The organism is Aquibium sp. ELW1220, from assembly GCF_030398385.1.
Lineage (GTDB): Bacteria > Pseudomonadota > Alphaproteobacteria > Rhizobiales > Rhizobiaceae > Aquibium.
The window spans coordinates 1-56,652 of record NZ_JAOAOQ010000020.1; the positions used below are offsets into that span (position 1 = coordinate 1).

The following is a 56,652-nucleotide window of genomic DNA, read 5'->3' on the forward strand; positions in this document are numbered from 1 at the left end:
TCGCCAACCAGATGCGCCTCGTGCTCCACACCGCCGCCTACTGGCTCATGCTCACCCTGCGCGAGGCGGTGCCCGCCAGCCATCATCTCGGCAAAGCCGAGTTCGCCACGCTGCGGCTGAGACTTCTCAAGCTCGGCGCCCGCGTCACGGAAACCGTCTCGCGCATCCGCCTGGCATTCGCCGCCGCCTGTCCCGAGGCAAGTCTGTTCCGTTCCATCGCCGCGACGCTGCAGCCGGCAGGACCGTGAGCCGACCCGGGCGGCATGCCCCCGCAACCAGGCCCCGTCAACCTCCAGCGCGTTCTACAAGTCCAGACCCACCCGCGGTGAAACAGACGCCTCGACTGCCCGCGTACCATCGACCGGCGTCATCCGCGAAAGCGAACTCATGAATAAGACGGGCTAGGTCGTGGTGAATTACAGCAAAGAATCCCTCATCGAATTGCGGCTCATCGCGGTGAAGCGTACTGAATGCCAGCAAGTGATCGCGCCAAAGTTGATTGAAAGCCTTATTTTCTAGTCGCTCCGAAAGCTCTGGGTCCCACCAGCTTTTTTCGTGAGCCAGCCAAGTGGCGTATCTTGCGAGGGAAGGGCTATAGGACTCTTGAGAGAACGGCTCAGTGAGTTTCGTTTCGATGGCCAGGAAGCCCGCTTTTCCCTCCGAGGTCGAGTACCGAATGAAGGCGTCAAAAGCGGTGCGGTCATTCAGTAGGTTGCCTTCGGGTACATGCTCGAATTCGATCAGCTCCAGCCGGCGTCCGGCTGGACCCGGAAGAGCGTACAAAATGGGGTCCGCCAGGTCAGGATTGTTCGCCAGCGGGCCGAGCAAGTTAAAGCACATGGGCTGGCTGCCCAGCATGTTATTGTACAGGCGGTTCGGCTCCACCGCTCCGACATTGGTCTCCTGACGCGTTCGTGCCGTTTCGTAAATACTGGACGTCAGGAAATTCCATCCGTTTCGGCCGTCCGCAGGCTGAAGCATATTTCCGTAGAGTTCGCCTCTCGCCGAAGGGTTTGGGCCGGCTGGTAGGTTCAACACATGCTCCCTGAACCAGGACTGGTGGAACCTCATCCGGGCTTTCAGTGGAGTATCGGAGGCGGCAACATGCTTCACGGAAGGGTCTGCTCGCAATGGGGGTATTGGGGCGCAATCAGGTTCCAATGTAGCCGTTATGTTCGGATCGAAAATGGCCAAAACCAGTCTTTCCTAGAAAAACTATCTGACCATCTCGGTCTCAGTCGTGGCGGCGATCTTGGTCGTTCAAGCGGTTGATCACGTCACGCGCTTTGCTGGTCACGGCAGCCTGTTCCAGATGTGCATAACGCATCGTGGTGCGGACGTCAGAATGGCCCAGAACAGCTCCCACTTCATAGACGTTCATCCCGTTCTGGATCAGCCTAGTCGCATGGGTGTGGCGAAGCGTGTGGACCGTGAAGTCAGGGATGCCGGCGCGGCGCATCGCTTTTCGAATTGACGCCACCGAATACCCTCGTGCCTCGCCTGACCTATTGGAGAACAGAAATTCCGAGCTGCGAGTTTCCGCACGACGGCTGACGATCTCGGCGACACGATCGGTCATGAAGATGATGCTCTCGTTCTGGACCTTGGATCGCCATAGCCGGATCAGGCGTCCTTCGAGGTCGATCTGACGCCAGACGAGGTCGGCGATCTCGCTATATCGGGCGCCAGTGTCGAGAAGGATCACCACGATATCCAGGTTGTCTTGGAGCGCCTGGCGCAGTTCCTGGGATCGCTTGCCGAGTGGGGGAAGGCCGGGTGTCTCCCGGTATGGATCGAGTTCCGACAGCAGCCGTCGCTCATCGTCGGCGGTCAGATAGCGGACCATCTTGTTGGGGACTTTGATCGGCGGTGCCTCGATGTCGGAGCAGTGGTACCCGTTCTTCCGAGCAAGTTGGACGGCAGCGATGATGCAGCTGATCCCGTGTTTGATCGTCTGGGCTGCACACCCTTCGTTCAACCGTTTCCGCCGAAATTCTTCGAGATCCGCGGAGGTCAGATCGCTGAGCAGCGTTGAACCGTTGAGGGAACGGAGGATGGTGCGGCGGTGGCTGATCAGATTGCCGTGGTTTGGCGTTCCTTCCTTGCTGCTGACGTACGTCAGCAGGGCTGACGCCAGTGTGGTTTCCTTCTTCCTGCCCACGAGGATTTCTTCATGGGCGTCGGCACGGATTCGGGCGGCAACTTTCTCGGCCGCCTTGCGATCGGTTGTCCGCGTCGAGCGGATTATCGTCCGGTTGTTGATCTGGAACTGGGCGTACCAGAATTTCGAATTACCACGTTTAATCAACGACATACAGCCTCACCAACGCTTGATCCCGTCAAGCCTTACGCGGCGGTACGTCCAATGGTAACGCATCGATGACAACGCCAAACACAATGTGATCTTCAGGGTGGCTAGAAACAAATTCGGATATCCCCCATCTACTTGCCGATGCCCATTCTCCTAAACATCCATTTTTTATCCCGACCAACTTTATAGGTCGGCTCATTCAAACACGTGCGCGCCGACAGTTTTCGCCGGCCGCCATTCATCACATTGGTCTTATTTGTACGCTGCAGCAGAGCAGAGCTGCACGCGCTTTCTATGGATATTAAAAAATCATGACTTGGCTGGACAGAGAATACGTACTCTCCATCGGCGCCCACATTATCAATAAGAACGTCGGCTTCGCCAATTGGGCCGATGGGTTCGAGAGACTCAGCTGTACAATTTGGAACCTGAAGGAGTCGATCGAGCTAGGCTACGCCTACTGTGTCGAACTTAGGAATGGCCATAGGGCAAAAGAGAATTTTGTCTCCACCTCTATCCTGTCGGTCGATGTGGATGAGGGAATGACGCTGGACGAAGCCAAAGCTCATCCCCTGGTCGCAGCCTACGCGACGTTCATATACACAACATGCTCACATACACCGGAAGCTCACCGATTTCGTATTGGGTTCGCATTGGAGCACCCGATAACCGACCCGGTTGCCGCAACGGCAGCCACACGGTCTCTGCTCCTCCGCCTCTCCGGTGACGGCTCGACGGACGATGCGGCGCGGATGTTTTTCGGCAATTCGAACACGCAGGTGGAATTGTTCGACCGGGGGCTTCCCCAATCCGTCCTGGATGAACTCGTTGCTCAGAGCGAGGGCTTTGTCAGATCGCAAAAGCCAAAACTGACCGATCTGTCTTCGCGTTCAGCTCTCCATATCGATCCCGATCTATTGGTTCGGCTGGAGGGCGGTCCATCCGTCCCGTTCAGCGATCTCCGCCTGAAGAACCGCGTCCACTGCCCATTCCACAACGACAGGAAGGCAAGTGCGTTCGTGACCCAGAACCGCGGGGGTGAATATGGAATTCACTGCCAAGCTTGTCGCACAACCTACTGGCCTACGGGGGTCCGAGGTGCCTTCCATTTTGATCATTTTGACAAATTGGCGCGCCTGATCCACGACCAAAAACCGATCGAGGTCGAGCAGCAGGACCCAGTTGCGAGGCTGCTGGGTTGGAAGGAGTTCCAGTCCAGCCGTGTCAGATATGTGAACACGCCGTACATCGAGCCGTTCCCATTCGAGCCGGGCATCACGTTCATCAAGAGCGGCAAAGGGACGGGGAAGACGCAGCTTCTGAAAAGCTTGTCGCTGCACGACAAGGAGAGGGTCTTGCTCGTTGGTCACCGCCGGACGCTGATACGCGCGAGTTGTAGGCGGCTCGAGGTCAACTGTTATCTGGAAGAAGCTGACCAGTTTGGCGTTCCACCGAGATGGAAGGATCGGTATGGCGTCTGCTTGGACAGCATTTCCAAGGTAGACCTAGAGAAACCCTATGACTACGTCATTTTGGACGAGTCGGAGCAGTTGCTGGCGCACCTCCTGTCGGAGACAATCAAGGATAGGAGGTCGGAGGTCCTTCGCCGACTGATGCATGTGCTGAGCACCGCAAAACGGATTATCGTGCTGGACGCCGATCTTTCCTGGCCATCGTTCCACTTTATCACGCGGTGGGCAAACACCAGGGAGGAAAAGAAGTCCCAACTGGTGATTAACCTTCATAAACGCCAGCGAGGATCGCTCACTATGGTGAGCACACGGAACGAGCTGATTGGCGATCTCAAGCGGTCGGTTGTGGACGGGAAGAAATGCTTCCTGACATCCAATTCCCGCAGCGGAATCGATAAGATTGAGGCTGGTCTGAAGGAAGAGTTTCCTGATTTGCGGATACTGAAGGTGACAGCGGAAACTGGCCAAAATCCGGAAACCCAGATGTTTCTGGAACGTCCAGCTGAGGAAGCGAAGAAGTACGACCTCATCATGGCTTCGCCGAGCATGAGCACAGGAGTCGACATCACGTTCGAAGGGAATGCCGTATACTTCGACGCGGTCTATGGGCTCTTCGAGCCGCTGATGCTCACCCATTTCGAATGCGACCAGCAACTCGCTCGGGTTCGGCATCCTGGGGAGGTCAAGGTTTATGTCTCGCCGCAACAGTTCCGATTTGAGACCGACATCAGCGTCGTGCAAGACGACCTGCGTAACCGGGGCAGATTTCCGGGCGATCAGGCTTGAGCGGCTTGCCTGACGAGATCGGGGAGTCGCGGTATCGGCTGGTGGGCGGGTATGCCGAGGCGATCGCCGAGATATCGGAAGAANTCGTCGACCGGCACCATCCGCGAAAGCGAACTCATGAATAAGACGGGCTAGTGGATGGAATCCAACGCTTGGTGCCTGCGTTTGACGGGTGCGGTGAGTTTGTCGGGATCGGCGGTCCAGGTGAAGGGCTTTGGCTGCTGGTTGTGCTCGGCGAGGAAGCGATTGATGGCGGCCTGGAAGTCGACTGGCTACGTCGCCATCACGACCTTCATGTCGCCGGTCGGAATAATCGCGGCACACGCAACGCACCAACGATTGCCGCCGCCAGGGTTGCATCGACCGCACCCGTGAGGACGAGCCGGCTGCCATGGATCTCCATCTCGATACGACCGGTCGCCGCGGGCGCATCAATCTTGCGTGCTCCACCGCGCTCGAGTTGCTGCTCCTGGTCAGCGACAGTGATCGGCATAGACTGCACGGCGGCCTTCGTCTCCGCCACCGCTTTCGCCTTTACAAGCCCCATCTGTCGTGGCCAGATAGTAAGAAGCCCGCGACTGACCCCCCAACGCCGCGCGACAGACGAGATGTTGGCGCCTGGCTCCGCGCTCTCGGCCACAATCCGCGCCTTCTCCACGGGCGTCCAGCTACACCGTTGCCGGCGGCCCGTGATCACCTCCACCCGGCGATAGTCACTGTCTTCATTCCTGACTTGAAGTCTGGCATCAGCGTCGTCCAAGCCGTTCCAGTCGCACTCCTCGCCCAGCCGCACACGATCACGTCGATCGGAATGCGAGACTGGGCACATGTCGGTCAGGGAATATGACCGTTGGTATGACCCATACAAACCGGCTTCCAGCAAACGCGGGGAGGTTATAACGCTTCGCCTATCATATCATGTCATTTTATATGGAATTAGCAGAAGGCAATATAACCTCAAATATAGCCCCACCATTTGCGTTCCTTGCCGAGATTGAACCGCCGTTTCTTTCAATAATAGTCGCGACTAACGACAATCCGATTCCGTTACCGTCCGTTTTAGTGGAGAATAGAGGGTCAAAGATCCGGCCGATAATGTCAATCGGTATACCTCCACCGGTGTCATGAATTCGTAGTAATAATGAGTTGTCTAACTGTTGCCAATCGATATGTATCTCGCGAATTTTGGCCTTGGAATCATTAATTGCATCTCGCGCGTTGTCGATAAGGTTAATAATTATCGTTTGGAGCTCGTCGCTTTTAATATTGACCAACGCGTCGTCTTTTCCATTAACGTGTAATTCTATATCATATATCCGGAATATAGGGTCTACGATGTTTAAGCACTCGTTCACCACCTCACGCAAACCCTTGATCTTTTTATCTCCTGGTTGGGAAAAACGCCTCATAGCTCTAGAGAGATTTGAAATGCGTTGAATTGCTGCCTCCATACGCTCTACTCTCTTCAGAGCTGCCATGGAAACTACGCTGGCGTCTTCCGTAAGCTCTCGGCGCATGTTGTCAAGTGCAAGGCTTATCGTCTGTGCCGGTGTTCCTACCTCGTGTGCAAAGGCAGAGGCCATTTGACCCAGAGAAGCATACCGCGAAAATTTAGCGGATTTGAGAACCTGCTCTGCACGGGACTTGGAGACTTGTGCTCTGTATGCGTTTTTGATGACCAACCATACCGTAAGTGCAACGGAATATAATATGCAAAATCCCAAAATATATGACATGTGCTCATAAAGTAGATTTAAATTTAAAGCCTGTGCGTAAAAAACAATATCCAATTCATGATCAGGAAAATATGAGTAAAATGAGCATATAACAACATAGTCGCATTCAAAAAATTCCATGCGTGAATTTGAAATAATATCGCTAGAATGAAGCCATCCATTAGAACTCGCGCGAATTAATCCGTCGAACCCATATACTGCGCGCGATATATCGCGGGGTGTGGGTAATTCGTTGAGTATTCGAGTTAAATCATCTAAGATGTAAGATGCAACGTAGACTGACATTAGGCTGCCGGCATCATCACGAATTGCGCGCGTTAGCTGGATAGTGACGAGCCCCGATACGCGCCCTAGTACTGGTGAACCGACATAGAGCGCATCAGGCCTTATTAAGCCTGATGCGTGTACTTCGAAATGTCGTCGATCCCCTAGGTACATCGGTGCGGCAAACTCGCCGGTCGACGCAATCAGCCGTCCATCAGAATCAATTACGGACAATATGGAGAGAGTGCGAGGTAGCGAGACACCAGTGAGCCGGCGGTCGCTTGGCAGTGCGCCGTGTAGTGCGATGGCGCTATCTATACTGTTGGCGGCGGAGTCGAACAGGCGCGACACGATCGAACTTGTTATCGTGTTGTGATCAACAACAAGAGTGAGTATCTCGCCCTTTGTGCGCTCAGCAATTACCAAAAGAAGCGAAGTCACTATAAGGAAATACGCTAAAGAGAAAGACAATGATATTAATCGTATTGAAAGCCTACGATTAGAAAAGAACATTATTATTTTCACTCGATGATATCACGGAGATTGTTGGCAATCGATTTGAATAAAGACATTCCATTTTCCGTAATCAATATCAAAGTTCGGCGTCCATCCGATTCGTCGGGTAAGCGTTCCGTAAGCTTCAGTTCGCAAAGCTCATCGATATGTCTGATAGTCGAAGACAGCGGTATGCCAGTTGCCAGGCAAATCGCCTTCGTCAGCAATTTCTCCTGACGCTTATTGTAATCGTATGCGACCGCAAGGATGGACATCTTATCGCGATCCAGCGACAACCCGATAGCCCCCGGATCAAATAAAGGAATCCGGCTCAGGAGACGTATCGCAGCATTCGTCATCTTTTCGTCTGAGATTGATCCTGTCAGGTTATATTTCTTCGAGGCCCGCTCTAGCGACCCCAATAGGTCGGGCATTCGGGCCGGCTTCTGAATGAAATCAAAAAAACCCAAACGCAGGGCGGTTATACATACATCTATATCCGCAAATCCCGTTAAGAGTATAGCTCTTGTAGCAATTTGCGGTATATCAGATATGATCGCTTTGTATAATTCTGTTCCGCGCATGCCAGGCATAAATTCATCGATCAATAGCACATCTACATGGTTGTGCTTTGTGATAAAATCATAAGCATCATATGCTTTGTTCGCAGTGTATATTAAATATCCATTATTTGTTAGTGAGTCTTTCATCTCAACAAGTAGGTCGTCATCGTCGTCGACAAGCAAAATTGACGGCACGTTACCTCTTCGCGTTACTTTGGCGGACACCATCCGCTCGGAAGATATCATTCGACTATTACCGCCCCGTCAAGTAATACAATAAGCTAGGGGCCCTACATGAGGTTGACGTGGTGCAAAGTCATGGATCAGCTGGCGCATTCCTATTGTGCCACGCAGGGGGGACGGAAGGGGAGCTAGATCAAATTCTGTATTAATAGATAGAATGCAATCAAAAGCCATATGTAAATAGTGATATTGCGGCGCTTTCTTTGCCGTATTGCTGCATTGGAGAGAGCAAGCCTCTCAAGAAAGTACGATCGTATCTCATTTCTTTGAATTTTGTGTGAATTATCCATGGCTACTACCCAGTATCGTCCATTCGATGCAAGCGGGAGACTCGAGAAAATTACAGTGTTGTTGAGAAATTAAAAAATGATGGCGGGGAGGGGATAGATGCGGGCTACCCCTCCCCGCTCTATGGGCATGAAATGGCGGATCCCATGCCCATCCGGGCTGTTCGGGGGAACAGCTCAGATCTTTGCAAACACGGTATGCTCTGGCCACTTCAGTGTCCCGGCGTCACACCATGGATCACGTCAAACCTAAGAGCTTCCAAATGATCTAAAGCACGGAGCATTGTTTTTCTATCGTATCCGCTTCTTTTTATCGACCGCCCTTCGATTTCCTGAGCGGCTTCTTCCAGTACAATGGAGATAAAATCTCGAAAAGAAGGCCCGCCCGCAGTTGTGTGTCTTATAAAACAATGCATCAAAGTTTCAATGCAAAGAAGACGTACTGCGAACTCATCACTTTTTTCCATCCTGGTTCCTCGTAGCGGCGACTAAAAACAGAAAAAACAGACAATGTTTCGAATGTTCAAACAATAGGTTAGTCAGAGAGCAATCATTACGAGATACCAGTCAATTGCTTCTCTGACCATAGAATTTGGGTATCATGAGAAAATTGGGCCACGCAAATGGAAATAGAACCAAAATGGTTCAAACGGGTGCCCTGACACATTCCAAGGATTCACATCGTCGGCAGGGCGTGTAAGCCTCCCACGATGGCTCAGATATCGTGAGTGCTCCTCACAGCCGACGACCGCCGGCGGCTCGCGGCGATCTTCGCTGACCGCACCCGTCCTTTAAGCATGTTCAACGGGTGCGGATCATTCTTCATTCGGTGGGCCGGCATCCGGGCAAGGCCGGACCGTCTCCCAAGCGCATACGTCGCCTCCGTCATCGACGCCTATGCGCGTCATATAGTCGGCTGGCGGGTGAGCAGGGCGACGAACGCGAGCTTCGTTCTCGATGCTCTCGAATGAGCCCCTGCACGAACGGCGACCCGTTCATCACGGCGGCCTGCTGCACCATGCCGACAGAGGGTCCCAATATGTCAGCATCCGCTACACCGAGCGACTGGCCGAGGCCGGAATAGAGCCATCCGTCGGAAGTGTCGGAGACCCCTACGACAATGCCCTCGCCGATACGATCAACGGCCTCTACAAGGCCGAGGTCAGCCATCGACGCGGACCGTGGCGATCCTTCGAGGCTGTCGAGTTCACCACGCTGACATGGGTTAACTGGTTCAACAAACGCCGGCTGCTGGAGCCAATTGGATGCATCCCTCCGGCCGAAGCCAAGGAGCGCTACTCCGCGATCCTGGAAGAACCGATCATGACCGCGCGACACAAACGAAACAGCCTCCGGCAAACTTGGGGCGTTTCATCCAGTTATTTTAGCATTTGGGACTAACTGCATGTAAGTCAAATTTTGTGGACCGTATTGTTGCTGCCCCGCACGGCTTTGAACACGTCAGGAAAGAGAGAACATCCGCCGCGTATGCGAAATTGCTGGAGTGTGCAGGTGCAAGTCCATGGTTGATGGGCAGTTCTTCGCGTAACCAAAGTTCGTGTCTGAGAAGCCGAGGCTCCGGCATAGAGCGCGAGTGGACTCATCGTGCCTCCCGATGGGCACCGTAATCCGCTCGGCTCCAGCTATCCATGCTGCACGTGTTGAAGCTAGCAGCACCATTCTTCCGCACCCGAGACGCCGGAAAGATTTATCAGTGAAGAGGAATCCTATCATTGCGCTATTAATCCCGGCCCAGGTAATTCGATCGACAGGATAAACTGAGCAAACAGAAAGCATCTTTCCTTCGTCGAACGCACCAAATATACAGCCTCTTCCGTTCTCGAGGCATGAAACGTATTCAGACCTCGCAAGTGAAGCAGAAAGAGATGGTACAGAAGAATAGCACTGAGAGAATAACCGATTTAGCTCGGATAGATCATGGACGCCAACGTTTCTGACGTACGGAGAAACGAAGTTTTCAACCATCCTGCTAGTGCCGGAGGAGTCATAAAACTGTTTAAACCGCACGGTATAAAATTCCTGGAAGCTCGGGCTAGATTGAATATCACACTCATATTCGGTCGTGGGGAATAAAAGGTCCAAAATGGAGCTTTCTCTCATCGACGGCCGAAGTGGGTGGTCCGCTGTGTCAACGCTCTGCATCAAGCTGGCACGCTTTGGATGCGATAACGGCGATCTTATCGCGTACCCCCCGTCTTGGGTGATCTCCAGCGACAGGAGACATACTTCAGCTCGGCTCGTTCGATTGGATTAGCTTTGAGCAGGTCGAGATTGCGAAAGTTGGGGGACTGAGGATGCCAGACAATTAATTCACCCTAACATGCAGATCGTCGGTCTTCCAGACAAGGCGGTGGCCGAGAGCCGCGAGCGCGTCCAGGCCGCGCTGCATGCTTCGGGCCTGTCGCTGCCGGCCAAGAAGGTGACCGTGAACCTCGCGCCGGCCGACCTGCCGAAGGAGGGCAGCCACTACGACTTGCCGATCGCGCTCGGCCTGATGGCTGCGCTCGGTGCCGTGCCGGGCGATGCGCTGGCGGGCTTTGTCGTGCTCGGCGAGCTTTCGCTCGACGGTACGACGACCCCGGTCGACGGCGCGCTGCCGGCGGCCATCGGTGCCAACGCCCTCGGCAAGGGCCTGATCTGCCCGCATGCCTCGGGTCCGGAAGCCGCCTGGGCGGGCGCCGAGGTGGAAATCCTCGCGCCGCGCAGCCTGATCGCCATCGCCAATCATTTCCGCGGCACGCAGGTCCTGTCCAGGCCTCAGGCGCAGATCCGCCCGCCGGCCTCCAACCTGCCCGATCTCGCCGACATCAAGGGCCAGGAAAGCGCCAAGCGCGCGCTCGAGGTCGCTGCAGCCGGCGGCCACAACCTCCTGATGAGCGGTCCGCCCGGTTCCGGCAAGTCGATGCTCGCGCAGCGCCTGCCGTCGATCCTGCCGCCGCTGTCGCCGCGCGAATTGCTGGAAGTCTCGATGATCGCCTCGATCGCGGGCGAACTCGCCGGCGGCAAGCTGTCCGACCGCCGTCCCTTCCGCGCGCCGCACCACTCCGCCTCGATGGCCGCGATGGTCGGCGGCGGGCTGCGGGTGAAGCCGGGCGAGGCGTCGCTCGCGCACCACGGCGTGCTCTTTCTCGACGAACTCCCCGAATTCGCCGCGCCGGTGCTCGATTCGCTGCGCCAGCCGCTCGAGACCGGCGAATGCGTGATCGCCCGGGCGAATGCGCGCGTCACCTATCCCGCCCGGGTCCAGCTCGTGGCGGCCATGAACCCGTGCCGCTGCGGCATGGCCGGTGAGCCCGGCCACCGCTGCGCCCGCGGCCCGCGCTGCCAGTCCGACTACCAGGCGCGCATCTCTGGCCCGCTGCTCGACCGCATCGACCTGCGCATCGAGGTGCCCTCCGTCTCGGCCGCCGACCTGATCCGTCCCGGCCGGGCCGAGACCAGCGCGGAGGTGGCAGTGCGTGTCGCTGCCGCACGCCGCATCCAGCGCGAGCGCTTCGATGCGCGCGGCATGCCAGGCATCGGCACCAATGCGCAATGCGGTCCGGCGCTGATCGAGGAGATCGCCGCGCCGGATGCCGCGGGCCTGGCCCTGCTGCGCGAGGCGTCGGAGAAGATGGGCTTCTCGGCACGGGCCTACCACCGCGTCCTGAAGGTCGCGCGCACGTTGGCCGATCTCGACGGCGTCGACACGGTCGGCCGCATCCATCTCGCGGAGGCGATCTCCTACCGCATGGGAGCGGACGCGCAGGCGCGACAGGCCGCGTGACGCGCAGGCGACCGGCAGCCTGACGCGCGGACGCGACAGGCTGTGCGGCAATCCAGCGGCCGCTCTTCCGCCCGCACGGGCTCGCTCATGTGTTCCGGACGGATATCCGTCGCGGCTGAAGGCATGCGTGGAAAAACGGTCCCAGGGAGCAGGAGCGAGACGCGAGGAACGCTGTTGGCGTTGGCTCTGCTATTGGTGGACCGATCCGACCATCATGTTCTGGTCGTTGACGAGGCTTACCCAGCGGCCGGTGTGGCTGCTCGCCTGCCGCTTGAGGAAGCGATAGCCGGTCTTGTCCCAAGTCTTCACCTCGTCGGTGAGATTGTCGAGGATGAAATCGCCCTGGTCGGCCCGCACGGTCAGGACGGCATGGCCTTCGCCGTTCTTCTTCCGCACCACGGTGATGAGCAGGTTCGAGAGCGGGATGGACCGCGAGAGCTGGCGGCGCTTTTCGAGAACATAGTCCTCGCAGTCGCCGACGCCGTCGGTGGGATAGGCCCAGACTTCGTCCTTGCCGAAGACGTCGACATCCGACATCGGGCGGATATCGGCATTCACCGTCACGTTGACGCTGGAAATGCGGTTCCAGAGAGCGTTGCTCATGCGGACGGGCCCGCGGTCGGGGGTTGCCGTGCTGCATTCCGACGGGCTGGACTTGCAGAACTCGTAGTGGCCGATCGGTTGCGAGGTCAGTCCGCCGGTTCCGAGCGACTGGGCGGAAGCGGCGCCGGATTGCGCGCCGCCGAGGCCGGTGATCGCTGCGAGAGCGAAGGTCGCACCCGCCAGCCTGAACTTGGAAACCATTCGCACTGCACCCCGCCACGGCGTCTCGTCGTTAACAAAAAGTTAAATTGCGATACCGATTCGTGTCAATCGACAATGCCGGCGCAGAGGTTTTATGGTTACCGCCGTGCGCCATGTGACACATTCCTGTCACGGTTGGACGGTCCGTTCCCGATGGCCGGTGGCGTTCGCGACCGGAAGCAGCGAGGCAGAGACGCCGTCGTCGAGCCGAAGCGACTCACTCGCGGTCGATCTTGCCGCGCATCTTCTTGACCGTGGCGCGGCCGGATTTCTCCTTGAGCCGACGCTCGACGGCGCCGCGCGACGGCTTGGTCTTCTTGCGTGGCGGGGGCGGTGGTTCGGCCGCCCGGGCGACGAGCGCGAAGAGCCTCTCCCGGGCGTCCTCGCGGTTTCGCTCCTGCGTGCGGAACCGGCCGGCCTCGATGACGATCGCGCCGTCCTTGGTTGCCCGCTGCCCGGCGAACTCGATCGTGCGCTCGCGCACCCGTTCCGAAAGTCCCGGCGAATGCGCCGCGTCGAAACGCAGCTGAACCGCCGTCGCCACCTTGTTGACGTTCTGGCCGCCGGGACCCGACGCGCGGATGAAGCTCTCCTCGAGTTCGTCCTCGTTGATGCGCGCGCCCGGCGCGATGTCGAAGGTGACGCTGGCCATCAGATCCAGACCGCGACGTCGTCAAGCGTCTTGCGACGGATGTCGGGAACCGAAGCGCCCTGGGCGGGATAGCCCGTCACGAGCAGGATCAGCGCCTTCTCGTTGTCGGGCCGTCCGCAGATGGCATTCAGGAAACCCATGGGCGAGGGCGTGTGGGTCAGCGTGGCGAGCCCTGTCCCGTGCAGGGCGGCGATCAGGAAGCCGGTGGCGATGCCGACCGACTCGGGCATGTAGTAGTGCTTCACGCGGCTGCCGTCGGGCGCCACGCCCCAGCGCTGGCCGAAGATGACGATCAGCCACGGCGCGGTCTCGAGGAACGGTTTCTCCGCGTCGGTGCCGAGCGGCGCCAGCGCCCGCAGCCACGCGTCTGAGGCGCGCCCCGCGTAGAAACTGCGTTCCTCCTCCTCGGCTGCGGCGCGGATCCGCCGCTTGACATCGGCATCGGAGATGCAGGCGAAAGTCCAGGGCTGCTGGTTGGCCCCAGACGGCGCACTCGCCGCCGTCATCACGCAGTCCTCGATCAGCTGGCGCGGCACCGGCCTGTCGGAGAAATCGCGCACCGTGCGGCGCGCCGACATCAGCGCCCGGAAGGCCATGGCGCGGGCGCGCATCTCGCCCTCCGGCAGCGGCGCGAAGGCGAGCGGAATCTCTGCTCTCTGATCCATGCATCCTCCTCGCCGGCCGCGATCCTGCAGTTGCGCCACGGGCAGCCGCGCGATGCGGCTTCTATGCCCCGGCCGACGGGAAAGGAAAAGGCCCGGCGGGTTTCGCCGGGCCTCATCATAGCCTGTCTTCGCGGGAGCGGAAGGCTACTCGGCGGCTTCCTGCACCCGCGGCGCCGCGCCCATCACGGCGGAATCGACATGGGTTTCGAACTTGCCGAAATTGTCGACGAACATGCCGACCAGCCTTCGCGCCTGCGCGTCGTAGGCCGCCTTGTCGGCCCAGGTCGAGCGCGGGTCCAGGATGGAACCGTCGACGCCCGGCACCGCCACGGGCACGGAGAAACCGAAATTCGGATCGGTGCGGAACTCCGCCTGGTTCAGCGAGCCATCGAGTGCCGCGGTCAACAGCGCGCGCGTCGCCTTGATCGGCATGCGCCGGCCCGTGCCATAGGCGCCGCCCGTCCAGCCGGTGTTGACCAGCCAGCAGTCGACGTCGTGGCGGGCAATCAGTTCGCGCAGCAGGTTCCCGTATTCCGAGGGATGCCGGGGCATGAACGGCGCGCCGAAGCATGTCGAGAACGTCGCTTCGGGCTCGGTCACGCCCTTCTCGGTGCCCGCCACCTTGGCGGTATAGCCGGACAGGAAATGGTACATGGCCTGCGCCGGCGTCAGCTTGGCGATGGGGGGCATGACGCCGAAGGCATCGGCCGTCAGCATGATGATGTTCTGCGGATGCGGCGCCAGCCCGGTGTCGCTGGCATTGGGGATAAAGTGCAGCGGATAGGCGCAGCGCGTGTTCTCGGTCAGCGAGCCGTCGTCGAAGTCCGGCACGCGGTTCTCGTCCAGCACCACGTTCTCCAGCACCGTCCCGAAACGCTGCGTGGTGGCGAAGATCTCCGGTTCTGCCTCGGCCGACAGGCGGATCGTCTTGGCATAGCAGCCGCCCTCGAAATTGAAGATGCCGTCCTCGCCCCAGCCGTGCTCGTCGTCGCCCACGAGCGTGCGCGAGGGATCGGCCGACAGCGTCGTCTTGCCGGTGCCCGACAGGCCGAAGAACACCGCCGCGTCGCCCGCCGGCCCGACATTGGCCGAGCAGTGCATCGGCATCACCTTGCTCTCGGGCAGCAGGTAGTTCAGCGCGGTGAACACCGACTTCTTCATTTCGCCGGCATAGGACGTGCCGCCGATCAGCACGATCATGCGCGTGAAGTCGACGGCGATGATCGTCTCCGTCCGCGCGCCGTGGCGGCCGACATCGGCCTTGAACGACGGCAGGTCGATGATCGTCAGCTTCGGCTCGAAGGTCGGCAATGCGCTGCGCTCGGGCCGGATCAGCAGGTTGCGGATGAACAGCGAGTGCCAGGCATATTCGGTGATGATGCGCGACGGCAGGCTGTTCTCCGGATCGGCGCCGCCGATCAGGTCCTGCACGAACAGTTCGCGGCCCTTGGCATGATCGAGGAAGTCGGCCAGCAGGTTCTCGAAGTGCTGCGGCGACATCGGCTTGTTGTTGTCCCACCACACCCGCGGCTCGGTGTTGGCGTCGCGCACGATGAACTTGTCCTTGGGCGAGCGTCCGGTGTGCTGCCCGGTCAGCGCCACCAGCGCGCCCTGCGCCGTCAGCTTGGCCTCGCCCCGCCGAATCGACTCCTCGTAGAGATCGGCTTCGCCGAGGTTGTAAAACACCTTGCCGGTGCCCGTCAGTCCTGCAACCTCGATCCCGCACGCGGGATTACGCTCGCCGATTTCCTGCATTCCAGTCACTCCCTGCATCTCGCAACGCGCTCGCACGACCGACGGCTGGCGCGATCGGACAGATCGCCGCTGACGCCTAAGAGGGGAGAAACAGAAAAGTTCTTTGATTTCAAATCATTAATCGATTTAAAGATTTGAAATCTTTTTAAATCGTTTAAAGAAGTCGTCCCGAAAACCAAACGAACCCGATCCGCGCCCCATGCGTTCCGGTTGACCGAGGGCGTCGGTTTCGGACCCCAGGCGGTGTCATGGCGCGAGCGAGTGTGCTATGGCGCAGTGGCTGTGCCACATTTTGTACCCAATTTGTCCGCCTATACCCTTCTCTCGCAGCAGGAAGGGACGCCCGCTCATGAGGGATACGCTTGATATGGCAACGATCGCGCTCGTCGACGATGACCGCAACATCCTGACCTCGGTGTCCATCGCGCTCGAATCCGAAGGCTATCGGGTCGAGACCTACACCGACGGGGCGTCCGCTCTGGAAGGCTTCGCCGCCCGTCCACCGACCCTTGCGGTGCTCGACATCAAGATGCCGCGGATGGACGGCATGGAACTGCTGCGCCGGCTGCGCCAGAAAAGCGACCTGCCGGTCATCTTTCTGACCTCGAAGGACGACGAGATCGACGAACTCTTCGGCCTGAAGATGGGCGCCGACGATTTCATCCGCAAGCCGTTCTCCCAGCGCCTGCTCGTCGAGCGGGTCAAGGCCGTGCTGCGCCGGGCCAATGCCCGCGAGGCGGCGGCCAAGTCGCCGACGCCGCAGACCAGGTCGCTGGAGCGCGGCCAACTGGTCATGGACCAGGAACGCCACACCTGCACCTGGAAGGGCGAGCCGGTGACGCTGACCGTCACCGAATTCCTGATCCTGCATTCGCTCGCGCAGCGGCCGGGTGTCGTGAAAAGCCGCGATTCGCTGATGGATTCGGCCTATGACGAGCAGGTCTACGTTGACGACCGGACGATTGACAGCCACATCAAGCGGCTGAGAAAGAAGTTCAAGGCCGTCGACGACGACTTCGACATGATCGAAACGCTCTACGGGGTGGGCTATCGCTTCCGCGAGATCTAGGCGCTCGACGCTTCGGCCTCGTGACGGAGCGGAGCCCGGCAGGACATGGTAGCCGAAACGACTCCCGCTGAGACGAGGACGAACGGGCGACGCGTGCCGGCGGCGCTGCGTTGGTTCACGCTGCCGCTGCGCCGGTTCTTCGGCCACCACGTCTTCTCCTCGCTCACCCGCCGGATCCTTTATCTCAATCTTGCCGGGCTGGGCGTGCTGGTGCTCGGCATCCTCTACCTGAACCAGTTCCGTGACGGACTGATCGAAGCGCGCGTCGAGAGCCTGATGACGCAGGGCGAGATCATCGCGGCCGCCATCGCGGCATCGGCCACGGTCGAGACGGACGCCATCACCATCGATCCGGAGAAACTGCTCGAACTGCAGGCCGGCGAGAGCCTGGCCCCGGGATCGGACCAGCTCGACAGCCTCGACTTCCCGATCAATCCCGAGCGCGTCGCGCCTTTGCTGCGCCGGCTGATCTCGCCGACCCGCACCCGCGCCCGCATCTACGACCGCGACGCCAACCTGCTGCTCGATTCGCGCCATCTCTATTCGCGCGGCCAGATTCTCCGCTACGACCTGCCGCCGCTCGACGATGCGGAGCCCGATTTTCTCGACCGGGTCGAGGACCTGGTCTACGGCTTCTTTCAGCGCAAGGACCTGCCGCTCTACCGCGAGCAGCCCGGCGGCAACGGTGCAGCCTATCCGGAGGTCGTCAACGCGCTCATCGGCAGCCCGGGCTTCGTGGTGCGCATTTCCGAGCAGGGCGACATGATCGTCTCCGTCGCCGTGCCGGTGCAGCGGTTCCGCGCCGTGCTGGGCGTGCTCCTGCTCTCCACCCAGGGCGGCGACATCGACAAGATCGTCGCGGACGAGCGCAAGGCCATCTTCCGCGTCTTCGGCGTCGCGGCCCTGGTCACCGCCACACTGTCGCTCCTTCTCGCCTCCACCATCGCCAATCCGCTGCGCCGGCTGTCGGCCGCGGCCGTCCGGGTGCGGCGAGGCGTGCGCAGCCGCGAGGAAATCCCCGACTTCTCCGATCGCCAGGACGAGATCGGCAACCTGTCGGTCGCCCTGCGCGACATGACCAACGCGCTCTACGCCCGCATCGACGCCATCGAGAGCTTCGCCGCCGACGTCTCGCACGAGCTGAAGAACCCGCTGACCTCGCTGCGCAGCGCCGTGGAGACCTTGCCGCTCGCCCGCAACGAAGCCAATCGCGAGCGCCTGCTCGAGATCATCATGCACGACGTGCACCGCCTCGACCGGCTGATCACCGACATCTCCGACGCCTCGCGCCTCGACGCCGAACTCGCGCGCGAGGACGCCTCGCCGGTCGATCTCAAGAAGCTCGTCGCCGACATCGTCGACCTGTCGCGCGAACAGACGCGCTACAAGAAGACGGTCGCCATCGACACCAAGGTCGGCAAGGACAACGGCCGCGGCTTCCGCGTCCTGGGCTACGACCTGCGCCTCGGCCAGGTCATCACCAATCTCGTCGACAATGCCCGGTCTTTCGTCCCCGACGAAGGGGGGCGCATCGTCGTCGGCGTGGCCCGCACCACCAACCATGTTCTGGTGACGGTGGAGGACAACGGTCCGGGCATCCGCGCCGAGAGCATCGAGCGCATCTTCGAGCGCTTCTACACCGACCGCCCGTCATCCGAGGCCTTCGGCCAGAACTCCGGTCTCGGCCTGTCGATCAGCCGCCAGATCGTCGAGGCGCATGGCGGCCAGCTGACTGCCGAGAACATCGTGGGCGGTAAGCCCGGCGACGTCCGCGGCGCCCGCTTCGTCATGAAGCTGCCGGCTGAGGCCTGACGCGCTTGCGCAACATCCACGCCACCGGCGTGATTCTCGGCGATCGCGGCGTCCTGCTGACGGGGCCCTCCGGCAGTGGCAAGACCACGCTGGCGCTCGAACTGCTCGCACGCGTCGGCGCGACGGGCAGCCTTGCGCGCCTGGTCTGTGACGATCAGCTGTTCGTGGAAGCGCGAGACGGCCGGCTGGTCGCCCGCGCCGCGCCCGCGATCGCCGGACTGGTCGAGATCGCCGGGCTGGGTCCGTCCCCCGTCGAGGCGGAGCCGGCGATGGTCGTCGACCTCGTGATCCGCCTCGTTCCGCCCGGCGAGGCGCCGCGGATCGAGGTTGGGGAGCCGGTGTCGGTCGAGGGCGTGGGCCTTGCGCGGCTTGACCTTCCGGAGCGCGGCGCCGACGCTGCCGCCCATGCCGTGCTTGCATGGCTGGGCCTGCGCCGCGGCGCGCAGCGGACGTCCGGCGCGGCGAAATGACCGGCGCGCGGTTCGATTTGGGCTTGTCAATGCGATCCGGCTCGACAAGATAGCGCTCCTGCCGGCCGGGGCCTTAGCGGCAGGACAGACAAGAACGCCGAGCCGGGCGATGTCGGGAGTAAGTCATTCATGATCGGACTCGTGCTCGTCACGCACGGTCGGCTGGCCGAGGAGTTCCGCCATGCGGTGGAGCACGTGGTCGGCCCCCAGCAGAGCTTTGAGACCGTCTCCATCGGCGCCGACGACGACATGGAAGAGCGTCGCCGGGAGATCGTCGACGCCGTGGCGCGGGCCGACGGCGGCGCCGGCGTGATCATCCTGACCGACATGTTCGGAGGCACGCCTTCCAACCTGGCGATTTCCGTCATGGAGACGGGACGGGTGGAGGTGATCGCCGGCATGAACCTGCCAATGCTGATCAAGCTGACCAGCGTCCGCTCCGGCGACGACATGACCGCGGCGCTCGAGGGTGCCCAGAACGCCGGACGCAAATACATCAACGTCGCCAGCCAGGTCCTGACCGCCAAATGAGCAGCGACGTCGATGCCGGCGATGCGGTGGTGCGCGACCTCGAGATCGTCAACCAGCGCGGCCTCCATGCGCGCGCCTCAGCACGCTTCGTCCAGGTTGCAGGGGCCTTCGAGGCAGAGGTCACCGTCGAGAAGGACGGCATGACCGTAGGCGGAACCTCGATCATGGGCCTCATGATGCTGGCGGCGAGCCCCGGCTGCTGCATCCGCGTCTCGGCCACCGGGGCCGACGCGGCCAAGGCGATCGAGGCGATCGCGGCGCTGGTTGCCGACCGGTTTGGCGAAGGCATGTAACGGCGGCTTAACGTTGTTGACATGGACAGATAAGGATTTCTTTATGTCCCATTGTGGCTGAGGGCGCGATCTGCTAGGGACGCGCCATCCGGACCGGGCGGCCGATGGTGCTGCTCCGGTCCCTTCGTCATGACATGGAGATGCGCAATGGCTGCCAGCCAGGACTACGTCGTCAAGGACATCGCGCTTGCGGACTGGGGCCGCAAGGAAATCGAGATCGCGGAAACCGAGATGCCGGGCCTGATGGCCTGCCGCGAGGAGTTTGGCGAGACGCAGCCGCTCACGGGCGCCCGCATCACCGGATCGCTCCACATGACCATCCAGACCGCCGTGCTGATCGAGACGCTGAAGGCGCTCGGCGCCGACGTGCGCTGGGCCTCCTGCAACATCTTCTCGACCCAGGACCATGCCGCCGCCGCCATCGCGGCCGCCGGCACCGCCGTCTACGCGGTCAAGGGCGAGACGCTCGAGGATTACTGGGACTACACCGACCGCATCTTCCAGTGGCCGGACGGCCAGCCGTCCAACATGATCCTCGACGATGGTGGCGACGCCACCATGTACATCCTGATCGGCGCGCGCGCCGAGGCGGGCGAGGACGTGCTGTCGAACCCCGGCAGCGAGGAGGAGGAGATCCTCTTCGCGCAGATCAGGAAGCGGCTTGCTGCGACGCCCGGCTTCTTCAAGCGCCAGAAGGACGCCATCCGCGGCGTCTCCGAGGAGACCACCACCGGCGTGAACCGGCTCTACCAGTTGCAGAAGAAGGGCCTGCTGCCCTTCCCGGCGATCAACGTCAACGACAGCGTCACCAAGTCGAAGTTCGACAACAAGTACGGCTGCAAGGAATCGCTGGTCGACGGCATCCGTCGCGCCACCGACGTGATGATGGCCGGCAAGGTCGCCGTCATCTGCGGCTACGGCGACGTCGGCAAGGGCTCGGCCGCCTCGCTCTCCGGCGCCGGCGCCCGCGTCAAGGTCACCGAGGCCGATCCGATCTGCGCACTTCAGGCGGCGATGGACGGTTTCGAAGTGGTCACGCTCGACGAGGCCGCCCCGACCGCGGACATCATCATCACCGCGACCGGCAACAAGGACGTGGTCACGCTCGACCACATGCGCGCCATGAAGGACATGGTGATCCTCGGCAACATCGGCCACTTCGACAACGAGATCCAGGTCGCGGCGATGCGCAACCTGAAATGGACCAACGTCAAGCCGCAGGTGGACATGGTCCAGTTCCCGGACGGCAAGCGCATCCTGCTCCTGTCGGAGGGGCGCCTGCTCAACCTCGGCAATGCGACCGGCCATCCGAGCTTCGTCATGTCCGCGTCCTTCACCAACCAGGTGCTGGCCCAGATCGAGCTCTTCACGAAGGGTTCCGCCTACAAGAACGAGGTCTACGTCCTGCCCAAGCATCTCGACGAGAAGGTCGCGCGGCTGCATCTCGGGAAGCTCAATGCGAGGCTGACCGAACTGTCGGGTGAACAGGCTGCCTACATCGGTGTCACGCCGCAGGGCCCGTTCAAGCCTGAACACTACCGCTACTGATTTTTCTATTGCCGGACACAACATCTTGACGCCGGGCGGAGCCTTCTCCGCCCGGCTTCTTTTTTGTCCAGCAAGCTTCTTCACGGCGATTCCATCGACCGGTACAGTGACCTGATTCGCCATGGGATGCGGTCTCGGAGCGGGGATGCGTAATCGGGAGCGCGGCCGGGGCGGCCGGCTGTCGAGCGGCGGAGAGGACGGAAGGATGCAGTTGGTGCGCCCGCGAGATTCGGGGATCGGCGGGTCGTGTTCGGCGACCCACGCGGCGCGGACGAGAGCCGTTCGCGAGACGCTTTGCGCCGGTGCGGCCGGCTTCGCCTCGCTTGCAGGATCGCTCTGCTTGGCCACGCCCGCCGCCGCGCAGGAGCGCGTCGGCGTTGCAGGCGCCCGCGTCATGGGCGGCTTCGGCGCCTTCGAGGTGATCCAGTTCGCCACCTTCGCCGGCGTGCTCGGCGCGGCCCTGGTATCCGCGGTCTGGCTGATTCGCGAACGCGGCCGCATCGCGTCGGAGAACCTGCAACTGCGCGAGCGTATCGCCGAGCTCAATGCTGCCGTGCAGCGATCGGACGCACTGGCCAGCGTGCGCGACCAGCGCACCGTCGTCTGGTCGAGCGAGCACCGTCGGCCGGAAATCCTCGGTTCGCTGCCCGCGGCGCCCGGCGTCCCCGACGAACGCGGTGCCTTCCTCGCTTTCGGACGCTGGCTCTCGGCCGGCTCCGCCACGGCGATCGAGAACGCGATCTCGGCCCTGCGCAATGCCGGCGAGCCCTTCGACCTGGTGGCCGAGACCCGCAGCGGCATCGTCCTCGAGGTTCAGGGGCGCAAGGCGGCCAGCCATTCCATCGTGCGCTTCCAGTCGCTGACCGAGCGCCAGCGCGAGCATGCCCGCCTGCGCGCCGAGCATGCCGCCGTCACCGCCGACCACGACCTCGTGCTGAAGCTGCTCGACTCGCTCGAAATGCCTTTCTGGCTGCGCGACGCGGCCGGCCGCCTGCAGCACGCCAACGAGGCCTTCGCCATCGCGGTCGAGGCGGAGACGCCCGGCCAGGCCGTCGCCGAAGGGCGTGAACTTCTGGGCACGCAGGTTCGCGAGGCCGTGGCCCGCCACCACGCCACCGACCCGGTGTACCAGCAGACCGTTTCGGCCGTGATCGGCGGCGACCGCCGGCTCTTCGCGCTCACCGACGTCGCGACGAAGTTCGGCGCAGCCGGCCTCGCCGTCGACCGCAGCGAGATCGAGACTCTGCGCGGCGAGTTCGAGCGCATGATGCGGAGCCATTCCGAGACGCTCGACCAGCTCAACACCGCCGTCGCCACCTTCGACGCCGAGCAGAAGCTGCGCTTCTTCAACCAGGCCTTCCAGAAGCTCTGGCAGTTCGAGCCCGGTTTCCTGGAGAGCGCGCCCGACAACACGCTGATGCTCGACCGGCTGCGCAGCGCCGGCAAGCTGGCCGAGCAGCCGGAATGGCGCCGCTGGAAGGAAAACCTCCTCTCCGCCTATCGCTCCGTCGACCCGCAGGAGCACTGGTGGCACCTGCCGGACGGGCGCACCATCCGCGTCGTCGGCAATCCGAGCCCGCGCGGCGGCGTCACCTGGGTGTTCGAGAACCTGACGGAGCGCTTCGACCTCGAGAGCCGCTACAACACTGCGGTCCGCGTCCAGGGCGAGACGCTGGACAACCTCGCCGAAGGCGTCGCCGTGTTCGGCCCCGACGGCCGGGTGCGGCTCTTCAACCCCGCTTTCGCCCGGCTGTGGCGGCTCGGCAACGACGAGATCGGCGTCGGCATCCACATCGCCGTGATTCGCAAAGCCTGCGAGCGCGCCTGCGCCAAGAGCCCCTGGCCGGATTTCGTCGCCGCCGTCACCGGATTCGACGAGGAGCGCCGCGAGACGCATGGCAAGGTCGAACTCGTAGAGGGCTCGATCCTCAGCTACGCGGTGATCCCGCTACCGAACGGCCAGGTGATGACGACCTTCGTCGACGTCACCGACAGCGTCAACTTCGAGCGCGCCCTGCAGGAAAAGAACGAGGCGCTGCAGAAGGCAGACCAGTTGAAGAACGACTTCGTGCAGCACGTCTCCTACGAACTGCGCTCGCCGCTGACCAACATCATCGGCTTCACCGAACTGCTGGAGCAGCCCGACACCGGTCCGATGAACCCGCGCCAGGAGGAGTATCTCGACCACATCGCCTCGTCCTCGTCGGTGCTGCTCACCATCGTCAACGACATCCTCGATCTCGCCACCGTCGATGCCGGCATCATGGAACTGGAGATCGGGGAGGTGCCGGTGGCGCGCACCGTCCACGAGACCGCCGAACTCGTTGCCGAGAAGCTGCGCGAGCACGACATCGCGCTGAAGATCGATCTCGCCGCTGCGCCGGCCGCCTTCCAGGCCGACGAGCAGCGGCTGCGGCAGATCCTGTTCAACCTTTTGAGCAACGCCGCCAACTACGCGCCGGAGCACTCGACGATCGTCCTGTCCTGCCGGCAGGCGGACGACCGGATCGAGTTCGTCGTCCATGACGACGGTCCGGGCATGCCGCCCGAAATCCTCGATGCCGCCTTCAAGCGCTTCGAGCCGCGGGCCAATGGCGGCCGCAAGCGCGGCGCAGGCCTTGGTCTCGCCATCGTCAAGAGCTTCGTGGAACTGCATGGCGGGACGGTCGAGATCGACACCGGACGGTCGCGCGGAACCACCGTGATCTGCCGCTTCCCCGCCGCGCCGCGCGAGGCCAAGGCGGCCGAGTAGGAACAGCCTCCATGCGTGACGGTCCCTTCGACATCGGTCTGGCCGACGAGGCCGCCACGCAGCGGCTGGGCGAGGACCTCGCGCTGGCGCTGCGGCCGGGCGATCTCGTCCGGCTGGAGGGCGATCTCGGCGCCGGCAAGACGACGCTCGCCCGCGCGTTGATCCGCGCCATGGCCGGCGATCCGGAGCACGAGGTTCCGAGCCCCACCTTCACGCTCGTCCAGAGCTACGACCTGCGCATCCCCGTGCATCATCTCGATCTGTATCGAACCGGCGCTGCCGACGAGATCGACGAGCTGGGCGTCGAGGAAATGGCGTCGAGCGGCATCGTGCTCGTCGAGTGGCCGGAGCGGGCGGCCGATCGCCTGCCGCCGGCCGCGCTGGTAATCCACCTCGAACACGAGGCAGACGGCCGGCGCGTCCACGTCTCCGGCGCCGGACCGGCGCTGGCGCGCCTGGCCCGCTCGCTCGCCATCCGCTCCTTCCTGGCCGAGGCGGGCTGGGGCGAGGCCGCGCGCCGCTTCATGTTCGGCGACGCATCGACCCGCGCCTACGAGATCGTCGAGCGGGACGGCATCAGGCGGGTCCTGATGAACGCGCCGCGCCAGCCGGACGGACCCGCCATCCGCGAAGGCAAACCCTACAGCCAGATCGCGCATCTGGCCGAGGACGTGCTGCCCTTCGTGGCGGTCGGCGAGGCGCTGAAAGGCGCAGGCTTCGCCGCGCCGGAGATCCACGCGGCCGACATCGATGCAGGCCTGCTTCTGGTCGAGCATCTTGGCAGCGGCAACTTCCTCGCCGACGACGGCTCGCCCGTCGCCGATCGCTACGCCGCGGCGGGTCGACTGCTCGCTGCCCTGCACGGAAAGGTCTGGCCGGAGACGATCACCACCAGCCAGGGCATCGTGCACCCGGTGCCGGTCTATGATCGCGGCGCGATGACGATCGAGGTCGAACTGCTGACCGACTGGTACATGCCCCATGTCACCGGCGCGCCCGTTCCGGCCGAGACCAAGGCGGCATATGTCGCTGCATGGAATGCGGTCTTCGACCGTCTGGACCGCGCCGAGAAAAGCCTCGTCCTGCGCGACTACCACTCGCCCAACATCGTCTGGCGCGACGAGCGCGAGGGGCTCGACCGGCTTGGCCTCGTCGACTTCCAGGACGCGATGATCGGGCCGGCGGCCTACGACCTCGCGTCGCTTGCCATGGACGCCCGCGTGACGATCCCGCCGGAGATGGAGCGCGCGACGATCGAGGCCTATGCCGACGCGCGGTCTGCAGCCGGCGGCTTCGATCGCGCAGCCTTCGACGAGGCCTACGCCATCATGGCCGCGCAGCGGAACGCCAAGATCCTCGGCATCTTCGTTCGGCTCGACAGGCGCGACGGCAAGCCGGCCTATCTGAAGCACCTGCCGCGCATCCGCGCCTACTTCACCCGGGCGCTCGCCCATCCGGCGCTGGATCCCGTGGCCGCCTTCTGCCGCAATGCCGGCCTGCTCGACGACGCGACGCCATGAGCGCCGTGCCGAGAACCGCCATGGTGCTCGCCGCCGGGCTCGGCACGCGCATGCGGCCGATCACCGACACGATCCCGAAGCCGCTGGTCGAGATCGCCGGCCGCACCTTGCTCGACCGCGGCCTCGATACGCTGGAGCGCGCGGGCGTGCAGCACGCGGTGGTCAACGTCCACCATCTGGCGGATCAGATCGTGCGCCACGTCGCGCGGCGATCGAGCCCGGCGATCACCATATCCGACGAGACAGCCGGCCTGCTCGATTCGGCCGGCGGCATCGTCAGGGCGCTGCCGCTTCTGGGCGTCGAGCCCTTCCTCGTGCTCAACGCCGACACCTTCTGGATCGACGCCGACGGCATCGACAACCTTGCCGGGATGGCCGATGCGTGGGACCCTGCGGCGATGGACATGCTGCTGCTCACCGCCGGTCTCGCGGATGCCACGGGCCATACCGGCGGGATCGATTTCACGGCCGACGCAGAGGGGCGGCTCTCCCGCGCGAAGGGCGCCGCCGAAGGCGTCATCTATGCCGGCGCCATCATTCTCCACCCGCGCATCTTTGCGGGCGCCAACCCGGCGCCGCATTCGCTGAACCTCTATTTCGACCGTGCCATCGCCGCCGGCCGGCTGTTCGGCCACCGCATGCGCGGCTCCTGGATCACCGTCGGCACGCCGGATGCGATTCCTTCCGCCGAGAACGCCGTCGCGAGGGCCGCGGCAGGGCGGCCATGAGCGCCTTAGCGGTGCCCCGGGTGCTGTCGATCCCGCCTGGCGTGCCCTTTCTCGAGACCCTGGCAGACGCGCTGCTCGCTGGTCGCCTCGTGCCTGGCTACGCCTGGGACGGCGATCCGCTGAAGCTCGCCGACGTGACGATCTACGTACCGACCCGCCGTGCCGCGCGCGAGCTGCGCGCCATCTTCGCTGCCCGCGTCGGCAGCCAGGCCGGCGCCGCCTCCGCCATCCTGCCGGTGATCCGGCCGCTCGGCGATTTCGACGAGGATGCCGTGCTCTTCGAGGATAGCGGCGCGGACGCGCTCGACCTGGCACCGCCGATCGCGCCGATGGAGCGGCTGATGGCGCTGGCGCCGCTGGTGCAGGCCTGGAAGCGCCGGCTTCCCGCGCATGTCGCGCAGCTCTTCGCCGAGGAGGTGGTGGTGCCGTCCTCCCTCGCGGACGCGATCTGGCTTGCCCGCGATCTCGCCGCGCTGATGGACGAGATCGAGACGGAGGGTGTCGGCTGGGCTGGCCTTCAGGGCCTCGTCAGGGACGACCTCGCCAACTGGTGGCAGGTGACGCTGGAGTTCCTGTCGATCGTCACGACCGTCTGGCCGCAGGTGCTCGAGGCCATCGACCGCTCGAACCCGGCCGCCCACCGCTCCGCGATGATCGACGCCGAGGCGGTGCGGCTGGCCCGCAATCCGCCGGCCGGCCCAGTCATCGCCGCCGGCTCGACGGGCTCGATCCCCGCCACTGCGCGACTGCTTGCGGCCATTGCCCGCCTGCCTGGGGGTGCGGTGATCCTGCCCGGCCTCGACCGGCGGCTCGATGAGGCGTCGTGGGACCTGATCGGCCATTCGACCCAGCCCGCCTCCGCCTTCGGCCATCCGCAATATGGGCTGAAGAAGCTGATCGCCACCATCGGCATCGTTCGCGGCGATATCGAGGACATGGCGCAGCCCGAGCCGCCGCTTGCGGCGCGCAACCTCGTCATTTCCGAAGCGCTGCGCCCGGCCGAAACCACCGAGCGCTGGGTCGAGGCCGCGGCCGAAGTCGGCCAGGCGCTGGCCGGCGGCGCGCTCGACGGCGTCGCCCTGGTGGAGGCGGCCAACGAGCGCGAGGAGGCCATCGCGATCGCGGTGGCGTTGCGCGACGCAATCACGGGCGACGACAGCCACGTGGCGCTGGTCACCTCCGACCGCGAACTCGCCCGCCGCGTCGCCGCCGAACTGCTGCGCTTCGGCATCCAGGCCGACGATTCCGGCGGCACGCCGCTTGCCCGCACGCGACCGGGCCTGCTGCTCGTGCAGCTGCTGGCCGCCGTCTTCACGCCCGGCGATCCGGTGCCGCTGCTGGCGCTGCTCAAGCACCCGCTGTTCTGCCTCGGCCGCAGGCGAGGCCTGGTGCGCGACACGGTCGAGTGGATCGAGCTGGTCGCGCTTCGCGGCGGCACGGGGCGGCCCGACATCGCCACGCTTGGAGACGAGTTCGACCGCCGGCGGCGTGCGCTGGATGAAGAGCAGCGCAAGCCGTTCTGGCTGAGGCGCCTTACCGAGGCGGATGAGGCAGCCTGCCGCGCGCTCATCGCCGATCTTGCCGACGCCATCGCTCCGCTCCTTGTCCTGCGCGACCGCAAGGACGCGCCGATGGCGGACCTCGTCGCCGCCACCGTGACGGCGATCGAGGCGATCGGGCGGACCGCGGATGGCGGGCTCGGCAAGCTCTACGAGGGCGATGCAGGGGAGGGGCTGGTCGGCTTCCTGCGCAATCTCGACGCGGCGGCGGGAGGCATGGTCGTCGAGCCGCGCGAATGGGAGGCCATCGTCGCGGCGCTGCTCTCTGGCGAGACCGTCAAGCCGTCCGCGGGCAGCGATCCGCGCGTGTCGATCTGGGGCGCGCTCGAGGCGCGCCTGCTCGGCGCCGATCTGCTCGTCGTCGGCGGCCTCAACGAAGGCACCTGGCCGCGCAAGGCCGAGGCCGATCGCTTCATGTCGCGCATGATGAAGACGGGCATCGATCTGGAACCGCCGGAACGCCGCATCGGCCTCGCCGCGCACGACTTCATGATGGCGATGGGGGCAGGGCGTCTCGTGCTCACCCGAGCCGCCCGCGCGGGCGACGCGCCGGCTGTGCCCTCGCGTTGGTTGCAGCGCCTCACGACACTTGTGGGCGAAGCGCCGGCGAAGGCGATGCGCGCCCGCGGCGACCGCTACCTCGCCTGGGCGCGCCAGCTCGACGCGGGTCCCGACGTGCCCTTCGTCGAGCGGCCCTGTCCGGTGCCGCCCGTCGAGGCGCGGCCGACGGGCTTCTCCGTCACCGAGATCGAAACCCTGCGCCGCGACCCCTACGCGGTCTACGCCCGCCGCATCCTCGCGCTCCGGCCGCTCGACCCGCTGGTGCGCGATCCGGGCGCTGCCGAACGCGGTACGCTGTTCCACGACATCCTGCACCGCTTCACAATCTCCGGTGTCGATCCGGCGTCCGAGGCCGCGCTGGGCGCCCTGGTCGACATCGCCCGCGCGGCCTTCGATGCGCTGGCGCTGCCCGTCGATGTCGAGGCGGTGTGGTGGCCGCGCTTCATGGCCATGGCGCCGAACATCCTCGCCTTCGAGCGCGAGCGTACGCCCGGAATCCGCGCTCGTCATGCCGAGGATCGTGCCGGCTCGACGCCGATCGGCGCGACCGGCGTCACCCTGTCGGGCTATGCCGATCGCATCGACCTGCGTGGCGGCGGCCTGGCGGACATTCTCGACTACAAGACCGGCTCCAATCCGTCGAAGGGCCAGGCGCACACGCTCTTGTCGCCGCAGCTCGCGCTCGAAGGCGCGCTGCTCAGGCGGGGCTCGTTTGCGGGCACCGGCAAGGCAGAGCCGGCCGACCTTCTCTACGTTCGCCTGAAGCCGGACGGGCAGGTCGTTCCCGACTCGATCCTGGAGTTCAAGCGCGAAATCCGCTCCGCCTCCGACCTTTCGGAGGAAGCATGGGCGCGGCTGGAGAAGCTGGTCGCCCACTACCAGCGGCCCTCCACCGGCTACCTGTCGCGCGCGCTGCCCTTCCGCGAGGGCGACACCGACGGCGACTACGACCATCTCGCCCGGGTGCTCGAATGGTCGGCGGGCGCCGACGAGGCCGGCGGCGGGGAGGGCGAGGCATGAAGAAGCCCTTCTTCGTTCCCGAGGAAACGCAGCGCAGCCAGGCGCAGGCCTCCGATCCGCAGACATCCGCCTGGGTGTCGGCCAATGCCGGTTCGGGCAAGACGCATGTGCTGTCGCTGCGCGTCGTGCGGCTGCTGCTCGACGGCGCCGATCCCGCCCGCATCCTGTGCCTCACCTACACCAAGGCCGCCGCCGCCAACATGACGACGCGCGTGTTTCGCGATCTCGGCCGCTGGGCGACGCTGGACGACGCGACGCTGTCTGCGGAGATCGCCAGGATCGAGGGCTCGCCGCCGTCGCGCGCCAAGCGCGAACGCGCTCGCCGGCTCTTCGCCCGTGCGCTGGAGACGCCGGGCGGGCTGAAGATCCAGACCATCCACGCCTTCTGCGAGGCGGTGCTGCACCGCTTCCCGCTGGAGGCCAACATCGCCGGCCATTTCGAGATGCTCGACGGCCAGATGGAGCAGGCGCTCGTCGCGGAGGCCCGCCGCGATCTCCTGTCGGGGGCTTCCGAGGGGCGGGACGCCGTGCTTGCCGACGCTTTCGCCACCGTCCTGCAGGCGGGCGGCGAGGCGGGTCTCGACGCGCTGCTGTCGGAGATCGTCGGCAAGCGAGACAAGCTGCGCGCCTTCATTGACCAGATCGGCGGCGCACCGTCGGGCTTTGCTGACCTTTTCGAGGAATTCGGTTTCTCGGGCGACGAGACGGAAGCCGGTATCGCTGCTGCCGCCTGGCCGGATGCCTATTTCACCGCGGCCCTCGCGCGGAGCCTCGGCGAGCGCGCCGGCGAGGCCGGCAAGGCGAGGGCGGCCGACTTCGCCGCCGAACTGGCGGCCGCCTGCGGCAATCGCGACCAGATCTTGGCCCTGCTCGCTGCACGCGACCTCTTCCTCAAGAAGGGCAAGCCCGACTGGGAACCCAAATCGGTGAAGCAGGTCCTTTCGAAAGGCGTCGCCGAACATTTCCCGGGTTTTGCCGACGCACACGCCCGCACCTGCGAAGCCCTTCTCGATGCCTGCGACCGGCTCGCCGCTTACCGCATGCTGCAGGCGACGCGCGCCGCGCTCACCATCGCCGACTGGCTGATCGCCCGCTACGAGCGGCTGAAGAGCGCGCGCGGCTTTCTCGATTTCAACGACCTGATCACCCGCACCGTACGGCTCTTGTCGCGTGCCGATGTCGGACCGTGGATCCAGTACAAGCTCGACCAGGGCATCGACCACATTCTGGTCGACGAGGCGCAGGACACCAGCCCCGACCAGTGGCGGGTGGTGGCGCGGCTGGCCGAGGAGTTCTTTACCGGCACCGGCGCGCGCGACAACGTCCGCCGCACCATCTTTGCGGTCGGCGACGAGAAGCAGTCGATCTACTCCTTCCAGGGCGCCGAGCCGAAAGCCTTCGACGACCACGGATACGCCTTTCGGCAGAAGGTGGAGGCCGCGCAGGCCGGCTTCGCCCGCGTCCGGCTGACCCATTCCTTCCGCTCCACCGAAGATGTGCTCAGGGCGGTCGACCTCGTCTTCTCCAGCGACGAGGCGCGCGCCGGCTTGACGGTCGATCCCGAGGGCATCGAGCACCGGGCGATCCGCGCCGGCGAACCGGGGCTGGTCGAACTCTGGGACCAGATCGCGCCCGAGGCCGTCGAAGCGCCTGACGACTGGGCCGAGCCGGTCGACCACGCCTCGGCGCCCGCCGTCCAGCTGGCCGAAACCATCGCCCGCACCATCGACGGCTGGCTGAAGGCGGGCGAGCCGCTTCCGGGCAAGGGCAGGCTGGTGCGGCCGGGCGACGTGCTGGTGCTGGTCCGCAAGCGCGACCGCTTCATCCACGCGCTTGCCCGTGGCCTGAAGAACCGCGGCATCCCGGTGGCGGGTGCCGATCGGCTGAACCTGCGCGCCCACATCGCGGTGAAGGACCTGATCGCGCTCGGCCGCTTCGTGCTTCAGCCCAACGACGACCTGTCGCTGGCCGCTCTCCTGAAGAGCCCGATCTTCGGCCTGTCCGAGGACGCCCTGTTCTCGCTTGCCCATGATCGCGGCCGCGCCTCGCTGTGGGACGTGCTGAACAACCACGCCGCCACCGACTTGAAATGGCAACACGTCGGGCAGTCCTTGCAGCGCTGGCGCGATGAGGCCGACGGCCGCCCCGTCTTCGAATTCTACGCGTCCATCCTTGGCCGCGACGGCGTGCGCCGCAGGATGATCGCCCGACTCGGCCACGAGGCCGGCGAAATCCTCGACGAGTTTCTGGCCTTCTGTCTCGCCGCCGAGAAGGCGGGCCCGGCGGGGCTCGAATCCTTCCTTGCCGCGCTGGAGAACGCCGGACCGGACATAAAGCGCGAGATGGACCAGACCCGCGACGAGGTGCGCATCATGACGGTGCATGCCTCCAAGGGGCTGGAGGCGCCGCTGGTCTTCCTCGTCGACAATGGCAGCGCGCCCTTTTCCGAGACGCACCTGCCGCGCCTGCTGCCGATCCCGTCGGCGAAGGGGCTGTGGCCGGGCGAGGGCTTCGTCTGGCGTTCCTCGTCCGACGTCCAGAACCGCCTGTCGCGCGGCATCGGCCGGGCGATCGGCGAGAAGGCGAAGGAGGAATACCGCCGCCTCCTCTATGTCGGCATGACGCGCGCCGAGGACCGGCTGATCGTCTGCGGCTATCGCGGCATGCGCGAGCCGCAGGAGGGCATCTGGCATCGTCTCGTCGAGACCGGCTTCTCGGCCGGCACCGTGGAGGAGGTTCAGCACCCGCAGGCGGGCCTGCGCGTGCGCCGCTTCCGCGTCACGCCCGACCGGCCGCTGCCTCCGGCTGAAGCCGGGACGACTGCCTCGGCCACGCAGGACGCCCTGCCGCCGTGCCTGACGGAACGGCTGGCGCGCTCCCGCGCGTTCCCGCGGCCGCTGGCGCCGTCGGGCGCGGGCGCCCTGATCGGCGAAAGCGAGGAGATCGCGCCGCTCTCGGCGTCGCCGGTGCTGGCCGCTGCCTCGGGTCCCTCTTTCGCCGCCGCGCGCGGTACTGCAGTCCACCGGCTGCTCCAGAGCCTGCCCGATGTTGCGCCGGCCGAACGCGAAGCCGCCGCCCGCCGCTACCTCGACCGCGCGGGCAATGGCTGGAGCGCGGCCGACCGCGAGGCGCTGTGGCGCTCGGTGGAGGCGGTGCTGACCGAGCCCGCCTTCGCGCCGGTCTTTTCGCCTGGTTCCCGCGCCGAGGTCTCGGTCATGGGCACGCTGGAGGTGGCAGGCCGCCTGCGCGCGGTTTCCGGCAAGATCGATCGCCTTGCCGTGACCGACGACGCCGTGCTGATCGTCGACTACAAGACCAACCGCCCGCCGCCGCGCGGCCTCGACGCGGTGCCCGAGACCTACATCGCCCAGCTCGCGCTCTACCGCGCCCTGCTCGTCCCGCTCTATCCGGAAAAGCGGGTGGAAGCGGCGCTGCTCTTCACCGAAGGACCGCATCTCGTCGCGTTGCCGGAGGTGCTGCTCGGCGCCGCTCTTGTCCGACTCACGGCAGCGTGACAAAACACGTCTTGAACGTGGCCGGCCGGCCGACCACATATGCGCGGAACGTAATCTGTTGCGGGACCGGCCGAAGGCCGCAGCCCTCGCCAAGGAGACACCGGATGTCCACCGTCAAAGCCGACAAGAACACCTTCCAGGCCGAAGTGCTCGACGCCGCCGAGCCCGTTGTCGTCGATTTCTGGGCCGAATGGTGCGGCCCCTGCAAGATGATCGGCCCCTCGCTCGAGGAGATCTCCAACGAGATGGCCGGCAAGGTGAAGATCGCCAAGGTCAACATCGACGAGAACCCCGAGATCGCCGCGCAGTACGGCATCCGCTCGATCCCGACGCTGATGCTCTTCAAGGGCGGCCAGGTCGCCGACATGAAGGTCGGCGCCTCGCCCAAGACCGCGCTCTCGGCCTGGATCAGCGGCAACGTCTGATCGACCCACTGGCTGAACGGAACGAGCCCGGCCTCTGCGCCGGGCTTTTTCGTGATGCGCTGCGACTCCCCTCCCAGCAAGGGAGAGGGGAGCGCTCCAACCCCGAATCGTCTATCCTCCGCCCATGCTGCCAGGCTTCCTCAAGCGTCCCGTCCGCCTCCCGCCGCCGCCCACCGAGCCGGAAGAGCGGACGCATGTCGTGGCCGGGCGCGAACTGCCGTTGCGCGTCGTCGAGAACGCCCGCGCCAAGCGGCTGACGCTTCGGATCGACGTCGGCGGGCGCGGCCTGCGCGTCACCGTCCCGCCCGGACTGTCCGAACGCGAGGTCGACCGTTTCCTCGACCGGCACCACGGCTGGCTGGAGGACAAGCTCGGCAAGCTGCCCGACCGGCCGCAGCTGCGCCCCGGCGCGAAACTGCCGCTGCGCGGCGTGCCGCACCTGATCGTGCACGAGCCTTCGGCGCGCGGCAGCGTGGCGTTGGACACCGTCGACGGCGTGCCAGCGCTGGTCGTCCATGGTGACCGCGCCCACCTGCCGCGACGCCTCGCCGATTTCCTCAAGCGCGAGGCCAAACGCGACATCGAGCCGCTGGTGGCGAAGCACTCGGCCGCCGTCGGCCGCAAGGCCAAGGCCGTCCGCTTCAAGGACACCACGAGCCGCTGGGGCTCCTGCTCGTCCGACGGCAACCTCTCCTTCTCCTGGCGCATCATGATGGCCCCGCCGGTGGTGATCGACTACCTCGTCGCCCACGAGGTCGCGCATCTGAAGGAGATGAACCACGGCCCGAAATTCTGGAAGCTCTGCCGCACGCTCAGCCCCCGCACCGACGAGGCCAAGGCCTGGCTCAAGCGCAACGGCGCGGCGCTGCACGCGATCGGGTTCTGATCAGGACTCCCCGGGCGCCATGAGCCGGACAGTCGGAAAGTACGTCCGGTAGCGGCCGACGTCGCGTGTAAGCAGGACGTGGTCGAGAACGGCGGCATGTGCCCCGATGAAGAAGTCGGGCAGCACCCCGCCGCGCTGTCCGCCAGCGCCTCGGTATTGTGCGAATGCCTTCGCCGCGAGGAAAAGCGCAGCCCGTGGAATGGCGACATGACGGAGCCCGGCAGCGGCGACGAAGGCGTCGACATCTTCGATCATGCCGTACCGGGTCGAAATCTCGGCATAGACGACGTCGTTGATGATCAGGTCGCCTCGCAACGAAGCGTCCTGAAGCGCGGCCAGTGACCAGGATGCCCAGACTGCATCGTCCGTGGCGAGGTCGAGGAGGACGTTGGAATCGACGAGCGTCACGTCTCGCCGCGCGTCAGCGCCATGATATCGTCGGTGGACAGTCCCTTGCCGGCGTGACCACGCAAGGCTTCGAAACGATCGGGTGGAGGCGATTTCGTCGTCGCTTCGAGCACGATGCTGCCGTCGGTGGCCCGCCGGAACCGCACCTCGCTTCCCGGCTTCAATCCGAGGTGATCGCGCACGGCCTTCGGTATCGTGACTTGGCCCTTCACCGTGACGGTGCCCATGACGCCTCCTTGGTAATACATGTTTCGGAAAGGTAATACCCGCAACCCTCCCGAACAAGCGCTCTCGCCTCGACATCGCCGCCGTTCCATGCGATTTCGACGCCCATGCCCCTCGACATAAAAATCTGCGGCCTTTCCACGCCCGACACGCTGTCCGCCGCACTCGACGGCGGGGCGACGCATGTCGGTTTCATCTTCTTTGCCAAAAGCCCGCGCAACGTGACGCCCGCCGAGGCCGGCCGGCTGCGCCAGGCGGCGCGGGGGAGGGCGCAGGCGGTGGCCGTCACCGTCGATGCCGACGACGCCTTTCTCGACGCGATCGTCGCCGAGATGGCCCCCGACATGCTGCAGCTGCACGGCAAGGAGACGCCCGCGCGCGTCGCCGAGGTCAAGGCGCGCCACGGCCTGCCGGTGATGAAGGCGTTTTCGGTCGCCGATAAGGCTGATCTGGAGAAGATCGCGCCGTTCCGCGCCGTGGCCGACCGCTTCCTGTTCGACGCCAAGCCGCCGAAGGGCGCGGAGCTTCCGGGGGGCAACGGCGTCTCGTTCGACTGGACGGTGCTCGCCGGGCTCGATCCGTCGGTCGACTACATGCTGTCGGGCGGACTGACGCCGGGCAACGTCGCCGAGGCGCTCCGCCTGGTCTCGCCGCCCGGCCTCGACGTCTCTTCCGGCGTAGAGAGCGCGCCGGGGGTGAAGGATGTCGGCCTGATCGCCGATTTCTTCCGCGCCGTCCGCGGCGCTTGAGCCGCGCTCTCCTCGCCCCGCGCGAGTGGCGCAAGGGTGGACCCGGCAGAGACCGGGACGGAGAGGGCAAAATCCGCCGTTGAAGAGGGCAGGGGCTGCGTCCGCGACGGCGACAAGCCGGATTTTGCCCGTCCTTCCCCGTTGCCTTTCGGCCCTCCGACACGATATGCGAGACCCAACGAGAGCCGTCGGCGTGGCCCGGCAGGCGAGGAGAGCGCTATGAACCAGCCGGTCGCACCGAATTCCTTCCGCACGGGACCCAACGAGCAGGGCATGTTCGGCATCTTCGGCGGGCGCTTCGTCGCCGAGACGCTGATGCCGCTGATCCTCGACCTCGAGAAGCACTGGACCGAGGCGCGCAATGACCCTGCCTTCAAGGCCGAGCTGGAGAACCTGAACACCCACTATACCGGCCGCCCGTCGCCGCTCTATTTCGCCGAGCGGCTGACGGAGCATCTCGGCGGCGCGAAGATCTATTTCAAGCGCGACGAGCTGAACCATACCGGATCGCACAAGATCAACAATTGCCTCGGCCAGATCCTGCTCGCCCGGCGCATGGGCAAGAAGCGCATCATCGCCGAAACCGGCGCCGGCCAGCATGGCGTCGCCTCGGCCACCGTGGCTGCGCGCTTCGGTTTCCCCTGCATCGTCTACATGGGCGCCACCGACGTGCAGCGCCAGGCGCCCAACGTGTTCCGCATGAAGCTGCTCGGCGCCGAAGTGCGGCCGGTCACCTCCGGCCACGGCACGCTGAAGGACGCTATGAACGAGGCCCTGCGCGACTGGGTCACGAACGTGGAGGACACCTACTACATCATCGGCACCGCCGCCGGCCCGCATCCCTATCCCGAGCTGGTGCGCGAGTTCCAGTCGGTGATCGGCCGCGAGACGAAGGAGCAGATGCTGGCCGCCGAAGGCCGCCTGCCCGACATGCTGGTGGCCGCCGTCGGCGGCGGCTCCAACGCCATCGGCCTGTTCCACCCCTTCCTCGACGACAAGGACGTGCAGATCGTCGGCGTCGAGGCCGGCGGCAAGGGCCTGTCGGGTGAAGAGCACTGCGCCTCGCTGACCGCCGGCTCGCCCGGCGTGCTGCACGGCAACCGCACCTATCTGCTGCAGAACGAGGACGGCCAGATCAAGGACGGCCATTCGATCTCGGCCGGTCTCGACTATCCCGGCATCGGTCCAGAGCACTCCTGGCTGAAGGATTCGGGCCGCGTCGAATACGTGCCGATCATGGACCAGGAGGCGCTGGAGGCGTTCCAGCTGCTGACGAAGCTCGAAGGCATCATCCCGGCGCTGGAGCCCGCCCACGCGCTGGCCGAGGTCATCAAGCGCGCGCCGACGATGGGCAAGGACCAGATCATCGTGATGAACCTCTGCGGCCGCGGCGACAAGGACATCTTCACGGTGGGCAAGATCCTGGGAGTGGAGCTGTAGCCGCTAACCGGATTGGTGGCACGCGCCGGGCGTGATAGACTGCGATTTCAGCACGAACGGGGACGAACCGATGGGCGAGGTGCCGCTTTCGCTTCATGTGACCGCCGAGACCAAGCGGGAACTGGAGGAGCATGCCCGGCAACTGAACGTGTCGGTGGCAGAGATCGCCGAGCGGGCGATCTCATCCTATCTCGAAATCCCCGCCCGCGAGCGCGCGCTCCTCAAGGAGAGGCTCGCCGAGGCCGACAAGGGGGTTTTCATATCCAGTGAGGCCATGATGCGCTGGGTGGAAAGCTGGGGGACTGGCGAAGAACTCCCGCCGCCCGAACCGGACGTCTTCCTTCCGCCGCGGCGCCGATGAAACTCGTCTTCCTCGCGTCGACGAAACCCGACCTGAACTGGTTTCGAACCTACTATGAGACGATCTTTCCCGAGGGCTTGGGCACGGCGCGCCTGCACTACGTGAAGGCCATCGACAACATCGTTCTCAACCCCTACATCGGCCGGCAGATCGGGATGGAGGGTTTGCGGAAACTCCCCGTCCGCAAGACGCCTTTCGCGATCGTATACGAGGTCTTCGACGATCGTATCGAAATCGTTCGGATATGGGATCAACGTGCGGACCCCGAATCGCTCGGGTTCGAAGAAGAGGCTGCCGTCCTGGAATGACCGACACCCGCATCGACCGCCGCATGGCGAAGCTCAAGGCCGAAGGCCGCCCCGCCCTCGTCACCTATTTCATGGGCGGCGACCCCGACTACGCGACCTCGCTGTCGATCATGAAGGCGCTGCCGAAGGCAGGCAGCGACGTCATCGAGCTCGGCATGCCCTTCTCAGACCCCATGGCCGACGGACCGGCGATCCAGGCCGCGGGCCTGCGCGCGCTGAAGGCCGGCCAGACGCTGAAGAAGACGCTCGCCATGGCGGCAGACTTCCGCAAGGGGGACGACGAGACGCCGATCGTCATGATGGGCTATTACAACCCGATCTACGTCTATGGCGTCGAGCGCTTCCTCGCCGATGCGATCGAGGCGGGAATCGACGGCCTGATCGTGGTCGACCTGCCGCCGGAGATGGACGAGGAGCTCTGTATTCCCGCCGTGCGCGCCGGCATCAACTTCATCCGCCTCGCCACGCCCACCACCGACGACATGCGCCTGCCCAAGGTGCTCGAGAACACGTCGGGCTTCGTCTACTACGTGTCGATGACCGGCATCACCGGCTCCGCGCTCGCAGACACGGGCAAGGTGGGCGACGCCGTCCGCCGTATCAAGAGCCATACCGGCCTGCCGGTCTGCGTCGGCTTCGGCGTCAAGACGGCGGAGCAGGCGCGGGCCATCGGCGCCTCGGCCGACGGGGTCGTGGTCGGCACGGCGATCGTCAACGCTGTCGCCAACGTGCTGGGGCCGAAGGGCGAGATGACCGCCGACCCGGCCGAGGCCGTCGCCACGCTGGTTGCCGGCCTCGCCCAGGGCGTGCGCCAGGCCCGCCTTGCTGCCGCCGAATAATCGCCCCATCTAGGGGACAAGGGGCCGCGCTGAAGGCCCCGCGGAAGGAGACCCTTCGATGAACTGGATCACGAACTACGTTCGCCCGAAGATCAATTCCATGCTCGGCCGGCGCGACATGCCGGAAAACCTCTGGATCAAATGTCCCGAGACAGGCGAGATGGTGTTCCACAAGGATCTCGAGGAGAACCAGTGGGTCATCCCGGCGTCGGGGCACCACATGCGGATCTCGGGCAAGGACAGGCTGCGCTTCTTCTTCGACGAAGGCCGCTACGAGCTTCTGGAGAACCCGAAGGTCGCGATCGATCCGCTCAAGTTCCGCGACGAGAAGCGCTACACCGACCGCCTGCGCGACGCCCGCACCAAGACCGGCATGGAAGACGCCATTCTCAATGCCGTCGGCACCATCGACGGGCTGGAGGTGATGGCCACCGTCCAGGACTTCGCCTTCATGGGCGGCTCGCTCGGCCTCGCCGCCGGCGAGGCCATCGTGCACGGCTTCGAAACCGCGCTGAAGCGGCGCCTGCCGCTGGTCCTCTTCGCCGCCTCCGGCGGTGCACGTATGCAGGAAGGCATCCTGTCCCTGATGCAATTGCCGCGCACCACGGTCGGCGTCGACCGCCTGAAGGAGGCCGGCTTGCCTTACTTCGTGGTCCTCACCAATCCGACGACCGGTGGCGTGACAGCCTCCTACGCCATGCTTGGCGACGTCCACATTGCCGAGCCTGGTGCGCTGATCGGCTTCGCCGGCCCGCGCGTCATCGAGCAGACCATCCGCGAGAAGCTGCCGGAAGGGTTCCAGCGCGCCGAGTACCTGATGGAGCACGGCATGGTCGACATGGTGGTGCCGCGAACCGAACTGAAGTCGACGATCGCGCGCCTGATGAAGATCTTACTGAACACTCCGCTGCCGCTGACCATCGAGGCGCAAACGGAAACGCCGGAGACGCAGGCCGAAGAGGCCGAATCGCATCAGCCGGCGTAGAGAACCGGGCTCGCCCGGGCAACAACGGCACGGCGACGAGCGCAGGGGCATATTCGTGACCACTTCCAGGGCCGACCGCGAGATCGCGCGGTTGATGACGCTGCACCCCAAGGGCTTCGACCTGTCGCTGGACCGTATCCGGCGGCTGCTCGATCGGTTGGGCAATCCGCAGGACCGGCTGCCGCCCGTCATCCACATCGCCGGCACCAACGGCAAGGGTTCGGCGGCGGCTTTCTCGCGCGCCTTGCTCGAAGCCGCGGGCCACATGGTCCACGTGCACACCTCGCCGCACCTCGTCTCCTGGCACGAACGCTACCGCATGGCCGCGCCCGATGGCGGCCGCTTCGTCTCCGACGAGGTCTTCGCCGAGGCGATCGGCCGTGTCGCGGAGGCCAACCAGGGCGAGACGATCACGGTCTTCGAAATCCTGACTGCCGTCGGCTTCGTGCTCTTCTCCGAGCATCCCGCCGACGCGGTGATCCTCGAGGTCGGCCTCGGCGGCCGATTCGACGCGACCAACGTGGTCGCTCGCCCCGCCGTCACCATCGTCATGCCGATCTCGCTCGACCACCAGGCCTATCTCGGCGACCGGGTCGAACTGATCGCGGCCGAAAAGGCGGGCATCATGAAGCGGGGCGTGCCCGTCGTCATCGGCCAGCAGGAATCCGACATCGCACGCGACGTGCTGGTCGACACCGCCGATCGGCTCGACTGCCCGACCTTCGTCTACGGCCAGGATTTCCTGTCATTTTCTGAAAACGGCCGCCTGACCTACCAGGACGACGACGGCCTGCTCGACCTGCCATTGCCGCGCCTGCCCGGCCGCCACCAGTTTGCCAATGCAGCCGCCGCTATTGCGGCCGTCAAGGCGGCGGGCTTCACGCTGCCCATGACGGCGGTCGAGAAGGCCATGATCTCGGTGGACTGGCCGGGCCGCATGCAGCGGCTGAGCAACGGCCGCCTTGCGGAACTGGCGCCGGAAGGCGCGGAGATCTGGATCGACGGCGGCCACAATCCGGGCGCCGGTGCGGTCATCGCCGAGGCGCTCGGCGCACAGGAGGAACGCTTCGCGCGGCCGCTGTTCCTGATCTGCGGCATGATCTCGACCAAGGACCAGACCGGTTTCTTCGCCGCCTTCGAAGGCATCGCGCGCCATGTCTTCACCGTGCCGGTGGCGGGGAGCGACGCGGGCGTCCCGAACGACCAGCTTGCCATCCGCGCCGCCGAAGCGGGTCTCTCGGCCGAGCCCATCAACTCGGTTGCCGAGGCGCTGACGCTGCTGCGCGACAACTGGGAGAACAACGAACCGGCGCCGCGCATCCTCATCTGCGGCTCGCTCTATCTGATGGGCGACGTGCTTCGCGAGAACGGCACCCCGCCGGTCTGACGAGCGCTATCCGACCACTTCAAACGGAAGCGGCGCCGTGTTGCCACGGCGCCGCCGGAATTGACCCCTTGGAGCGATCACGTCAGTCGTCGAGCAGGGTCGGTCCGCTCTTCGGCGCGCCGTTCGTCGGCTCGCCGGCGTCGCGCTGACGCTTGCGCTCGGACATGAAGCGGTCGAACTCTTCCTGGTCCTTGGCGCGGCGCAGTTCGCGCAGGTAGCCATCGAATTCCGCGCGCATCTCGTCGAGCTTGCGGCGCTCTTCCTCGATGCGAGTCATCTCGGCATCGCGCCAGTCGTCGAAGGCGACGTTGCCGGTCCGGCCCAAACCGCCATGACGGCCGCGCGCATGACGGCCCCGGCCCTTGCACGAGGCGAAGAAGCCGTCAGTGGCCTGGTTGACGTCGCGCTTGAACCCGTCAAGCCGGTCGCCCCAGATGATGTAGGCAAGCATGGCGAGGCCGAGCGGCCAGAACACCATGAAGCCGATCACCATCAGCGCAATCGTCGCCGGCGTCCATGCCGGACGGATCAGTGCAGTCGTGTTCATCGTTTCCCGTTCCTTCCGTAGGGGGCAGCCGAACCGGGCTGCATGGTTTCGAAATGGGAACCGGAAAACGGCTATTCAAGCGTCGGGAATGTAAAGTTGTGCAAACGGAAGACGCACGTCGTCGCCCGCTGAACCTGGGGAAGAACAGGATCCGCGGTGTCTCGGACACGCCGCGCTGCCTCTCTGAATGAGATCGAGACCGCCCAGTGGCGACCTCGGTCCGTCAGGCTACGTCCCCCGTGCCAGGCGCGTCAGAAGCGGTAGTTGAGCGTGAACCGCACGGTGTGCAGGTCCATATCGACATCCGAGTTGAAGCCGTTGTTGGCGACGAACGTCGCATTGCCGAAATCGGTGTAGCGATACTCCAGACCGGCAGACCAGTTCATGTTGATGGCATATTCGAGGCCTGCTCCGACCGTCCAGCCATCGAAGGTCTCGCTCAGCGTCTGGCCGGTGAAGCTGTTGAAGCGGTCGACATCCGCCCACGCCCAGCCCGCCGTCACATAGGGCAGGAACCGATCCATGGTATAGCCCAACCGAGCCCGCACGGATGCCATGCTGTTGATGTCCATCGAGACGGTCGTAGCGTTGAACCCGACCGCGCTGCCGTCAATCTCCGCAAAGGAGAAATCCGCCTCAACGCCGAGCAACAGCCCGCTGCCGAAGACGAAATTGTAGCCGACCTGGCCGCCGCCGAAGAACCCGTCCAGATCGAGATCCACGGCGCCGGGGAACCCGTTCGTGAACTCGGCGTCGCTGTCTGCCCAGCCATAGCCGCCGTGGACGCCGACATAGAAGCCGCTCCAGTCGATGCCGGCCACCATCGGCACCGGCTCCTCGTAGGTCACGACGTCGGCCGCGCGGGATTGTCCACCGATCGTCACCAATGCTGCGGAAGCGAGAAGCAACATGCGTAGCATAGCAATACCCTCCTGAATGCCTGAACCTATACTGGTCCTCAGCTTCAGGAGATGTCTAGTCGTCATGTGACGAAGAGAGAGACAGGCGATGAAGAAGAGGTTCATGAGTTGCTGTCGGGCAACATAAAAAAATTGCCAGCAAGCAATGACAAATCGGAATTCGATACGATTGGAGGATTATTATGGCTGATGGGGCGCAGGCAATACGTATTTTAAAAGTTACACGACGATTATCTTCAGGCGGAAAGGCAGCGATCCGTCCGCAGTGGCCGGCGGCTACGCTGCACGCGTCACCAGCTCCTGCACCGCCTTGAGCATCAGCGTCATGTCCTCCTCCCGCGATAGTCGATGGTCGCCATCCCGGATCAGCGTCAGCGTCACGTCGTCGGCTGGCAGATGCTCCACCAGCTTCTGCGCATGCGTGAATGGAACGTCGGGGTCCTTCATTCCCTGAAGGATGATCACAGGGCAGTGCGTGTCGATGAGCCCGTCGAGAACCCGGTTTCGCCGCCCGTCTTCGATCAGCGCGCGGGTGTAGACATTGGGCTCCGGCCCATATTGCGACGGCTCCTCGAAATAGCCTTTCGTCTCGAGGTCGCGTCTCTGTGTCTTCGTCAGCGTCGGTTCCATCAGTTCGACGGTGAAATCCGGCGCCGGTGCAATCAGCACCATCCCGGCGATCCGCCCGAGCGTGTCCTTTCGCGTGCGTTGACCCAGTTCCTGTGCCATGCGGAGAGCGATCCAGGCGCCCATGGACGAGCCGACGAGGATCTGCGGACCTTCGCAGCAGCGGTCGAAAACCGCCAGGCTCTCGCCCAGCCAGCGCGAGATCGTGCCGTCCGCGAAGGCACCGCCCGACTGGCCGTGTCCGGAATAGTCGTGCCGCACGCAGGCATGGCCGTGCTCCCGCGCCCAGCCGGCGAGGCGTTCGGCCTTTGTGCCGGACATGTCGGACCGATAGCCGCCCAGCCAGACGATGCCGGGCGCTCGCCCGGCATCGTGCCGCACCGCGATGCGTGCGCCTGCAACATCGACGAATTCCGACGCCTTCCGATCGTCCATGACATGCTCCTTTCCCGTCGCTTGCGCCGTGCGCGCTCCACGGAATGGAACCCGTCGACGCTCTTCGCGTAAACCCGTTCGTATGGCGTGATTTCCGCGCGGCTTCGTGCTATTGACAGAATTCCTGCCGTCCCGACATAGGCGGCCGGGAGGAACCACGCAAATCACCCCGAACATTATCGGAACAAGGAGTACACGACCATTCGCAGACCGTTCAAAGCCGCAGCGCCCGTCAAGGAAGGGCCGCGCGCCAACAGTGAGATCCGGGCGCCCCGGGTGCAGCTGATCGATTTCGACGGCTCGAACCGCGGCGTCGTCGCCATCCAGGAGGCCTTGCAGATCGCAGAGGACAAGGGCCTCGACCTGGTCGAGATTTCGCCCAACGCCGAGCCGCCCGTCTGCAAGATTACCGACCTCGGCAAGCTCAAGTACCAGAGCCAGAAGAAGGCGGCCGAGGCGCGGAAGAATCAGAAGGTCATCGAGATCAAGGAGATCAAGATGCGCCCGAACATCGATACGCACGACTACGAGACCAAGATGAAGGCCGTGCGACGCTTCTTCGAGGAAGGCGACAAGGTCAAGCTGACATTGCGCTTCCGCGGCCGCGAGATGGCGCACATGGAGCTCGGCATGGCGCTGCTCAATCGCGTGCGCGAGGAGGTGTCGACGATCGCGAAGGTCGAGGCAGAGCCGAAGCTCGAAGGCCGCCAGATGATGATGGTGCTGGCCCCGCGCTGAGCGGGCGGCGCCGCTGCCCGCAGCGCGGGCGCAACGGCCTTGGGGGGGGCAATGGCATCGACGGGAACGGACAGGGCCGGCGGCGCCACGCCGGCCGGTCAGGCTGCGCTCAGGGAAGAACTCGACACCTATCAGCGCAGGCGCAGGATCGTGCTGGCGGCGTCGATCCTCCTGCTGGCTCCGATACTGCTCCTGGGCCAGTCCGCGTTTCCGCCCGGAACGATCTTCCAGGAATCGCTCGAGATGCTCGGGATCCTGATGATTTTCCTCGGTATCGTGGGACGCCTCTGGTCGACGCTCTACATCGGCGGACGCAAGGGGATGGAACTGGTGACCGGCGGCCCTTATTCGGTCACCCGCAATCCGCTCTACATCTTCTCCACGCTGGCCGTCGCCGGCATCGGCGCGCAGACCGGCTCCATCGTGGCCACCCTCTGCTTCGCGGCGATCTCGATCGCGGCGCTTCATGTCGTGATCCGGCGGGAGGAGCGCTACCTGCGCCAGGCGCTCGGGGGCCGCTACGGCGCCTACTGCGCCAGGGTGCCGCGGTTCTGGCCCCGATGGTCGCTCTACGAGGAAGGCGCCGTCGGCGTCGTCGACCCGCGGCGTTTGAGGCAAACCCTTTTCGACGGACTGTTCTTCTTCCTTGCCGTTCCCGCCTTCGACCTGCTCGACCGCGCCCAGTCGGCCGGAACCTTGCCTGTGCTGTTCCGGCTGCCGTGATCCTCAAGACTCCAGTTGCGCGCGGCCTGCATCGGCTGTATAGACGCCGCGTTCAGAGAACCGCCCGGCAGGGCATGCCGTGGCGGTTTCTAATGCTGACAGCTCACTCGAATGGTCTTCGAGGACAGCGGGAAACGGCCTGGCGGCCGTGATGCCGGGAACCCGGCGCCCGCGACGCCGGTCGTGAAGACGACCGGTGCGAGCGCAATGACAAAAGGAGAAGCAAAATGCCCAAGATGAAGACCAAGTCTGCCGCCAAGAAGCGGTTCAAGATCACTGCGACGGGCAAGGTCCTGTCGGCTGCGGCCGGCAAGCGCCACGGCATGATCAAGCGCTCCAACAAGTTCATCCGCGACGCTCGCGGCACCATGGTCCTGCACGAGGCCGATGCCAAGAAGGTCGTCAAGAACTTCCTGCCGAACGGCGGCGGCCTCTGAGCCACGCCCGACGACAAGCGCCCGACAATTTAAGGAGATCATGACATGGCACGCGTCAAGAGAGGCGTAACCTCGCACGCCAAGCACAAGAAGGTCCTGAAAGCCGCCAAGGGCTTCTACGGCCGCCGCAAGAACACCATCCGCATCGCCAAGCAGGCGGTGGAGAAGTCGCTGCAGTATGCCTACCGCGACCGCAAGAACCGCAAGCGCAACTTCCGCGCCCTGTGGGTGCAGCGCATCAATGCGGCCACCCGCGAGCACGGCCTGACCTATGGCCGCTTCATCGACGGCCTGAACAAGTCCGGCATCGAGATCGACCGCAAGGTGCTGTCCGACATGGCCATCCACGAGCCGCAGGCCTTCGCCTTGCTGGTCGCCAAGGCCAAGGAAGCGCTCGTCTACCTCAAGGACGGCATGCCGAACGAGTTCGAAGCAGCCGTGGCCTGAGGCCGGCGCTTCCCAATCGTTCGATTTTCTGATTTGGGAAACCCGCGCCGGCACGCCTGGCGCGGGTTTTTGGTTTTACTGTCGTGCGTCCTTCGAGGCTCGCTTCGCTCGCACCTCAGGATGAGGACGGACTGCGCCGATCGACCGCGACGGACCTGCTTCGGCAAACCCGTCCCGCCCGAGCGACCGCAACGGCCCTCATCCTGAGGTGCGAGCGAAGCGAGCCTCGAAGGACGCACCACGAGACTGCAAATGCGAAGATCGGTGGATTGACATGACGGACCTCGACCAACTGGAACAGACGCTCCTCGCCGACATCGCGGCAGCAGGCGACGAGGCCGCCATCGAGGCCGTCCGCATCGCGGCACTGGGCAAGAAGGGCTCGGTCTCCGAGCGGCTGAAGACGCTGGGCTCGATGTCGCCGGAAGAGCGCCAGACGATGGGCCCCGCGATCAATGGCCTGAAGACCCGCGTCACCGACGCCTTGACCGCCCGCCGCGCCGCGCTGCGCGATGCCGCCATCGATGCCCGCCTCGCGGCCGAGAAGCTCGACGTGACGCTGCCGGTGCGCGCCGCACCCGCCGAGCGTGGCCGCATCCACCCGATCAGTCAGGTCATCGACGAAATCGCCGCCATCTTCGGCGACCTCGGCTTCGCGATCGCCGAAGGGCCGGACGTCGAGACCGACTACTACAATTTCACCGCGCTCAATTTCCCGGTCGGCCATCCCGCCCGCGAGATGCACGACACCTTCTTCTTCCGCCCCGGTCCCGATGGCGAACGCAAGCTGCTGCGCACCCACACCTCGCCGGTGCAGATCCGCACAATGGAGACGCAGAAGCCTCCAATCCGCATCGTCATCCCCGGCAAGACCTACCGCCAGGATTCGGACGCCACCCATTCGCCGATGTTCCACCAGCTCGAGGGCCTGGTCATCGACAGGACGGCCAACGTCGCCAACATGAAGTGGGTGCTTGAGGAGTTCTGCAAGGCCTTCTTCGAGGTGCCGAAGGTCGACATGCGCTTCCGCCCGTCCTTCTTCCCCTTCACCGAGCCGAGCCTCGAGGTCGACATCCAGTGCGACCGCTCGCGTCCAGGCGAGGTGCGTTTCGGCGAAGGCAAGGACTGGATGGAGATCCTCGGCTGCGGCATGGTGCATCCCAACGTGCTGCGGATGTCGGGCCTCGATCCAGACGAGTACCAGGGCTTCGCCTGGGGCATGGGCATCGACCGCATCGCCATGCTGAAATACGGCATGCCGGACCTGCGCGCCTTCTTCGACGCCGACGTCCGCTGGCTCCAGCACTACGGCTTCCGCCCGCTCGACCTGCCGACGCTGTTCGGGGGGCTGAGCAGCGGCTAACGCTGCCAGGCTTCTCAATTTCATGACCTTCGGTGTGGCGATACCGGCCCCGGGGGGCGGAGCAGGTCGTCGGATGGGCCGTCCGGCGCGCCAGATGCAGGGCGCCAGATGCAGGGCGATTGAGACCATCTCCCGGATGGGCTTGATCCCCTCATCAGCCGGTCCGCAGTGGCGCGCTGATCACTCCGGCTGACGCCGGAAAGCACGGCGACCAACGCCGCCAGCTGCACCTCGCCAGGGAACGCGACCCGGCGCGTTTCAGTGTCGCCAGCGCAAAGAAGCTCCTCTATCAGGCTCCGTGACAGGCCCGGCCTGTGTTTCTCGCAATCTTGGGGCAATATGGCCTGCTAGAACAGCTGTGAGACTGAAGGGGCCTCGCGTGCGCGTTTTGTTGGTCGAAGACGAACGGGAGATGGCAGACCTGATGACCGTTGCGCTCGGCAGACAGGACATCCTGGTCGACCACGTACGGACCCTCGAACTTGCAAAGGAAGCCTGTCGCAGCGGCATTCATGATGCCGTGTTGCTGGATCGAAGATTGCCGGATGGCGATGGGCTCGCCCTCATTCCCTTGCTGCGCAAGGAACGCACCGGGATACCGATAATCGTCCTCTCCGCTCTCGGTACCCCGGATCACAGAATCGCCGGTCTTGATAACGGGGCAGATGACTATCTCGCCAAGCCATTTTCCGTAGCTGAACTGCTGGCAAGGCTTCGCGCCGTGATGCGACGGCCCGCTCAGTTGGAACCCAGCTCGGCCAATGTCGCAAAGCTGTCTTTCAACCTGGCCGAGCGGCAGGCCTACATTGACAACGTGCCGCTCGATCTTACGCGGCGGGAATTGCTGGCACTCGAAATTCTGGTACGGCGAGCAGGGCGGACTGTCGCTCGCTCGGCTCTTGAGGAGGCGGTGTATGGCTACGGCGACGAGATCGCCTCCAACACACTCGATTCTCACATATCGAGGCTCCGGCAGAAGCTCGCCTCAGCGGGCGTTGAGATTCATGGGATACGCGGGCTCGGGTATCTCCTGAAAGCGGCGCCATGAACCCTTGGGGATCCAACTCCCTGCGCATTCGCCTCACCTGGCGGATCGTGATCATGCAGGCCTTGGTACTGATTGCCTTCACTGCCATTGCCGCAGTGCCGATTTATCATTTCCTCAGCGAGGAACTGCGTTACGACAGCGATATCATCAATGACATTGCCAGCGCCATCGTGGTCGGCGACAACGGCAAATGGCAAATCGTCATGGGTGACGACCTCGCAGAAGACGCAACCGACTATCCCGATTTGTGGTTCTATGCGCTCGATGCAAATGGCCATTCAGCGCAGTTTGGCCAAATCCCTGATCGGCTGCTGACCATGGTTGAGGCGCTTAAGGCGGTGCGCTCGGCCAGTATCTCCGGTCTGGGGCCGAATGAGGACATGGTCGCGCTCCTGAGGCGCTATGACGGAAAGTTGGGACGGATCTGGGTCGTCGTTGGCAATGGTCCGGAAATCGGCGTCAGTTCTGCTTTCGGCAATCCGGTATTCGTCGGCCTTTTCTTTCTCCTGACCCTTGTCTCGTTTCTCATCATTCCGCCGATCGTGCGCGGAGAACTGCGCGGCATCGATCAGGTCGCGCTCGATGCCGACAAGATCGACTTCGAGCGGCGTGGCATCAGGCTATCGATGGACCTTGTGCCCGACGAACTCGATTCTCTTGTTCGCGCGGTGAATGCGGCACTGCAGCGCCTCGACGACGGAATCGAGCGCCGCCATCGGTTCATTGCCGGCGCCGCCCATGAATTGCGGACGCCTATTGCCATCCTGCAAGCGCGGTTGGAACTGATGCATGGCGGCGAGCACACCGGGAAACTCATGCTCGATGTTGTGCGGCTTGCCAATCTGGCCAATCAGTTGCTCGATCTTGAGCGCTTCGCTGCCGAGGTGCCGCAATTTCAACGCGCCAACCTCGTCGAACTGGCGACAGAGGTTGCTGCTGACATGGCGCCCGTCGTCATTGCGGCGGGCAGCACGATCGTCTTCGACGCTGAGACGGAGGACGTTCCGGTCCTCTGCGATCCGCCCTCGCTATCTCGGGCTCTGCTGAACCTCATCCAGAACGCGGTAAAGCACGGGGGCGAAAGCTCGACGATCAGCGTAACGGTCAGCTCGGATGCCACGTTGAGGGTCGCCGATACAGGACCAGGCATTCCCGAGGAGTATCGCGAGATCATTTTCGAACCCTTCGGAAGGGTGACCCCGCTCGACCATGGCGCAGGGCTCGGCCTGGCGCTGGTCCGTGATATCGTGGCGCGACACAACGGGCACGTCACGGTGGGCGACACTCCTGGTGGAGGCGCACGTTTCGAGATCTCGTTGCCTCTGCTGCCTGGATAGGGCGTCTTCCCGATCTGGAGCGTCGCAGACCGGTCGCTTCGCTGCCGGATCATGCACCAGACCGCCAGAGCCCGCCTGGTCGGCCATTGCTCGCTATCGACCAATCACTACAGATCATGGCAGCGGCCGCGACGAGGCGATCGCGAGGGCCCTGCCCAGTGCGGCTCGGGACGCCGACCGCTGGCACCAGTCGAAAGCTCCGGCTGTGCTTTCCGCTATGGCTCAAACAAAAGTGCGTCAGAGTCAGGTCGATGGAAAGCCCAGGCGCTTCCCGGCGAAGTCAACGCAACGGTGCTGTGAGGATGGGTTGACCCTCTGATCCGTCACCGATCGCCACCTTCGCACAATTTTCCCGCAATCTTGGTCCTCGAAGGTCGGTGCAGCAGACAACGTTCGTTTCAGCCTCGACAGCAGAGAGTTGTGGCCCGGCAGGGATTTCTGCGGATCGAGCTGGAGTTTTTGCCAGGCGAAAGCAGCACCCGACTGCACAGCACGACACCGGAGAAGAGACCGACATGACACCGATCGAAAAGCCGCTGGAAAACCTGGCGACAGGACGCCGCAGCTTTCTGAGCGGAGCTGCTGCACTTGGTATTGGTGCCGGATTGTCCGCGCCCGCCATCGTCACCAATGCGGCCGCGCAAGTAACTTCGGATATCGCCCTGCGAGACAGGGACCTCCCCTTCATCGGCGCCGAAGAGACCTTTTCTACATCTGATCTGATGGCGCTGAACTCACTCAACCAGGATCACATCGATTTCCTCACGGAAATTGGGCTTGCCGACCTCGGCACGGCCCGCATCGATCTGATGAATCAGGCGGGTCTCGATGTTGCAATCCTCTCCGCGCATACGCCGGCCGTGCAGAATGTCCCAGGCCAGGAGGGCATCGATTTCGCCTATCGCCTCAACAAGGGGCTAGTTGGCGGGCCAATGGCCGCCCACCCGGGACGGTTCCAGGCCTTTGCGACCCTGCCGTTGCAGAGTCCGGAGGCGGCAGCGGACGAGCTGGAACGCGCCGTTCGGGAAGACGGCTTCCTGGGAGCCCTGACCAATGGACACATCGGGAAGAAATTCCTTGATCATCCCGATTTTGAACCCGTGCTGGCGCGTGCCGAAGCCCTTGGCGTTCCGATTTACCTCCATCCCGGCTACCCACCCGACGAAGTGTTCAAAATCTACTACGGCACTGCGCGGTCGGAATACAAGGAAGAGTACCAGGACCATGTTTTCAGTGGCTCGGGATATGGATGGCACCAGGAGGTGCTGACGCAATGCGTTCGAATGATCATCTACGGGGTCTTCGATAGGTTCCCCAACCTGCAGATTGTCGTCGGCCACATGGGTGAGGGTCTGCCGTTCTACTACGAGCGCATCGTGAACGACTTGGGCGAGGCGACGGAAAATTCCCTGAAGAAACCCTTGGCGCAATACTTCCACGACAACTTCTGGTTCACAACCAGCGCATTCTTCCAGCATGAATTGCTCGATCTCCTGCTGAAATACATCAGTGTGGACCGAGTGATGTTTGCAACCGACTACCCGTTTGCAGACATGAAGGAAGGAACCGACTGGTTTCGGGCAGTGGATCTGCCACGCGAAGCCAAGGAAAAAATCGCGTTCCGGAATGCGGCAAAACTGTTCGGCATAAAGGTCTGACGCATCCGCCCGCCCGGCGCTGCGGGCAGGGCCGCCACGTCCATCCGCCGCCGAGCTGGGCCGATGGATACGGACGCCGAGCCGATCACGACAAGCGCCGCGTGCCGCCGGGGATTTTCTCGTACGCCCCAAGCTCCTGCTGAAATCCGGTCCGTGCTGCAGAGGATCCGTCCGACTGGCGGCGCCGGACGCTCTCACCAGGTCAGACGACAAAACACGATGCACCCTACGACGGAGAGGCGAAGCATGACGCCCAGTCACCGGTCACGCCGTTGCACGAGCCCGTTGGGCGGGTCTCGCGCCAGGCATTCACGATCGCTTGCCGCACTGTCTTCTGGCGCTGGCGTCAACGCCGCCGATCCGGACGGCGCGGACCGCGACGCTGTTGACCAGGCTGCCGCTGATGCGGTGGGCAGGGCCGTGGTGGCGGTTGCCGATAGCGGCCGTCCGACGGCGGAGATCGCCGGGGCATCGGCCGGTGGTGGTGCGGCCCGTCGGGTCGGGAACACCGACAGGAACGTCGCGAGCGACGGCACGCCCGTTATGACCGTTACGATTGCGCCCCAGGAAACGGCGCGGGCGCATGCGCCGGGGCTATGAGCGCGCCCCAATCGTACCCCGTTTGGCCTGGCCCGAAATCGGACCGTCTGATCGTCGGATTCCTGACTTGCACCATGGCAACCAGTGCGTTTTTCTGGTTCTTTCCAGAAGTCGATTTATCCGTAAGTCGCTGGTTTTTCAGCCCTGGCGACGGATTTTCCCTGTCCAGAAATTCGAGCCTGCGATGGCTCCGCAACAGTTCTCCGTGGGTGATGTCTGCGGTTATTCTCGTCATTCTGGTCCAGGTTCTCCGGGATGCGATCAACCGCGCATTGACGTGGTCCAGAGTGCGGAATCCGATCTACCTGCTGTCTGCACTGGCTCTTGGTCCGGGCCTGGTTGTGAACGGCCTCCTGAAGGCGCACTGGGGCCGACCCCGGCCAAACCAGGTCGACGTCTTTGGAGGGGAAGCAATGCATCAGAAGGTGTGGGTCATCAGCGATTGGTGCGCTCGAAACTGTTCGTTTGTCAGTGGTGAGGCTTCCTCGTCAGCCTGGCTCGTCGCTGCGGCCCTCGTTACGCCCAGGTCCGTAAGGCTGGCTGCAACGGCAACAGCTCTGGTCTATGCCGTGTCGCTCTCGCTGAACCGGATCGCCTTCGGCGGACATTTCCTTTCGGACGTTGTCCTCGCTTGGCTTATCTGTGGGCTGGTGTTTTCAATTCTCTATCGTCTTGTTCAAGACACGTGATCTCGCCTGAAAAGTGACCGAGCCAGGCCACCACTTTCTCCCTGTCGGCGGGAGAAAGGTCGTCTATCGCGATGGAGGCCACTGGCCGAAAGCGACGACGACAGTTCCGTCGAGGGACTTTTGGCCGGTCGCAAGGGGCCCGGCGCGGAAGAGCCTTGGCTGGCTGCCGAAGAGCCGCTCCGCCTACCGCGCCCGCACCAGGTCCCGCGCGTCGGCCAGCGTTCCGGCATAATCCACCTCCGGCGCCTTGACCCCGTGGCTGATCAAGGTGCGCCGCACCTCCATCGACGCTCCGGCGATGACGAAGCGCACGCCGGCACGGTGCGCCTTGCGCGCCGCGCCCTCGATGACGTTGGCGGCGGTGGAATCGAGGAACGGCACGGCCGAGCAGTCGAGGATGAAGTTCTTCCGCTGGTCGGCGATGCGGTCGAGCACGGCGCCAACGGTCGCCGCCGTGCCGAAGAAGAAGGCGCCGGAGATGCGATAGACCACCGTATCGGGATCGCTTGCCGAGGCGGGGTCGTAGGCCTTGCCGCCCACGGTGTCGGCCACGTCCTCTTCCACCAGCGGCGCATGCGCCTCGGTTGCGATCGACCTGGCCATCCGGTCGATGAACAGGATCGAGCCGAGCAGGAAGCCCACCACGATGCCTTCCGTCAGGTCGCGGAAGATCACGAGTGCCAGCGTCACGACGAGCACGGCGGTGTCGGCGCGCGAGGTGCGCAGGATCGCGGCGAAGGCCGGCTTCTCGATCATGTTCCAGGCGACGGTGGCCAGCACGCCCGCGAGTGCGGCGAGCGGGATGTAGGCGGCGAGCGGAGCAGCCACCAGCATGAAGGTGAGCAGGAACAGGGAATGCAGCATGCCCGCTATGGGACCGCGCGCGCCGGCCCTGACGTTGGTTGCCGTGCGCGCGATCGTGCCGGTCACGCAGATGCCGCCGAACAGGGCGGAGCCGATGTTGGCGAAGCCCTGCGCCACCAGTTCGCAGTTGGAGCGGTGGCGCCGCCCGGTCATGCCGTCGGCCACCACGGCCGACAGCAGCGATTCGATCGAGCCCAGCAGGGCGAAGGCGATGGCGTCCGGCAGCACGGCCATCGCCAGATCCCAGCTGAAGGCCGGCATCGCGGGCAGGGGCAGCGTGCGCGGAATGCCGCCGAAGCGCGTGCCGATCGTCTCCACCGGCAACTGCAGCGCCACCACGAGCGCCGAGGTCAGAACGACCGCGAACAGCATGCCGGGCCAGCCGGGGCGATAGCGCTTCAGCCCCACGATCAGGGCGATCGTTGCTCCCGCGATGGCCATGGCCGCCGCGCTCGCCGTACCGGCCGCCTGCCACAGGAACGCCAGCTTCTCGACGAACTCGCCGGGCTCCTTGCCGGCCGGCGTCAGCCCGAACAGGTCGCGGACCTGGCTGGAGAAGATGATGACCCCGATGCCGGCGGTGAAGCCGACGGTGACCGGGAAGGGGATGTATTTGATGTAGGTGCCGAGCCGCAGATAGCCGATCGCCAGCAGGAAGACGCCCGACATCATGGTGGCGACGAGCAGGCCGTCGAGCCCGTGCCGCGCCACCGTGGCGGCCACCAGAACGATGAAGGCGCCTGCCGGCCCTCCGATCTGGAAGCGGCTGCCGCCGAGCAGCGAGACGAGGAAGCCGCCGACGACGGCGGTGTAGAGCCCGCGCTCGGGCGACACGCCGGATGCGATGGCGATCGCCATCGACAGGGGCAGCGCCACGATCGCCACCGTCAGCCCGGCGATCGCGTCGGCCCTGAGGCCGGCGAGGCCGTAGCCCTCGCGCAGCACGGTCACGAGCTTGGGTGTGAAGAGTTCGGCGAAGTCGGGCGCCGGCGTCGTCGTCGAAGCGGGTTTGGACTGCATTCTGGCCTGGCCTCCTGGGGAACATCCCCTTTGCGAAGGCGGCGGGATCGTCGGCGGGACGGTGCCCGGGGAGGCGGGCAGGGTCCGAAGGTCGGCGGTCGCCGTCGCGACACGTTTGTTGCGCGCGTCCCCGGCATCCGGAATGCCGTCGGTCGCGCTCGTCTTGATTGCCCCGGCGTCCTGGAACGCCGACGCGGATTCAGCCGCCCGAAGTCTTCAGCCGCACGCCGCGGCCGCCGCGCTCGCTCGCCTGGTCCTCGCCGATCAGCTCGACGCCGGACTGTTCGAGCGCCTGGATCACCTTGACCAGCGTGTCGACCACGCCGCGCACCTGTCCATCGCTCGCCTCCATCCGCTGGATGGTGGGCAGCGACACGCCAGCGCGTTCTGCCAGCGTCTTCTGGTCGATGCCGGCGAGCGCGCGCGCGGCGCGCATCTGGGCCGCTGTGATCAAGGGATCCTCGCTTCAGAGGGCAGGACGCAAGGATAGACGATGGATTGTCATGTTTCAAGCATCATGAGTGATGTTTCATCCATGCGCCGTCGCTACCGGCCGGTGATGTACGGACCCGCCGTCACCAGCGCCACGGCGAGGATGGCGATGAGGATGCCCGCGCCCTGCACCGCGTCCACCCGTTCGCCGAAGAAGGCGAAGGCGACGAGATTGACCGCGATGAGCTGGATCACGGCCGACAGCGAGATCGCCACGCCCATACCGAAATCGCGGATCAGCCGCAGCATGATCAGGTTGCCCAGCGTGTAGAGCGCGAGCGTCAGGGCGAGCTTGCCGTAGCCCGGCGCCAGCGTCCACGCCTTGGCGGCGCTGGCGGCGAGGATGAAGACCACGGTCGAGGCGCAGAGCTGGGCGAAGCCGAAGAGGGTCAAGCGGGTGTCCTTGGACGGAGCAGGAGAGCGCGCTTGTCGGCCCGAACCGTCGCACGGTCAAGGCGGGTGCCGCAGGCTGCCTTCGGCGCCGACGCGTCTTACTCGCCCTCGTCGGGGATCTTCAGCAGGTAGCCGCAGGCCTTGCAGTGAACGGCGTCCGGATCGTGCCGCTGCAAGGCGCAGCGCGGGCAGGGAAACAGCACCTTGTGCTGCTTGAACAGCGCCTGTGCCAGCTTCACGAACAGCGAGATGCCGACGATCATGATGACGATCGATGTCAGCTTGCCCCAGATGCCCGGCAGCACGATGTCGCCGAAGCCCGTCGTCGTCACCGTCGCCACCGTGAAGTAGAAGGCATCGACATAGCCCTCGATGCCCGAGCCCGAGCGGAAGAAGAAGGTGTAGACGAAGCCGGTCGTGACCAGGAGGAAGGTCACGAGGTTGACGATGTCCTCCAGTACCTCCCGCCATTCGCCCCGGCCACGCCGTTCCAGGGGCTGCCAGATGAAGCCGCTGCGCGACAGCGACCAGAGCCGCAGGATGCGCAGGAAGCCGAGATTGGCGAGCCACAGCGGGAAAAGCAGGGTCACGAGGATGAAGATGTCCACCCAGACGGTCGGCCGCCGCGCCCAGCCTGCAAGGCTCGTGCTGGCCAGTCCCCGCGCCGCGACGTCCGCCGCCAGAAGGGTGGCGATCCCGAAATCCACCCAAAGGAAGCTCGGCCGGTCGCGCAGCACCGGCGAGGCGACGAAGAAGGCGATGATGGCGAGATCGACCGCCAGCACCGAGATCTGGAACCGCAGCGCAGCCCGCGTCCGCCCATAGTAGAGACGGCGCAGGAACGCGCGCAGTCGGTCGAAACGATCGACCTCGCTGGCATTCACATCGTTCATGCCTCGGGCATAAGGTGCTGCGCCTGCGCCGTCCAGACCCGTGCCGTGCGTCCGCCACGCAAGCGCTTGTCACGCAGTTGCGCCTCGGAGGGTCGGTGCCCGCAGGCATCGTCGTGATCAACGTCGCTGCGACCGCGATGTGGACGGTCGGTGTGCTGGCGTCGATCTATGCTGGCTCGCTCGAGCCCGATTTCCGCGTCACCGCCGCCA

The 56,652-nt window shown here is 64.4% G+C and carries 52 protein-coding genes and 3 pseudogenes (1 of these 55 only partly in view); 34 read left to right on the top strand and 21 right to left on the bottom strand.

Translation table 11 applies throughout. The features are described from left to right. Window positions 1-248: transposase (locus N1F91_RS17920; RefSeq protein WP_289994344.1), on the top strand; the 248-nt coding region annotated here is incomplete at its 5' end. Window positions 249-285: 37 nt separating this feature from the next. Here N1F91_RS17920 and N1F91_RS17925 read toward each other — a convergent pair. Then, window positions 286-1,113 (bottom strand): hypothetical protein, encoded by an 828-nt coding sequence (locus tag N1F91_RS17925; RefSeq protein WP_354670551.1) that lies wholly within the window; start codon window positions 1,111-1,113, stop codon window positions 286-288. Window positions 1,114-1,234: 121 nt separating this feature from the next. After that, window positions 1,235-2,314, bottom strand: a complete 1,080-nt coding sequence (locus N1F91_RS17930; protein WP_289994347.1) for a site-specific integrase — start codon at window positions 2,312-2,314, stop codon at window positions 1,235-1,237. A gap of 308 nt (window positions 2,315-2,622) precedes the next feature. On the opposite strand from N1F91_RS17930, the gene N1F91_RS17935 reads away from it, so the two are divergent. Further along, window positions 2,623-4,569 carry a plasmid replication protein, CyRepA1 family gene (locus N1F91_RS17935; protein ID WP_289994349.1) on the top strand — a complete coding sequence of 649 codons (1,947 nt, stop codon included), beginning with the start codon at window positions 2,623-2,625 and terminating at the stop codon, window positions 4,567-4,569. A gap of 131 nt (window positions 4,570-4,700) precedes the next feature. On the opposite strand, the pseudogene N1F91_RS17940 reads toward N1F91_RS17935, so the two are convergent. The 5 genes and pseudogenes from N1F91_RS17940 to N1F91_RS17960 form a co-directional block, all read right to left on the bottom strand. Next, window positions 4,701-4,838, bottom strand: a pseudogene (locus tag N1F91_RS17940) (IS630 family transposase); the annotation flags it as partial. 23 nt (window positions 4,839-4,861) lie between these two features. Further along, a complete protein-coding gene (locus tag N1F91_RS17945) occupies window positions 4,862-5,329 on the bottom strand; it encodes a transposase (protein WP_289994351.1) in 468 nt (155 codons plus the stop codon). 166 nt (window positions 5,330-5,495) lie between these two features. Beyond that, window positions 5,496-6,920, bottom strand: a complete 1,425-nt coding sequence (locus N1F91_RS17950) for an ATP-binding protein (RefSeq protein ID WP_289994354.1) — start codon at window positions 6,918-6,920, stop codon at window positions 5,496-5,498. A gap of 170 nt (window positions 6,921-7,090) precedes the next feature. Further along, a complete protein-coding gene (locus N1F91_RS17955) occupies window positions 7,091-7,873 on the bottom strand; it encodes a response regulator (protein WP_289994356.1) in 783 nt (260 codons plus the stop codon). A gap of 496 nt (window positions 7,874-8,369) precedes the next feature. Next, window positions 8,370-8,624, bottom strand: coding sequence for a hypothetical protein (locus N1F91_RS17960; RefSeq protein ID WP_289994358.1), 255 nt, complete (start codon window positions 8,622-8,624; stop codon window positions 8,370-8,372). A gap of 405 nt (window positions 8,625-9,029) precedes the next feature. On the opposite strand from N1F91_RS17960, the pseudogene N1F91_RS17965 reads away from it, so the two are divergent. After that, a pseudogene (locus tag N1F91_RS17965) lies at window positions 9,030-9,558 on the top strand (DDE-type integrase/transposase/recombinase); the annotation flags it as partial. Window positions 9,559-9,618: 60 nt separating this feature from the next. Here N1F91_RS17965 and N1F91_RS31145 read toward each other — a convergent pair. Further along, the gene (locus N1F91_RS31145) at window positions 9,619-10,320 is read right to left on the bottom strand and encodes a GNAT family N-acetyltransferase (RefSeq protein ID WP_354670552.1); all 702 of its coding nucleotides are present in this window, start codon (window positions 10,318-10,320) and stop codon (window positions 9,619-9,621) included. A 178-nt stretch (window positions 10,321-10,498) separates the two neighbouring features. On the opposite strand from N1F91_RS31145, the pseudogene N1F91_RS17970 reads away from it, so the two are divergent. After that, a pseudogene (locus N1F91_RS17970) lies at window positions 10,499-11,944 on the top strand (YifB family Mg chelatase-like AAA ATPase); the annotation flags it as partial. A 189-nt stretch (window positions 11,945-12,133) separates the two neighbouring features. Here the strand turns inward: N1F91_RS17970 and N1F91_RS17975 are convergent. From N1F91_RS17975 to N1F91_RS17990, 4 genes are all read right to left on the bottom strand, one after another. After that, window positions 12,134-12,748: a transglutaminase-like cysteine peptidase gene (locus tag N1F91_RS17975; RefSeq protein WP_289994359.1), complete on the bottom strand. Its 615-nt coding sequence runs from the start codon at window positions 12,746-12,748 to the stop codon at window positions 12,134-12,136. A gap of 217 nt (window positions 12,749-12,965) precedes the next feature. Further along, entirely contained in the window at window positions 12,966-13,400 is a 435-nt protein-coding gene (gene arfB / locus N1F91_RS17980) for an alternative ribosome rescue aminoacyl-tRNA hydrolase ArfB (RefSeq protein ID WP_289994360.1), read from the bottom strand. Further along, entirely contained in the window at window positions 13,400-14,065 is a 666-nt protein-coding gene (locus N1F91_RS17985) for a nitroreductase family protein (RefSeq protein WP_289994361.1), read from the bottom strand. The genes arfB and N1F91_RS17985 overlap by 1 nt, the downstream gene beginning before the upstream one ends. A 144-nt stretch (window positions 14,066-14,209) precedes the next feature. Then, complete coding sequence (locus N1F91_RS17990) at window positions 14,210-15,820, bottom strand: phosphoenolpyruvate carboxykinase (protein ID WP_289994362.1); 1,611 nt, start codon at window positions 15,818-15,820, stop codon at window positions 14,210-14,212. Between the two features lie 367 nt (window positions 15,821-16,187). Between N1F91_RS17990 and N1F91_RS17995 the strand changes: the two genes are divergently transcribed. The 13 genes from N1F91_RS17995 (at window position 16,188) to N1F91_RS18055 (ending at window position 34,509) form a co-directional block, all read left to right on the top strand. After that, the gene (locus N1F91_RS17995) at window positions 16,188-16,889 is read left to right on the top strand and encodes a response regulator transcription factor (protein ID WP_289994363.1); all 702 of its coding nucleotides are present in this window, start codon (window positions 16,188-16,190) and stop codon (window positions 16,887-16,889) included. A 45-nt stretch (window positions 16,890-16,934) separates the two neighbouring features. Beyond that, window positions 16,935-18,701: a sensor histidine kinase gene (locus tag N1F91_RS18000; protein WP_289994364.1), complete on the top strand. Its 1,767-nt coding sequence runs from the start codon at window positions 16,935-16,937 to the stop codon at window positions 18,699-18,701. A gap of 5 nt (window positions 18,702-18,706) precedes the next feature. Continuing rightward, a complete protein-coding gene (locus tag N1F91_RS18005) occupies window positions 18,707-19,171 on the top strand; it encodes an HPr kinase/phosphorylase (protein WP_289994365.1) in 465 nt (154 codons plus the stop codon). Window positions 19,172-19,300: 129 nt separating this feature from the next. Beyond that, on the top strand, window positions 19,301-19,702 hold the full coding sequence (locus N1F91_RS18010; RefSeq protein ID WP_289994366.1) for a PTS sugar transporter subunit IIA: 402 nt from the start codon (window positions 19,301-19,303) through the stop codon (window positions 19,700-19,702). Then, on the top strand, window positions 19,699-19,995 hold the full coding sequence (locus N1F91_RS18015; RefSeq protein WP_289994367.1) for an HPr family phosphocarrier protein: 297 nt from the start codon (window positions 19,699-19,701) through the stop codon (window positions 19,993-19,995). The genes N1F91_RS18010 and N1F91_RS18015 overlap by 4 nt, the downstream gene beginning before the upstream one ends. 147 nt (window positions 19,996-20,142) lie before the next feature. Next, window positions 20,143-21,543, top strand: a complete 1,401-nt coding sequence (ahcY, locus tag N1F91_RS18020) for an adenosylhomocysteinase (protein ID WP_289994368.1) — start codon at window positions 20,143-20,145, stop codon at window positions 21,541-21,543. A 394-nt stretch (window positions 21,544-21,937) separates the two neighbouring features. Next, window positions 21,938-24,295 (top strand): PAS domain-containing sensor histidine kinase, encoded by a 2,358-nt coding sequence (locus tag N1F91_RS18025; RefSeq protein ID WP_289994463.1) that lies wholly within the window; start codon window positions 21,938-21,940, stop codon window positions 24,293-24,295. A gap of 11 nt (window positions 24,296-24,306) precedes the next feature. Next, window positions 24,307-25,815 carry a tRNA (adenosine(37)-N6)-threonylcarbamoyltransferase complex ATPase subunit type 1 TsaE gene (gene tsaE, locus N1F91_RS18030; RefSeq protein WP_289994369.1) on the top strand — a complete coding sequence of 503 codons (1,509 nt, stop codon included), beginning with the start codon at window positions 24,307-24,309 and terminating at the stop codon, window positions 25,813-25,815. After that, window positions 25,812-26,543, top strand: coding sequence for a nucleotidyltransferase family protein (locus tag N1F91_RS18035; protein WP_289994370.1), 732 nt, complete (start codon window positions 25,812-25,814; stop codon window positions 26,541-26,543). The genes tsaE and N1F91_RS18035 overlap by 4 nt, the downstream gene beginning before the upstream one ends. After that, the gene (addB, locus tag N1F91_RS18040) at window positions 26,540-29,683 is read left to right on the top strand and encodes a double-strand break repair protein AddB (RefSeq protein ID WP_289994372.1); all 3,144 of its coding nucleotides are present in this window, start codon (window positions 26,540-26,542) and stop codon (window positions 29,681-29,683) included. The genes N1F91_RS18035 and addB overlap by 4 nt, the downstream gene beginning before the upstream one ends. Further along, a complete protein-coding gene (gene addA, locus N1F91_RS18045) occupies window positions 29,680-33,198 on the top strand; it encodes a double-strand break repair helicase AddA (protein WP_289994373.1) in 3,519 nt (1,172 codons plus the stop codon). Before addB ends, addA begins: the two co-directional genes overlap by 4 nt. Window positions 33,199-33,302: 104 nt before the next feature. Next, window positions 33,303-33,623, top strand: coding sequence for a thioredoxin (gene trxA / locus N1F91_RS18050; protein ID WP_289994374.1), 321 nt, complete (start codon window positions 33,303-33,305; stop codon window positions 33,621-33,623). 124 nt (window positions 33,624-33,747) lie between these two features. Continuing rightward, the gene (locus N1F91_RS18055; RefSeq protein ID WP_289994375.1) at window positions 33,748-34,509 is read left to right on the top strand and encodes a M48 family metallopeptidase; all 762 of its coding nucleotides are present in this window, start codon (window positions 33,748-33,750) and stop codon (window positions 34,507-34,509) included. On the opposite strand, the gene N1F91_RS18060 is transcribed toward N1F91_RS18055, so the two are convergent. Further along, window positions 34,510-34,917, bottom strand: a complete 408-nt coding sequence (locus tag N1F91_RS18060; protein ID WP_289994376.1) for a PIN domain-containing protein — start codon at window positions 34,915-34,917, stop codon at window positions 34,510-34,512. After that, window positions 34,914-35,144 carry an AbrB/MazE/SpoVT family DNA-binding domain-containing protein gene (locus N1F91_RS18065; RefSeq protein ID WP_289994377.1) on the bottom strand — a complete coding sequence of 77 codons (231 nt, stop codon included), beginning with the start codon at window positions 35,142-35,144 and terminating at the stop codon, window positions 34,914-34,916. The genes N1F91_RS18060 and N1F91_RS18065 overlap by 4 nt, the downstream gene beginning before the upstream one ends. Before the next feature lie 105 nt (window positions 35,145-35,249). Here N1F91_RS18065 and N1F91_RS18070 point away from each other — a divergent pair, with 105 nt between their 5' ends. From N1F91_RS18070 to N1F91_RS18100, 7 genes are all read left to right on the top strand, one after another. Then, a complete protein-coding gene (locus N1F91_RS18070; RefSeq protein ID WP_289994378.1) occupies window positions 35,250-35,891 on the top strand; it encodes a phosphoribosylanthranilate isomerase in 642 nt (213 codons plus the stop codon). A gap of 219 nt (window positions 35,892-36,110) precedes the next feature. After that, a complete protein-coding gene (gene trpB / locus N1F91_RS18075; RefSeq protein ID WP_289994379.1) occupies window positions 36,111-37,331 on the top strand; it encodes a tryptophan synthase subunit beta in 1,221 nt (406 codons plus the stop codon). 70 nt (window positions 37,332-37,401) lie between these two features. Next, window positions 37,402-37,692, top strand: coding sequence for a ribbon-helix-helix protein, CopG family (locus tag N1F91_RS18080; RefSeq protein ID WP_289994380.1), 291 nt, complete (start codon window positions 37,402-37,404; stop codon window positions 37,690-37,692). Then, window positions 37,689-38,000 (top strand): type II toxin-antitoxin system RelE/ParE family toxin, encoded by a 312-nt coding sequence (locus N1F91_RS18085; protein ID WP_289994381.1) that lies wholly within the window; start codon window positions 37,689-37,691, stop codon window positions 37,998-38,000. The genes N1F91_RS18080 and N1F91_RS18085 overlap by 4 nt, the downstream gene beginning before the upstream one ends. Beyond that, window positions 37,997-38,839, top strand: coding sequence for a tryptophan synthase subunit alpha (gene trpA / locus N1F91_RS18090; RefSeq protein WP_289994382.1), 843 nt, complete (start codon window positions 37,997-37,999; stop codon window positions 38,837-38,839). Before N1F91_RS18085 ends, trpA begins: the two co-directional genes overlap by 4 nt. Before the next feature lie 58 nt (window positions 38,840-38,897). Then, window positions 38,898-39,824, top strand: coding sequence for an acetyl-CoA carboxylase, carboxyltransferase subunit beta (gene accD, locus N1F91_RS18095; protein WP_289994383.1), 927 nt, complete (start codon window positions 38,898-38,900; stop codon window positions 39,822-39,824). A gap of 55 nt (window positions 39,825-39,879) precedes the next feature. Further along, a complete protein-coding gene (locus tag N1F91_RS18100) occupies window positions 39,880-41,211 on the top strand; it encodes a folylpolyglutamate synthase/dihydrofolate synthase family protein (protein WP_289994384.1) in 1,332 nt (443 codons plus the stop codon). An 82-nt stretch (window positions 41,212-41,293) separates the two neighbouring features. On the opposite strand, the gene N1F91_RS18105 is transcribed toward N1F91_RS18100, so the two are convergent. From N1F91_RS18105 to N1F91_RS18115, 3 genes are all read right to left on the bottom strand, one after another. Next, complete coding sequence (locus N1F91_RS18105; protein ID WP_289994385.1) at window positions 41,294-41,758, bottom strand: DUF2852 domain-containing protein; 465 nt, start codon at window positions 41,756-41,758, stop codon at window positions 41,294-41,296. 251 nt (window positions 41,759-42,009) lie between these two features. Next, window positions 42,010-42,783 carry an outer membrane protein gene (locus N1F91_RS18110; protein WP_289994386.1) on the bottom strand — a complete coding sequence of 258 codons (774 nt, stop codon included), beginning with the start codon at window positions 42,781-42,783 and terminating at the stop codon, window positions 42,010-42,012. A 171-nt stretch (window positions 42,784-42,954) separates the two neighbouring features. Continuing rightward, the gene (locus tag N1F91_RS18115; protein WP_289994387.1) at window positions 42,955-43,740 is read right to left on the bottom strand and encodes an alpha/beta hydrolase; all 786 of its coding nucleotides are present in this window, start codon (window positions 43,738-43,740) and stop codon (window positions 42,955-42,957) included. Between the two features lie 201 nt (window positions 43,741-43,941). Between N1F91_RS18115 and infC the strand changes: the two genes are divergently transcribed. From infC to N1F91_RS18160, 9 genes are all read left to right on the top strand, one after another. Beyond that, window positions 43,942-44,478 (top strand): translation initiation factor IF-3, encoded by a 537-nt coding sequence (infC, locus tag N1F91_RS18120; protein WP_289994464.1) that lies wholly within the window; start codon window positions 43,942-43,944, stop codon window positions 44,476-44,478. 51 nt (window positions 44,479-44,529) lie between these two features. Then, window positions 44,530-45,201 (top strand): isoprenylcysteine carboxylmethyltransferase family protein, encoded by a 672-nt coding sequence (locus N1F91_RS18125; RefSeq protein ID WP_289994388.1) that lies wholly within the window; start codon window positions 44,530-44,532, stop codon window positions 45,199-45,201. 227 nt (window positions 45,202-45,428) lie between these two features. Further along, entirely contained in the window at window positions 45,429-45,638 is a 210-nt protein-coding gene (rpmI, locus tag N1F91_RS18130; protein ID WP_187969677.1) for a 50S ribosomal protein L35, read from the top strand. Between the two features lie 45 nt (window positions 45,639-45,683). Then, window positions 45,684-46,085, top strand: a complete 402-nt coding sequence (rplT, locus tag N1F91_RS18135) for a 50S ribosomal protein L20 (protein ID WP_289994391.1) — start codon at window positions 45,684-45,686, stop codon at window positions 46,083-46,085. Between the two features lie 274 nt (window positions 46,086-46,359). After that, complete coding sequence (gene pheS, locus N1F91_RS18140) at window positions 46,360-47,448, top strand: phenylalanine--tRNA ligase subunit alpha (RefSeq protein WP_289994392.1); 1,089 nt, start codon at window positions 46,360-46,362, stop codon at window positions 47,446-47,448. Window positions 47,449-47,827: 379 nt separating this feature from the next. Next, complete coding sequence (locus tag N1F91_RS18145) at window positions 47,828-48,496, top strand: response regulator transcription factor (protein WP_289994393.1); 669 nt, start codon at window positions 47,828-47,830, stop codon at window positions 48,494-48,496. Beyond that, a complete protein-coding gene (locus N1F91_RS18150) occupies window positions 48,493-49,833 on the top strand; it encodes a HAMP domain-containing sensor histidine kinase (RefSeq protein ID WP_289994395.1) in 1,341 nt (446 codons plus the stop codon). The genes N1F91_RS18145 and N1F91_RS18150 overlap by 4 nt, the downstream gene beginning before the upstream one ends. 515 nt (window positions 49,834-50,348) lie before the next feature. Next, window positions 50,349-51,491, top strand: coding sequence for an amidohydrolase family protein (locus N1F91_RS18155; protein ID WP_289994397.1), 1,143 nt, complete (start codon window positions 50,349-50,351; stop codon window positions 51,489-51,491). A gap of 674 nt (window positions 51,492-52,165) precedes the next feature. After that, window positions 52,166-52,780, top strand: coding sequence for a phosphatase PAP2 family protein (locus N1F91_RS18160; protein ID WP_289994398.1), 615 nt, complete (start codon window positions 52,166-52,168; stop codon window positions 52,778-52,780). 183 nt (window positions 52,781-52,963) lie between these two features. On the opposite strand, the gene N1F91_RS18165 is transcribed toward N1F91_RS18160, so the two are convergent. The 4 genes from N1F91_RS18165 to N1F91_RS18180 all read right to left on the bottom strand — a co-directional run bounded on the left by N1F91_RS18165 (window position 52,964) and on the right by N1F91_RS18180 (window position 56,442). Then, window positions 52,964-54,664 carry a SulP family inorganic anion transporter gene (locus N1F91_RS18165; protein WP_289994399.1) on the bottom strand — a complete coding sequence of 567 codons (1,701 nt, stop codon included), beginning with the start codon at window positions 54,662-54,664 and terminating at the stop codon, window positions 52,964-52,966. 199 nt (window positions 54,665-54,863) lie between these two features. Beyond that, complete coding sequence (locus tag N1F91_RS18170) at window positions 54,864-55,118, bottom strand: helix-turn-helix transcriptional regulator (protein WP_289994400.1); 255 nt, start codon at window positions 55,116-55,118, stop codon at window positions 54,864-54,866. Between the two features lie 92 nt (window positions 55,119-55,210). Continuing rightward, window positions 55,211-55,549, bottom strand: a complete 339-nt coding sequence (locus N1F91_RS18175; RefSeq protein WP_289994402.1) for a hypothetical protein — start codon at window positions 55,547-55,549, stop codon at window positions 55,211-55,213. 98 nt (window positions 55,550-55,647) lie between these two features. Beyond that, complete coding sequence (locus N1F91_RS18180) at window positions 55,648-56,442, bottom strand: potassium channel family protein (protein WP_289994403.1); 795 nt, start codon at window positions 56,440-56,442, stop codon at window positions 55,648-55,650. A gap of 95 nt (window positions 56,443-56,537) precedes the next feature. Here N1F91_RS18180 and N1F91_RS18185 point away from each other — a divergent pair, with 95 nt between their 5' ends. Then, on the top strand, window positions 56,538-56,652 hold the 5' end (the start) of the coding sequence (locus N1F91_RS18185) for a DUF2837 family protein (protein WP_289994405.1). 158 nt of this gene lie beyond the right edge of the window; the window shows 115 of its 273 coding nt (coding positions 1-115); it begins with the start codon at window positions 56,538-56,540; its stop codon lies beyond the right edge, outside the window.

Excerpts from the sequence above, each read along its gene's own strand:
- tsaE (WP_289994369.1), top strand. The coding sequence starts at position 24,307 with ATGCGTGACGGTCCCTTCGACATCGGTCTGGCCGACGAGGCCGCCACG.
- N1F91_RS18000 (WP_289994364.1), top strand. The coding sequence starts at position 16,935 with ATGGTAGCCGAAACGACTCCCGCTGAGACGAGGACGAACGGGCGACGC.
- N1F91_RS18070 (WP_289994378.1), top strand. The coding sequence starts at position 35,250 with ATGCCCCTCGACATAAAAATCTGCGGCCTTTCCACGCCCGACACGCTG.
- N1F91_RS17935 (WP_289994349.1), top strand. The coding sequence starts at position 2,623 with ATGACTTGGCTGGACAGAGAATACGTACTCTCCATCGGCGCCCACATT.
- N1F91_RS18165 (WP_289994399.1), bottom strand. The coding sequence starts at position 54,664 with ATGCAGTCCAAACCCGCTTCGACGACGACGCCGGCGCCCGACTTCGCC.
- N1F91_RS18125 (WP_289994388.1), top strand. The coding sequence starts at position 44,530 with ATGGCATCGACGGGAACGGACAGGGCCGGCGGCGCCACGCCGGCCGGT.
- pheS (WP_289994392.1), top strand. The coding sequence starts at position 46,360 with ATGACGGACCTCGACCAACTGGAACAGACGCTCCTCGCCGACATCGCG.
- N1F91_RS18035 (WP_289994370.1), top strand. The coding sequence starts at position 25,812 with ATGAGCGCCGTGCCGAGAACCGCCATGGTGCTCGCCGCCGGGCTCGGC.
- N1F91_RS18055 (WP_289994375.1), top strand. The coding sequence starts at position 33,748 with ATGCTGCCAGGCTTCCTCAAGCGTCCCGTCCGCCTCCCGCCGCCGCCC.
- N1F91_RS18015 (WP_289994367.1), top strand. The coding sequence starts at position 19,699 with ATGAGCAGCGACGTCGATGCCGGCGATGCGGTGGTGCGCGACCTCGAG.
- N1F91_RS18065 (WP_289994377.1), bottom strand. The coding sequence starts at position 35,144 with ATGGGCACCGTCACGGTGAAGGGCCAAGTCACGATACCGAAGGCCGTG.
- N1F91_RS18010 (WP_289994366.1), top strand. The coding sequence starts at position 19,301 with ATGATCGGACTCGTGCTCGTCACGCACGGTCGGCTGGCCGAGGAGTTC.
- N1F91_RS17985 (WP_289994361.1), bottom strand. The coding sequence starts at position 14,065 with ATGGATCAGAGAGCAGAGATTCCGCTCGCCTTCGCGCCGCTGCCGGAG.
- ahcY (WP_289994368.1), top strand. The coding sequence starts at position 20,143 with ATGGCTGCCAGCCAGGACTACGTCGTCAAGGACATCGCGCTTGCGGAC.
- N1F91_RS18160 (WP_289994398.1), top strand. The coding sequence starts at position 52,166 with ATGGCAACCAGTGCGTTTTTCTGGTTCTTTCCAGAAGTCGATTTATCC.
- N1F91_RS18085 (WP_289994381.1), top strand. The coding sequence starts at position 37,689 with ATGAAACTCGTCTTCCTCGCGTCGACGAAACCCGACCTGAACTGGTTT.
- accD (WP_289994383.1), top strand. The coding sequence starts at position 38,898 with ATGAACTGGATCACGAACTACGTTCGCCCGAAGATCAATTCCATGCTC.
- arfB (WP_289994360.1), bottom strand. The coding sequence starts at position 13,400 with ATGGCCAGCGTCACCTTCGACATCGCGCCGGGCGCGCGCATCAACGAG.
- N1F91_RS17930 (WP_289994347.1), bottom strand. The coding sequence starts at position 2,314 with ATGTCGTTGATTAAACGTGGTAATTCGAAATTCTGGTACGCCCAGTTC.
- N1F91_RS17995 (WP_289994363.1), top strand. The coding sequence starts at position 16,188 with ATGGCAACGATCGCGCTCGTCGACGATGACCGCAACATCCTGACCTCG.
- N1F91_RS18105 (WP_289994385.1), bottom strand. The coding sequence starts at position 41,758 with ATGAACACGACTGCACTGATCCGTCCGGCATGGACGCCGGCGACGATT.
- rplT (WP_289994391.1), top strand. The coding sequence starts at position 45,684 with ATGGCACGCGTCAAGAGAGGCGTAACCTCGCACGCCAAGCACAAGAAG.
- N1F91_RS18025 (WP_289994463.1), top strand. The coding sequence starts at position 21,938 with ATGGGCGGCTTCGGCGCCTTCGAGGTGATCCAGTTCGCCACCTTCGCC.
- addB (WP_289994372.1), top strand. The coding sequence starts at position 26,540 with ATGAGCGCCTTAGCGGTGCCCCGGGTGCTGTCGATCCCGCCTGGCGTG.
- N1F91_RS17960 (WP_289994358.1), bottom strand. The coding sequence starts at position 8,624 with ATGGAAAAAAGTGATGAGTTCGCAGTACGTCTTCTTTGCATTGAAACT.
- N1F91_RS17975 (WP_289994359.1), bottom strand. The coding sequence starts at position 12,748 with ATGGTTTCCAAGTTCAGGCTGGCGGGTGCGACCTTCGCTCTCGCAGCG.
- N1F91_RS17955 (WP_289994356.1), bottom strand. The coding sequence starts at position 7,873 with ATGATATCTTCCGAGCGGATGGTGTCCGCCAAAGTAACGCGAAGAGGT.
- rpmI (WP_187969677.1), top strand. The coding sequence starts at position 45,429 with ATGCCCAAGATGAAGACCAAGTCTGCCGCCAAGAAGCGGTTCAAGATC.
- trpB (WP_289994379.1), top strand. The coding sequence starts at position 36,111 with ATGAACCAGCCGGTCGCACCGAATTCCTTCCGCACGGGACCCAACGAG.
- N1F91_RS18115 (WP_289994387.1), bottom strand. The coding sequence starts at position 43,740 with ATGGACGATCGGAAGGCGTCGGAATTCGTCGATGTTGCAGGCGCACGC.
- N1F91_RS18155 (WP_289994397.1), top strand. The coding sequence starts at position 50,349 with ATGACACCGATCGAAAAGCCGCTGGAAAACCTGGCGACAGGACGCCGC.
- N1F91_RS18150 (WP_289994395.1), top strand. The coding sequence starts at position 48,493 with ATGAACCCTTGGGGATCCAACTCCCTGCGCATTCGCCTCACCTGGCGG.
- N1F91_RS18180 (WP_289994403.1), bottom strand. The coding sequence starts at position 56,442 with ATGAACGATGTGAATGCCAGCGAGGTCGATCGTTTCGACCGACTGCGC.
- trpA (WP_289994382.1), top strand. The coding sequence starts at position 37,997 with ATGACCGACACCCGCATCGACCGCCGCATGGCGAAGCTCAAGGCCGAA.
- N1F91_RS31145 (WP_354670552.1), bottom strand. The coding sequence starts at position 10,320 with ATGCAGAGCGTTGACACAGCGGACCACCCACTTCGGCCGTCGATGAGA.
- N1F91_RS17990 (WP_289994362.1), bottom strand. The coding sequence starts at position 15,820 with ATGCAGGAAATCGGCGAGCGTAATCCCGCGTGCGGGATCGAGGTTGCA.
- addA (WP_289994373.1), top strand. The coding sequence starts at position 29,680 with ATGAAGAAGCCCTTCTTCGTTCCCGAGGAAACGCAGCGCAGCCAGGCG.
- N1F91_RS18080 (WP_289994380.1), top strand. The coding sequence starts at position 37,402 with ATGGGCGAGGTGCCGCTTTCGCTTCATGTGACCGCCGAGACCAAGCGG.
- N1F91_RS18110 (WP_289994386.1), bottom strand. The coding sequence starts at position 42,783 with ATGAACCTCTTCTTCATCGCCTGTCTCTCTCTTCGTCACATGACGACT.
- trxA (WP_289994374.1), top strand. The coding sequence starts at position 33,303 with ATGTCCACCGTCAAAGCCGACAAGAACACCTTCCAGGCCGAAGTGCTC.